This window comes from Enterobacter sp. BNK-18 (genome assembly GCF_047456135.1).
In the GTDB taxonomy this organism is placed as follows: Bacteria; Pseudomonadota; Gammaproteobacteria; order Enterobacterales; family Enterobacteriaceae; genus Enterobacter; species Enterobacter ludwigii.
Genome location: NZ_CP179899.1, coordinates 4,634,702 through 4,675,326, shown reverse-complemented (window position 1 = coordinate 4,675,326; position 40,625 = coordinate 4,634,702). Strand labels below are relative to the sequence as shown.

Here is a 40,625-nt window from a genome sequence, read left to right as displayed (position 1 = left end):
TGCCGCCGAGGAATGACAAGCGGAAATATGCATTTTTATTTCGACCGCTCACCTTTTCACCAAAAAGGCTATTTTTGGTGCTTTTTAATCTCTTTTGGCAGCTCTGCCAGGCTATTAATCACCCAATCCGCGGCACTCTCTGCTTCAGGGGTCACAGGTTTGCCGGTGCGCACAAGTATTTTAGTCCCCACACCTGCGGCGGTTGCTGCCTGCATATCTTCCAGTTTATCGCCCACCATATAAGAAGCAGCCATATCGATATGCAGGAATTCCTGCGCAGAGATAAACATTCCCGGATGCGGCTTGCGGCAATCACACGTCTGGCGAAACTCTTCTACAGTTCCCTGCGGGTGGTGCGGGCAATAGTAAATGCCATCAAGTTCGACACCGCGGTCAGCCAGCGACCAGTCCATCCATTCCGTCAGCGTCTCGAATTGCGCCTCGGTGAATTTTCCACGTGCGATGCCGGACTGGTTGGTCACGACCACCAGCGCATAGCCCATCTCTTTCAGCTGGCGCATGGCATCGATAACGCCCTCGATAAACTCGAACTCATCAATCTCGTGGACATAACCGTGATCCACATTAATAGTGCCATCACGATCGAGAAAAATTGCGGGTACTGATTTTGCCACCGGTTTGCTCCTGAAAAAGGCATGTACAGCTAGTATCTCATGAATCGCAGCGCAATAAAGTGCTCATCGTACAGAGTTGGATTGATTTAGACGTCTGGATGCCTTAACATCCGTTTTGTTTACGGTCATCACCCGTATCTGGCAGAAGAAAATGCCACGGCTAACTTACATACGATAAAAATAATCTAATGATTAAACTTTCCAATATCACCAAAGTGTTCCAGCAGGGGAACCGAACCATTCAGGCGCTGAACAATGTCAGCCTGCATGTTCCTGCTGGTCAAATTTATGGCGTCATTGGCGCATCGGGTGCAGGTAAAAGTACGCTGATCCGTTGTGTTAACCTGCTTGAGCGCCCAACCCAGGGTCGTGTAGAAGTAGGCGGGCAGGAACTGACCGCACTTTCAGAGAAAGAACTGACGAAAGCACGCCGCCAGATTGGCATGATCTTCCAGCACTTTAACCTGCTGGCCTCCCGTACGGTGTTTGGCAACGTTGCCTTGCCGCTGGAACTGGACAACACGCCAAAAGAAGAAGTTAAGCGTCGCGTAACCGAACTGCTGGATCTCGTTGGTCTGGGTGATAAACACGATAGCTACCCGGCAAACCTGTCCGGTGGACAAAAACAGCGTGTGGCCATTGCCCGCGCGCTGGCAAGTAACCCGAAAGTGCTGCTGTGCGATGAAGCCACCAGCGCATTAGATCCCGCCACTACGCGTTCCATTCTGGAGCTGCTGAAGGACATCAACCGCCGCCTCGGCCTGACCATTCTCCTTATTACACATGAAATGGACGTGGTGAAACGCATCTGTGATTGCGTCGCGGTGATCAGCAACGGTGAGTTGATTGAGCAAGACACGGTCAGCGAAGTGTTTTCCCATCCGAAAACCCCACTGGCACAACAGTTTATTCAGTCCACGCTGCACCTGGATATTCCGGAAGATTATCTGGAGCGTTTAAAAACAGAATCGACCGCGGACAGCGTCCCGATGCTGCGTATGGAGTTCACTGGCCAGTCCGTCGATGCGCCACTGCTGTCCGAAACCGCGCGCCGCTTTAATGTGAATAACAACATCATCAGCGCGCAAATGGATTACGCCGGTGGCGTGAAGTTCGGCATCATGCTGACGGAAATGCACGGCACACAAGCAGAAACCCAGGCGGCAATTGCCTGGCTGCAAGAACATCACGTAAAAGTAGAGGTACTGGGTTATGTCTGAGCCGATGATGTGGCTGCTGGTTCGCGGCGTTTGGGAAACGCTGGCAATGACCTTTGTATCAGGCTTCTTTGGTTTTGTGATTGGTCTGCCGGTCGGCGTGCTGCTGTATGTGACGCGCCCGGGACAAATCATTGAGAACGCGAAGCTGTATCGCACCCTGTCTGCACTGGTGAATATCTTCCGTTCTATCCCGTTCATTATTCTGCTGGTGTGGATGATTCCATTTACCCGTGTGATTGTGGGAACGTCTATCGGTTTGCAGGCAGCTATCGTTCCGCTGACCGTGGGAGCTGCGCCGTTTATCGCCCGTATGGTGGAAAACGCCCTGCTGGAAATCCCGACCGGTTTGATCGAGGCTTCCCGCGCGATGGGGGCAACGCCAATGCAGATCGTTCGTAAAGTCCTGCTGCCTGAAGCGCTGCCAGGGCTGGTTAACGCGGCAACCATTACGTTGATTACTCTGGTGGGTTATTCCGCGATGGGCGGTGCCGTTGGCGCCGGCGGTTTAGGCCAGATTGGCTACCAGTACGGCTATATTGGTTATAACGCTACCGTAATGAATACCGTTCTGGTATTGCTGGTTGTGCTGGTTTACTTAATCCAGTTCTCTGGCGATCGCATCGTCCGGACTGTTACTCACAAATAACGTTACACACAACACAAACTCGACGAGTTAAGGATATAACATGGCGTTTAAATTAAAGACCTTTGCAGCGGTAGGCGCGCTGATCGGCTCTCTGGCACTGGTGGGTTGCGGTCAGGACGAAAAAGATCCAAACCACATCAAAGTGGGCGTTATCGTGGGTGCAGAACAGCAGGTTGCTGAAGTCGCGCAGAAAGTCGCGAAAGAGAAGTATGGTCTGGACGTTGAGCTGGTGACCTTTAACGATTACGTTCTGCCGAACGAAGCGCTGAGCAAAGGCGATATCGACGCCAACGCCTTCCAGCACAAACCTTACCTGGATCAGCAGATCAAGGATCGCGGCTATAAACTGGTGGGTGTGGGTAACACCTTTGTTTACCCTATTGCCGGTTACTCCAAGAAAATTAAATCTCTGGACGAACTGCAGCCAGGCTCTCAGGTTGCCGTCCCTAACGACCCAACCAACCTTGGCCGTTCCCTGCTGCTGCTGCAGAAAGTGGGCCTGATTAAGCTGAAAGACGGTGTTGGCCTGCTGCCAACCGTTCTGGATGTCACCGAGAATCCGAAAAATCTGAAAATTGTTGAGCTGGAAGCCCCACAGCTGCCACGTTCTCTCGACGACGCGCAGATTGCCCTGGCCGTTATCAACACCACGTACGCCAGCCAGATTGGCCTGACGCCAGCGAAAGACGGTATCTTCGTTGAAGACAAAGACTCCCCGTATGTAAACCTGATCGTGACTCGCGAAGACAACAAAGATGCGGAAAACGTGAAGAAGTTCGTACAGGCTTATCAGTCTGACGAAGTTTACCAGGAAGCCAACAAAGTGTTTAACGGCGGCGCTGTTAAGGGCTGGTAATCTCACCTCAGTGTAATATCATCAAGACGGGCTTATGCCCGTCTTGTCATTTGTGCAGTCAACTGATTCAATATCTGACGTTTTGATTATCCATTGAGGAATTATTATGCGTGCTTTACCGATCTGTCTTTTAGCACTCATGCTGAGCGGCTGTTCTATGCTAAGCAGATCTCCTGTTGAACCTGTCCAAAGCACGGCAACCCCGCCAAAAGCAGAACCCGTAAAACCGAAAGCGCCTCGCCCTGCGCCGGTTCGCATTATTACCAAAGCTGACGAACTCGTGGGTAAACCTTTCCGTGAACTGGGTGAAGTAAGCGGCGAATCCTGTCAGGCTACCAATCAGGACTCTCCACCGAATATCCCAACAGCGCGTAAACGCATGCAGATCAACGCGGCAAAAATGAAAGCCAACGCGGTTCTGCTGCATAGCTGCGAAGTGACCAGTGGAACACCGGGTTGCTACCGTCAGGCGGTTTGCATCGGCTCGGCGCTGAACATTACGGCGAAATGAGTTCATTTCAGTTCGAACAGATAGGCGTTATTCGCTCTCCCTATAAAGAGAAGTTCGCCGTGCCACGCCAGCCAGGCCTGGTCACCAGCGGTGGCGAGCTTCACTTGATCGCGCCCTACAATCAGGCCGATGCCGTACGCGGGCTCGAAGCATTCAGCCACTTATGGATTGTGTTTGTGTTTCACCAGACGATGGAAGGTGGCTGGCGTCCGACCGTACGCCCTCCTCGCCTGGGAGGCAACGCCAGGATGGGCGTGTTTGCGACGCGCTCAACCTTCCGTCCAAACCCTGTCGGGATGTCGCTGGTCGAACTGAAAGGTATACGCTGTCAGAAGGATCAGGTCATACTGGAGTTAGGCAGCCTTGACCTGGTTGATGGCACGCCGGTTATCGATATCAAGCCGTATCTCCCCTTTGCCGAAGCGTTACCCGACGCCCGCGCAAGCTATGCACAGGAAGCACCGCAGGCAGATATGCCTGTTCACTTCACGGCTGAGATAACCACGCAGCTTCAGCAGCTGGAAACACGCTATCCCCGCCTTCGTGACTTTATCACCGAAGTGCTGGCTCAGGACCCCCGTCCGGCCTATCGTAAAGAAGAGGACGCCGGGAAAACCTACGCCGTCTGGCTGCTGGATTTTAACGTTCGCTGGCGCGTGACCGGGGCAGGTTTTGAAGTGTTTGCCCTTGAACCCAGGTAATTTTGTCCTCCTCTCTTTTGGCATCTTTGCCACACTGGTAAACTAAACCACTTTTTTGTCTCAGGCTGGTGTTTCAGCCTGTTCCAATCGTCGAAATGGAACCGTAACAACATGCGTACTAGCCAATATCTGCTCTCCACTCTGAAGGAGACGCCTGCCGACGCCGAAGTGATCAGCCATCAGCTGATGCTGCGCGCCGGGATGATCCGCAAGCTGGCCTCCGGGTTATATACCTGGCTGCCGACCGGCGTGCGCGTCCTGAAAAAAGTCGAAAACATCGTGCGTGAAGAGATGAACAACGCCGGTGCTATCGAGGTGTCCATGCCTGTGGTTCAGCCCGCTGACCTGTGGCAGGAGAGCGGCCGTTGGGAGCAATATGGCCCTGAGCTGCTGCGTTTCGTTGATCGTGGCGAGCGTCCATTCGTCCTCGGCCCAACGCATGAAGAAGTCATTACCGACCTGATTCGTAATGAGCTGAGCTCTTACAAACAGCTGCCGCTGAACTTCTTCCAGATCCAGACCAAGTTCCGTGATGAAGTTCGCCCACGTTTCGGCGTCATGCGCTCACGCGAATTCCTGATGAAAGATGCTTACTCTTTCCATACGTCTCAGGAATCGCTGCAAGAGACCTACGACAAAATGTACGAGGCTTACAGCAAAATCTTCTCCCGTATGGGTCTGGATTTCCGTGCTGTGCAGGCTGATACCGGTTCTATCGGCGGAAGCGCGTCTCATGAGTTCCAGGTTCTGGCTCAGAGCGGTGAAGACGATGTGATCTTCTCTGACTCTTCTGATTACGCTGCGAACATCGAGTTTGCAGAAGCGCTGGCCCCTAAAGCGCCACGTGCTGCTGCAACCGAAGAGATGACGCTGGTTGATACACCTCACGCAAAAACCATTGCCGAGCTGGTTGAGCAGTTCAACCTGCCCGTCGAAAAAACGGTAAAAACCCTGCTGGTGAAATCCACCGAAGGTAGCGCGTACCCGCTGGTTGCCCTGCTGGTGCGTGGCGATCACGAACTGAACGAAGTGAAAGCTGAGAAGCTGCCTCAGGTTGCCAGCCCGCTGACGTTCGCAACGGAAGCGGAAATCCGTGCCGTCGTGAATGCAGGTCCAGGCTCTCTGGGCCCGGTGGATATGCCGGTTCCGGTGGTTATTGACCGTACGGTAGCCGCAATGAGCGACTTCGCCGCTGGCGCTAACATCGACGGTAAACATTACTTCGGCATCAACTGGGATCGCGATGTCGCGACGCCGGAAGTGGCTGATATCCGTAACGTGGTGGCAGGCGATCCGAGCCCGGACGGCCAGGGCACCCTGATGATCAAACGCGGTATCGAAGTGGGCCACATCTTCCAGCTGGGGGATAAATATTCCCGCGCGCTGAATGCCGCCGTTCAGGGGGAAGATGGCCGCAACCAGATCCTGACCATGGGTTGCTACGGTATCGGTGTGACGCGTGTGGTTGCAGCCGCCATTGAGCAAAACTACGACGAACGTGGCATCGTCTGGCCAGACAATATCGCCCCGTTCCAGGTGGCTATTCTGCCAATGAACATGCACAAGTCTTACCGTGTGCAGGAGCTGGCCGAAAAACTTTACTCCGAGCTGCGCGCTCAGGGTATCGAAGTGCTGATGGATGACCGTAAAGAGCGTCCAGGCGTGATGTTTGCCGATATGGAACTGATCGGTATCCCGCACACCGTAGTCATCGGCGACCGTAACCTCGACAGCGACGACATTGAATACAAATACCGTCGCAGTGGTGAAAAGCAGATGATCAAGACTGGCGACATTCTTGATTACCTGGTGAAAGCCATCAAAGGTTAACGTTCAACAAAAAAACCCCGCTCAGGCGGGGTTTTTTAATGGGCCGATATCGGCTTATTTGCTGTTACAGTCTTTGCCCGCAACAAACTTCGCGTCTTTATCTGTCACCAGCGTTTTCACCAGCTCTCCGCTGTCCGGGTTCGGCTCCAGCGTAAAGTGACCATCTACCGTCAGCAGGACAGGCTTGCTGTCATTGCCACGCGCAACAGCGTAATCACGCTCCAGCTGCGCATTGTTCGCCACGCTGATTTTCTTGCCGGTGGCGCAGTCGGTAAAGATCGCCGCATCCGCCATATAGAAATACATCCCACGCATTGGCATTGGCGTTGCAGGCAGGGCAGCTTTCACCGGGGCCAGCGTATAGTTGAACTGGGACTCAATCGGATTGCCTTCGCGGTCGAGCATCTCCATCCCTTCACCTTTGGCGCGGAAATAGGTTTTCTCACCGGTGGTATCCGTCAGTACCAGCTTCTCAGCCGTACGCGCCCATGTCCCGTAGCTCGCAAAGGAAGATGGTTCTTTCGCCCCCTGATAACGCTGGTTCATAACCCAGGTACCGTCTTTCTGCAGGAACAGTGACGTTTCAATGCCCTCGCAGTCGGCACACGGTAAAACGCCGCGCCAGCTCTGCTGCATTGGTTTTAACTCTTCATTCTGCGCAGGCTGCACGACCTGCGTTTCAGAACGGTTGTTACACCCGAAAAGCGCAAACAGCGTACTCACTGCCAGCGCTGACAATAATGCTTTTTTCACAATGAATTCCTTATGAAATTGTGTTCCTTTTCGTCACTCCGTAGGGCGACGAACTTTACCGCGTAGTGCTTTCACTGTGGATTTTTGGGCCTTCGACGATAGCCGACGCTCTTTCGATGCGCGGGTCGGTCGCGTTGCCCGACGGCTTTTTTGCACTGCCGTTAATTCTTTAATCATCGACACCAGTCTGGCAATCGCCGCTTCGCGGTTCAACTCCTGGCTGCGGTACTCCTGCGCTTTAATCACAATCACGCCATCACTGGTGATCAGGTGATGGCTGGCAGCGAGCAGGCTTTCTTTGTAATACTCTGGCAGGCTGGAGGCCCGAATGTCAAAGCGCAAATGGATAGCCGTTGAAGCCTTGTTAACGTGCTGTCCACCCGCCCCCTGAGCACGGATGGCGGTGATCTCCAGCTCATTGTCAGGGATACTAACGTTTCGGGACAAGACAATCATGGCGCTGGCTGCCACGCCGTCAAATGAATTTCCAGATTATTCTGAGAATCAGAAAGCCAGATAGCACCGTCCTGAATTGTGGCCTGCAGGACCATCGTCCGGCTGGCAAACTCGCTCAGCTTCGCCAGCTGCTCATCGTCCAGATACCAGACGGTAAGGTTGGCAAACTGCCCGCACTTGCTCTTGCTTTGCTGCCACCAGATTTCCGCAGCACGTTGATTATACGCGAATAACGCCACTTTAGCGGACTGCGTGCAGGCCTTTTTAATGCGGCGCTCATCCGGCAGACCGAGTTCAATCCATAAATCGATACCCAGATGATCGTTGTGCAGCCAGGCCTCTGGCTCGTCCTCAGCGCTTAAGCCCCGGCTAAATTGCAGACGCTCGTCAGCATACTTTATCCACGCCAGCAGGCGCAGCATCATGCGCTCCTGGGTTTCAGAGGGGTGGCGTGCCAGAGTGAGTGACGCATCCAGGAACTGGTTGCGGTCAAGATCTGCCACATTGACCACAGCTTTATAAATTGTCGCTTTCAGCGCCATGAGAGAACTCCTTTCGAATCAGGCGCACATTGTAGCGAAAAAGGAATAAAAAGGCTGTTCCCGGGTGAACATTCACCGGCTATCAAGGCGCTGATATTGCTTAAATGAGTATGGTATAGTCACCTTGCTAAACCGAGTTTATCTTCGTAGGCTTAATGATATCTCACAGTAAGTCAGTGCGCTGGCGGGAGGGGATGTGAATAATTATTGTGAGTTAATTCGCAAACGGTATGCGGAAATCGCCAGCGGAGATCTGGGGTATGTCCCGGACGCGTTGGGCTGTGTATTGAAAGTGCTTAATGAAGTGGCCTCTGATGAGGGCCTTTCAGAATCGGTCAGGGAAAAAGCAGCGTATGCTGCGGCGAATTTACTGGTGAGCGATTATGTCAATGAATGAAACTTATCAACCCATCAATTGTGATGACTATGACAACCTCGAACTCGCCTGCCAGCATCATTTAATACTGACGCTGGAGCTAAAAGATGGCGAAGTGTTGAAGGCAAAAGCCAGCGACCTGGTTTCGCGAAAGAATGTGGAATATCTGATAGTGGAAGATGCCGGGGCGACGCGTGAGCTACGTCTGGACAAAATTGCCAGCTTCAGCCACCCGCAAATCGGCACCGTTGTGGTGAGCGAATCCTGATGACACTAACGGGCAGCCCGGCTGCCCGTTACGCTTTCCACTCAAACTGCACGCCCGTTTCTGCCCACCCCTCTTGCGTAATGAATACCCCTGCTGCAGCAATCAGCGTTTCACCGTAGAAAAGTAGCGGCGTGGTATCGCGTCGCCAGGGCGGCACATTGCTCTCCTGCCAGATTTTCTTCAGCTTCCGCCCTCCGTTGCGCCCGACAATATGCAGCAGACCGCCCGCCTTAAAGCGCACGGTTACTGGCTCCCCGGGTTCAGGCAGACGCACATGGCCGGTTGGCACCAGAGACACACGACCGGCATCACAGGGCAACAGCAGCGGTTCCGCAAGCGACGGCCAGTCAAGCACCCTGTCGGCGAGCGAGGGAGATGATTTAACCCACCAGAGCGCCCCTTTATAGCGTCTGACGTCGAAACCGTTCAGGTGTACACACGGCGTAGCATCTTCCCGTGCCAGGGCGACTTCAGCCCAGAGACGAGCCAGCATTGCCCGCGACGGCATAGCGGCACCGTGAGAGGCCAGCCAGCGTCGTAACAATGCGGCCCGACGCGCCGGGCTCATTGCTTCCAGCGGTGCGATGGTAAGCGATCCCTGCGCGGAAATCAGTTCCGCCAGCTCTTCGCCCAGCAGCTCATCCAGCAGACTCTCCTGTTCAGCGCACAGCATGGCGCTGCGTGCTGCCGCTTCTGCAAAGTGCGGCCAGCGCTCGCTCAGAAGCGGTACGACACGCAGACGCAGGAAGTTACGGTCATAGCGGTCATCCTGGTTGCTTTCATCTTCAATCCAGCTCAGCCCGTGTTCCCGTGCCCACGTTTCCAGCGAGGCTCGCGTCTCGCCAAGCAGCGGGCGAAGGAGGTGCGATCCGGCGAAATCAGCCCGTTCTGGCATCGCGGATAACCCCGCCGGGCCGCTTCCTCGTTTGAGGGCCAGTAATAACGTCTCGCACTGGTCATCGAGATGCTGCGCCGTGACCAGCGCTTCGTCAGGCTGTAATTCAGCGGCAAAAGCGGCATAGCGAGCTTTACGCGCCTGCGCCTCAATGCCCAGCCCCTCATCATGGAGATGTACACGTTCAACAGTCAGCGGGATCGCCCATGCCGCACACACCGCCTCGCAGTGTGCCACCCACGCATCCGCGTGCGGGCTTAACCCGTGATGAATGTGCATCGCCCGAAGCTGAATATCAGGCTCGTTGTCACGCCAGAGTTTGAGACGGTGGAGCAGAACGGTGGAATCCAGGCCACCGCTAAACCCCACCAGCAGCTGGCGGTACGGTGAAATGGCTTGAGCAATCGCGGGTAGGGTCATAGAAAATCACACATAAAAATGCCCGAACTGAGCGGGCATTATCACACAGGGTGGAAATTACTGCTGGTAAAGCTCCAGCGGAAGGCCATCCGGATCGTTGAAAAAGGTAAAACGCTTGTCGGTGAACGGATCGATACGAATCGCTTCGCACTTCACGCCGTGGGTCTCCAGATGTTTTACGGCACGATCAATGTCGTCGACGCTAAAGGCAAGGTGGCGCAGGCCGCAGGCTTCCGGGCGGGACGGACGTGCTGGCGGAAAAGGAAAAGAGAACAGCTCAATCACATATTGCCCGTTTAAAGCGAGATCGCCTTTCCAGGAGTCACGCTCCTCACGGTAAGCCTCGCTTAACAACGTAAAGCCCAGAATATCGCAGTAGAAGGCCTTACTTTTTGCGTAATCGGTGGCAATGATCGCAATATGGTGAACCTGTTTTAAACCCAGCATAGCTTCTCCTTTTTATGATGCCTGAACGTTACAACCGACAACCCGGGCCTGGCAAGCTGTCGCCCTTATTTTAGGACTCGCACCCAGTAAACCCCTTGCTCATCGCGCTTCGCCCCGTGAATATCAGTCTCAAAGCCCGGATAGTGGCGCCCCACTGAGCAGAGCATCAGCAGAAAATCGAGCACCGCTCGACTCTCTTCGGTGATCATCTCCCCCGGCATCAACAACGGTACGCCCGGCGGATAAGGCAGGATCATGTTAGCCGACACGCGCCCGACCAGATTTTCCAGCTCAACGGTTTCAACCTCCCCTTTCACCTGACGTTGCCAGGCCTTGTGTGGGGTCAACTTCATCTCCGGCAGCACGTCAAACGCCTGCAGCATCAGGCGCGGCAGATCGTGCTGACGGATCAGCCGATGGATCCCCTGAGCCAGATCCTGAATGCGCATATTGCGGTAGAAGTCAGGATCTTCAGCATAAAGATCCGGCAGCATATTTTTCACCCGCAGGTTGAGATCGTAAGCGCGCTTAAACTCCATCAGTCCGCGCAATAAACCCATCGCACGGGTTTTATCAATCCCAATACTGAACAGGAACAAGAGGTTATACGGGCCGGTTTTCTCCACCACTACGCCACGTTCATCAAGGAATTTTGCCACCAGAGCAGCAGGAATGCCTTCGTCACTCATCGTGCCCTGTTCGTCCATCCCCGGCGTCAGGATCGTTACCTTCACCGGGTCGAGGAACATATGGTCGGCGTCGGCATCGCGAAAACCGTGCCAGCTCTCGCCAGGTGAGACAGGCCAGCACTCGGCCTCATCAATCTCTTCGGGTTGCCAGATATCGAAGAACCAGCCGTCTGCTTCATCTTTAAGCCGCTGGACTTCTTTACGGAAATGCAGCGCCCGCTCCACAGACCGATTGATCAGACGTTTGCCCGGATTCCCGCGCAGCATTGCCGCCGCCGTTTCAATAGAGGCCACCAGCGGATAGCTTGGCGAGGTGGTGGTGTGCATCATAAAGGCTTCGTTAAACGTCTCTTCGTCGTACTCGCCTTTGATGTGAATAAGCGAGGCCTGAGAAAACGCGGCCAGCATTTTGTGCGTCGACTGCGTTTCGAAAAACACTTTGCCCGGCACGCGCTCACCGCTCATGCCGCTTTTTCCCGCGTAAATCGGGTGAAAGTTGGTGTATGGCACCCACGCGGAGTCAAAGTGGATCGACGGGACATCCAGCGTCTGCTTAATCCAGTTGGTGTTATAGAGCAGACCGTCATAGGTGGAGTTCGTGATGACCGCATGGATCGGCCAGCTTGCCCCCGGGATCGCCGCGACCTTATGTTCAATCGCGGCGTGGCTAAATTCACGACGCGGGATCCCGCCGAGGATCCCAAGCGCGTTTCGCGTCGGGGAGAGCCATAACGGCACGACATCGCTCATCATCAGCAGATGAGCCAGCGACTTGTGGCAGTTACGGTCAATCAGCAAGGTGCTGCCGGCGGGTGCGGCGTACATTCCGACGATTTTGTTTGATGTCGAGGTGCCGTTGGTCACCATATAACTCTGCTCGGCACCAAAAGTCCGGGCAATGTATTCTTCAGCTTCCAGGTGCGGTCCGGTGTGATCGAGCAGCGATCCGAGTTCAGTGACGGAAATCGACACGTCCGCTTTGAGCGTGTTGCCCCCGAAGAAATCATAGAACAAACAACCCACCGGGCTTTTTTGATAGGCCGTCCCTGCCATATGGCCTGGCGTGCAGAAGGTGTATTTGCCTTCTTTGACGTAAGTAAACAGCGCGCGGGTAAACGGTGGGGTGATGTTATCGAGATATTCACCGGTGTACTGTTGAATACGGGTCGCAATATCTTCCGCGACACCGAGTGAGTATTCAAAGAACCACAGCGCCATTCGCATATCATGAGCGCTCACGTCCATTGTCGAGTGGGTATTAATAAAAGCGTACAGCGGGAGATATTCGTTCAGCTTATTGATATCGCTGCACAACTCCATGTCGTACTCGTCCCAGTCGAAGATCACGCCACAGATGCGAGGGTTGTGCTCGATAAATTTCAGCAGGTCGGCGCTATTGTGCGGCCAAATCAGCTGGTACCCGCGGGACTGAAGGGCGTGCTCCAGCTCCTTAATGGGCTCGTCTTTATAAAAGACGCCGTGCGGCCCCATAATGGCGATGATGTTCACGGTTTACCTCCTTTAAAAACATTAGCTAAGCATAGTTAAGGTAAACGGCAGGCATAAAAAAAGCCGCAACAATGTGCGGCTTTTAGGATAATTGTGAAGCTTACGCGTAACCGTAGGTCATCAGACGCTGGTAACGACGGTTGAGCAGATCTTCTGTGCTCAGGACATCCAGGTCCGCCAGGTCTGCCAGCAGCTGCGCTTTCAGGGAAGCCGCCATCACTTCCGGCTTACGATGCGCGCCACCCAGAGGTTCAGGGATCACGGAGTCGATCAGCTTCAGCTCTTTCAGACGTGGGGCAATGATGCCCATCGCTTCTGCAGCCAGAGGCGCTTTATCGGCGCTCTTCCACAGAATAGAGGCACAACCTTCCGGGGAGATAACGGAATAGGTGCTGTACTGCAGCATATTCACTTTATCGCCCACGCCAATCGCCAGCGCACCACCGGAGCCCCCTTCACCGATAACGGTACAGATGACCGGCACCTTCAGGCGAGACATCTCGCGAAGGTTACGTGCGATGGCTTCTGACTGGCCACGCTCTTCCGCGCCCACGCCAGGATACGCACCCGGGGTGTCGATGAAGGTGATGATTGGCATCTTGAAACGCTCAGCCATCTCCATCAGACGCAGGGCTTTACGGTAGCCTTCTGGTGCCGGCATACCAAAGTTACGACGAATTTTCTCTTTGGTTTCACGGCCTTTCTGATGACCAATGATCATCACCGGGCGCCCGTCCAGACGTGCGATGCCGCCGACGATAGCTTTGTCGTCAGCGTAAGCGCGATCGCCTGCCAGTTCGTCAAATTCGTCAAACGCCAGGCGGACATAATCCAGGGTGTACGGACGCTGTGGATGACGCGCCAGCTGGGCGATCTGCCATGCGCCGAGATCGGCAAAGATTTTGCGCGTCAGTTCTACGCTTTTCTCACGCAGACGATGCACTTCTTCATCGATGTTAATATCCAGTTTTTCATCCTGACGGCTTACCGCTGTCAGAGAATCGATTTTCGCTTCCAGCTCAGCAATCGGCTGTTCGAAATCAAGGAAATTCAGACTCATAGTATTCCTGTATTAGTCAAACTCCAGTTCCACCTGCTCCGAACCAATGAGGCCACGGAGATCGTTAAGTAAACGATCGCTCGGAGAGACACGCCACGTTGCACCAAAGCGCAACCGCGCACGTGCATCCGCCCTCTGATAGTAGAGATGTACTGGAATTGTCCCCGAGCGGTGGGGTTCCAGAGACTGACGGAGTCGGTTTAAAAGCTGGTCATCAATTTGCCTGTCCGTCAGCGAGATAGCAAGCCCGCGAGCATATTTTTCCCGGGCTTCGTCAATGTCCATCACTTCGCGGGCGGTCATTTTAAGCCCCCCACTGAAGTCATCAAAGCTGACCTGTCCGCTGACGATAAGTATGCGGTCTTTTTCCAGCAAATGCTGGTATTTATCCAGCGCGTCGGTGAACAACATCACCTCCAGACGCCCGGAACGGTCATCCAACGTACAGATGCCGATACGATTGCCGCGCTTGGTGACCATAACCCTTGCAGCAATCACGAGCCCCGCAGCCGTGGTGATTTTACCACGTTCTGTCGGATGCATGTCTTTCAGCCTGTAGCCTCCGACATAGCGCTCAATTTCTTTGATGTACTGGGTGATGGGGTGCCCCGTCAGGTATAAACCTAACGTTTCACGCTCTCCATCCAGCACCACCTGTTCTGGCCACGGCTGGCAGCTGGCATAAGACTGCTCTATCTGCTCTGGCTCTTCCGCCAGTACGCCAAACATATCCGCCTGACCGATCGCTTCCGCTTTGGCGTGCTGATCCGCCGCTTTCAGCGCATCGCCGAGAGAGTTCATCAGCGCGGCGCGATGCGGCCCCAGCCTGTCGAACGCGCCGGACATGATCAGTTTTTCGAGCACGCGGCGGTTCAGTTTTTTGGTGTCCGTACGGGCGCAAAGATCGAACAACTCGCGGAAATAACCGCCGTTGTTACGCGCTTCGAGGATCGCCTCAATCGGGCCTTCACCCACGCCTTTGATCGCGCCAATCCCGTAAACAATTTCCCCGTGCTCGTTGACGTGGAAATGATAGAGACCGGAGTTGATATCCGGCGGCAGGATCTTAAGCCCCATGCGCCAGCACTCATCCACCAGGCCAACCACCTTCTCGGTGTTGTCCATATCGGCAGTCATAACCGCCGCCATAAATTCAGCAGGATAGTGTGCTTTCAGCCACAGCGTCTGGTAAGAGACCAAAGCATAGGCAGCAGAGTGGGATTTGTTAAATCCGTACCCGGCGAATTTCTCTACCAGGTCAAAGATTTTGATCGCCAGCTCGCCATCAATACCGTTTTTTCTTGCGCCTTCTTCGAAAGTGCCGCGCTGCTTGGCCATCTCTTCCGGCTTTTTCTTACCCATCGCACGACGCAGCATGTCCGCGCCGCCAAGGGTGTAGCCAGAGAGCACCTGGGCAATCTGCATAACCTGTTCCTGGTACAGGATAATGCCGTAGGTTGGCTCCAGAACGGGCTTCAGGCACTCGTGCTGCCACTGTACATCCGGATAGGAAATCTCTTCACGCCCGTGCTTACGGTCAATAAAGTTATCTACCATCCCTGACTGTAGCGGGCCCGGTCGGAACAGCGCCACCAGTGCGATCATATCTTCGAAGCAGTCAGGCTGCAGGCGCTTAATCAAATCTTTCATGCCGCGGGATTCAAGCTGGAAGACGGCGGTGGTCTCCGAGCGCTGCAGCATGTCGAAACTTTTCTTATCATCAAGCGGGATGGCCGCGATATCCAGCGGCGGCTCGCCGTTCTTCTCGCGACGGGCGTTGATCATCTCCAGCGCCCAGTTGATGATGGTGAGCGTACGCAGACCGAGGAAGTCAAACTTCACCAGCCCGGCGTATTCGACGTCGTTCTTGTCAAACTGGGTGACCGGATGCTGGCCCGCTTCATCGCAGTATAGCGGCGCAAAATCGGTGATTTTGGTCGGCGCGATAACCACCCCACCCGCATGCTTACCGGCGTTACGCGTGACGCCTTCCAGCTTGCGGGCCATGTCGATCAGCGCTTTAACTTCTTCATCGGCTTCGTAGATTTCTGGCAGCTGTGGTTCAGCTTCAAACGCTTTTGCCAGCGTCATACCTGGGTCAGGTGGCACCAGTTTAGAGATACGATCGACAAAACCGTACGGATGCCCCAGTACACGGCCAACGTCGCGAATAACCGCTTTCGCTGCCATCGTACCGAAGGTAATAATCTGCGATACCGCGTCGCGGCCGTACATGTCCGCCACGTGTTCAATAACCTGGTCGCGTTTCTCCATGCAGAAGTCGACGTCAAAGTCGGGCATCGAGACACGTTCCGGGTTAAGGAAACGTTCGAACAGCAGGTCAAATTCCAGCGGGTCGAGGTCGGTAATTTTGAGTGCATAGGCTACCAGCGAGCCCGCACCGGAGCCACGCCCCGGTCCAACCGGTACGCCGTTATCCTTCGACCACTGGATAAACTCCATAACGATCAGGAAGTAGCCCGGGAAACCCATCTGGTTGATCACCTGGAGTTCAATATCCAGGCGCTCGTCATATTCTGGTCGACGTTTTTTACGCTCTTCTTCATCCGGGAAGAGGAATTCCAGACGCTCTTCGAGGCCTTCTTTTGACTTCATGACCAAGAAGTCTTCCGTGGTCATGTCCCCGGTCGGGAACTGCGGCAGGAAGTATTCGCCAAGGCGCACGGTGACGTTACAGCGTTTGGCTATCTCAACGCTGTTCTCCAGCGCTTCCGGGATATCGGAGAAGAGTTCGCACATCTCTTCTTCATTGCGCATGTACTGCTGCGTCGAGTAGTTACGCGGACGTTTCGGATCGTCAAGCGTGAAGCCATCATGGATCGCGACGCGAATCTCATGCGCGTCAAAATCGCCAGGCTCAAGGAAACGCACGTCATTGGTTGCCACCACGGGCAGGCCGCGTTCTTCAGCCAGCGCAACCGCGGCGTGCAGGTAACTCTCTTCGTCCTGCCGACCGGTGCGGATCAGCTCAAGGTAGTAACGATCCGGGAAATGTTCTTCATAGAACGACACGCACTGATCCACCAGCGCACTGTTGCCACGCAGCAGACATTTGCCGACATCACCCATACGGCCGCCGGAGATCAGCAGCAGCCCGTCATTCAGCTCAGCCAGCCAGTCCCGGTCGATCCACGGCCCCAGTGCGCCATAGCCGCGCTGATAGGCTTTGGAGATAAGCAGAGTAAGATTTTGATACCCTACGTTATTCATCGCTAACACGGAGATTTGCGTCAATTCATCGCCGATAAGATCGCTTTGGACGTGAAAATCCGCGCCAACGATGGGTTTCATCCCCGCGCCATGTGCCGCTCCGTAGAACTTCACCAGACCACACAGATTGGTAAAATCGGTGATCGCCAGCGCAGGCATGCCAAGCGAGGCCGCCTTTTTTACCAGCGGCCCGGTCTTCGCCAGCCCATCGATCATGGAGTAATCGCTATGCACCCGCAGGTGTACGAAACGTGGTTCAGCCATCTTCAGATTCCGCGTTACTTAATTGCTTGCGTATTGATTCAGGACACCAGTCCCAGCGCGCGTTTCACCGGGCCAAAGCTGCGTCGGTGATGTTCAGTTGCGCCATGTTCAGCCAGCCTTTCCAGATGAAAGGCCGTTGGATAACCCTTATGCTGGGCGAAGCCATACTGAGGGTAAGTGAGGTCCAGCGCGGCCATTTCAGCATCACGCGTCACTTTGGCAATGATAGAAGCCGCACTGATTTCTGCGACCCGGCTATCGCCTTTCACCACCGCCATTGACGGCATCGGCAACGCAGGGCAGCGGTTTCCGTCAATCAGGACATACTCCGGGGTAATTTTCAGACCCGCCACCGCACGCTGCATCGCCAGCATAGTGGCATGCAAAATATTGAGTTCGTCGATCTCATGCGGCTCTGCACGCCCCAGGCTCCAGGCCAGTGCCTTTTCCTGAATCTCACTAAACAGCGCCAGACGGCGCTTTTCAGACAATTTTTTAGAGTCGTTTAACCCGATAATCGGGCGAGCAGGATCGAGGATCACCGCAGCGGTCACCACTGCACCCACTAACGGGCCACGACCGACTTCGTCCACACCCGCCACGAGGTGGGTATGAGGATAAATAAATTCCATCATTTTGCTAACTCCAGCACCGCTTCAGCCGCTTGTTCATCGGCATTACAGCGGATCTGCTGATGCAGTTCGCGGAACGTATCATGCATCTGGTGGCTGGTTTTGCCGTCGGCCAGTAGCGGTAACAACGCATCGGCCAGCGCCTGCGGCTCGCACTCATCCTGCAGAAGCTCTTTCACCAGCTCGCGCCCGGCAAGCAGGTTTGGCAGAGAGACATAGTCCGTTTTCACCAGACGTTTCGCCAGCCAGAAGGTGAACGGCTTCATGCGATAGCCTACCACCATCGGGCATTTCGCCAGCATACACTCCAGCGCAGCGGTGCCGGAGGCCAGCAGTGCGGCGTCGCTTGCGACCATCGCCTCACGGCCCTTCCCGTCCAGCAGATGAACATGGAGATCCGGAGCAACCTCCGCCTTGATGCGCTCAAACTGCTCGCGACGTTTTGCATTCACCAGCGGCACAACCACTTCGAGGTCAGGATAGGTCTTGCGAAGGATTTGCGCCGTTTTCAGGAAGTCCGCGCTGAGCATCTCGACTTCTGCACCACGGCTACCGGGCAGCAGTGCCAGACAGTGCGCATCATGAGGAATACCCAGCACATCGCGCGCCGCGTTTTTATCCGGATCCAGCGGCATTGCGTCCGCCATGGTATGACCGATAAAACGGCACGGGACATTAAATTTGTCGTAAAACGCTTTTTCGAAAGGCAGAAAAGCCAGTACCAGGTTGGTTGACCGTCCGATTTTGAAAACGCGTTTCTGTCGCCACGCCCAGACGGACGGACTGACATAATGAATGGTTTTGATGCCCTTCTGCTTCAGATTCCCTTCGAGGGTAATGTTGAAATCCGGTGCATCGATACCGACAAACACATCGGGTTTGAGTTCGGTAAAGCGACGGGTGAGATCGGCACGAATGTGCAGCAGACGACGCAGGCGACCCAGCACCTCAACGATGCCCATCACAGCCAGCTCTTCCATTTCATACCAGGCTTCACAGCCTTCGGCCTGCATCAGCGGGCCAGCAACGCCTACAAAGCGTGCATTGGGTACCCGGGCCTTTAGCGCACGGATAAGACCTGCACCAAGAATATCGCCGGAGGTTTCTCCGGCGACCAGGGCTATCGTAAGCGGACGACTGTCGACCATTAACGAATCAGACCCCTTGTGGAACGGTCAAAGAACGTCATGAACTCGTTCACTTCAGGGTGCTTTTCCGCCAGCTCGGCAATTTCCGGCTTCGCCTCTTCCAGAGTTTTACCGCTACGGTACAACAGTTTGTACGCGTTGCGGATTGCAGTAATCGCTTCGCGGCTAAAGCCACGACGCTTGAGGCCTTCGATGTTCACGCCAAACGGCGTGGCATGGTTACCCTGCGCAATGACGAACGGTGGGACATCCTGCGCCACACCGGAGCATCCGCCGACCATCACGTGTGCACCAATGATGCAGAACTGATGGACTGCGGTCATGCCGCCAATAATTGCGAAATCATCTACCGATACGTGTCCTGCCAGCGTTGCGTTGTTGGCAAGAATACAGCGGTTACCTACCGTACAGTCGTGCGCGATATGCGCATTAACCATAAACAGGTTGTCGCTGCCCACCTTCGTCAATCCACCACCCTGTACTGTTCCACGATGAATGGTGACGCTTTCGCGAATGCGGTTACGATCGCCGATTTCCAGACGGGTCGACTCACCAGCATATTTAAGATCCTGGTTTACTTCGCCGATGGAAGCGAACTGATAGATCTCGTTATTGCAGCCAATAGTCGTATGACCATTCACGACAACGTGAGATTTCAGTACTGTACCCTCACCAATTTCGACATGGGGTCCAACAATACAAAATGGGCCAATATGGACGTTAGCACCAATAATGGCACCGACTTCCACAATGGCGGTAGGATGAATAAAGGCGGATTTATCAATCACGTATCAAGACTCCCGGCTACGAGCACACATCATAGTCGCTTCGCAAACAACTTTGCCGTCAACCAGAGCTACGCCTTTGAAGCGAGTCAGGCCGCGACGCGTTTTTTCAAAAGTGACTTCCATGATCATCTGATCACCAGGCACGACAGGACGCTTGAAGCGCGCTTCATCGATACCCGCGAAGTAGTACAGCTCACCCGGCTCCAGTTTGCCCACGCTTTTAAACGCAAGAATACCGGTAGCCTGTGCCATCGCTTCCAGAATCAACACACCCGGGAAGATAGGTTTACCCGGGAAGTGTCCCTGGAAGAACGGCTCGTTCACGGAAACATTTTTCACTGCGCGCAGAAAACGACCTTCTTCAAAATCCAGCACACGGTCTACCAGCAAAAACGGGTAGCGGTGCGGCAGAAGTTCTAAAATCTCTTCAATATGCAGAGTATGAGTGTCAGTAGTCAAAATACTCTTCCTGTCAAAATGTACTGATAAAAATAATAACACGGCCTGCCGGTTTATAAGAAAGCCGACAGGCCGGGGAATATAGCATTAAACGGATGAACGCTTAGTCTTGTTGATCGATTTTGCGCTCAAGAGACTTGAGTCGCTTGCTCATATCATCAATATTCATCACCAGAGCAGCTGTTTTACGCCATACCTTGTTGGGTTGCAGCGGGATGCCAGAGGAATAGACGCCAGGTTCGGTGATAGGACGCATTACCATGCCCATTCCTGTCACGGTCACCTTGTCGCATATTTCCATATGGCCATTAATCACGCTCGCACCGCCGATCATGCAGTAACGGCCAATTTTCAGGCTGCCCGCCATGATAACGCCACCCGCAACCGCGGTATTGTCGCCAATCACAACGTTATGCGCAATCTGGCACTGATTATCGATGATAACACCATTGCCAATAATCGTATCGTCAAGTGCACCACGGTCAATGGTGGTACAAGCACCGATCTCAACACGATCGCCGATAATCACGCGACCAAGCTGTGGGATCTTAACCCAATTACCACGATCGTTAGCGTAGCCAAAGCCATCAGAACCAATCACTGTGCTGGACTGAATGAGGCAATTTTCGCCAATTTCTACTTCATGGTAAACAGACACGTTGGCCCATAAACGGGTCCCGGCGCCGATTTTCGTATTTTTCCCAACGAAGCAACCTGGGCCAATGACAACATTATCGCCCAGCACCACGCCAGATTCGATAACGGCATTTGCGCCAACTGCCACGTTGTGACCAAGCTGAGCCGTCGGATCAATCGCTGCACTGGCAGCAATGTCCTGCGCCGGCTGCGGCGTGGAATCAAGAATTTGTGCCATGCGTGCATACGTCAGGTAGGGATTTTTCACTACCAACGCGCTTCCAGTGGCAAACGGAAGATCGTCCTGCGTCAGAACAACAGCTGACGCCTGGCATTGAGCCAGTTGCTCACGGTACTTAGGGCTTACCATGAAGGTAATAGTGCCGGCTTTAGCAGATTGCATGGACGCAACAGCGGTGATGACGAGATCGCCATCACCGTGTAATTCTGCATCCAACTGCTGAGCTAAATCAGCCAGTCGAATTGAAGGCATTACTTATTTAACCTGTTTCAGAACATCAGCGGTGATGTCTTTAACATCGCTGCTGTTGAAAGCAACGGCATTCGCATCAACAACCAGATCGATGCTCTGATCGGCAGCAACTGCTTTAACAGCAGTCTGAATGCGAGTCACCAGCTTGCCACGCTCTTCGTTAGAACGACGCTGACGATCCTGCTCGAAAGCCTGCGCTTTCTGGGAGAACGTCTGACGCTGAGCCATTACGTCTTTTTCCAGTTTGCTACGGTCGCTCGCTTTCATGGTAGAACCATCACGCTGCAGACGCTGCATTTTGGACTGAAGATCGTTTTCCATACCCTGCAGTTCGCTTGCACGGCCTTTGAATTCGTTTTCCAGCGTCGCAGAAACACCTGTTTTCTGTGCAACCTGCTGGAACAAATTACCCATGTTGACGATTGCAATTTTGTCTGCTGCCTGAGCAGAGGTTGCCATCGCTAAACCGAGACCTGCAGCTAATAACCACTTTTTCACAATTAACTCCTTACCATCCCATTGGCACCAGAAGGTACCGTTCTTTGCGTGGCAAGGCGATCGTGTTACCGATCGCCAGTTGTCAGCGCTACACTGCCAACGCATTCCATTGCAGCGGATTATTACCAGGTTTTACCAATGTTAAACTGGAATTGCTCCGCTTTGTCTCCATCGTATTTCTTAAACGGCTGGGCGTAAGAGAAGACCAACGGCCCCAGCGGTGACATCCATTGTAATGCGATACCTGCAGACATGCGAATATTGCTCGGATCGCTGTAGTCTGGTACGCCTGCCGCACGCATCTGGGCAGTATTCTCCCAGTTGGTATCCCATACAGTACCGGCATCCCAGAAGATGGATGTACGGACTGAGTTTGCGTATTTATCACTGATGAACGGCGTAGGCGTGATGAACTCCAGGCTGGCAACGGCCATGGCGTTACCGCCCACCGCATCATCAGAGCTACAGACTTCAGAAGACGACGATTTATTACAGTTATCGGTGTCGTTACCGCCGTAATAGACCGCTTTCGGACCAATGTTGTTGGACTGGAAGCCACGAACGGTGCTGGAACCACCGGCGTAGAAGTTCTCATAGAATGGCAGTTCTTTGCCACCTAAACCATCGCCATAGCCCCAACGGGTACGACCCAGGACTACCCACTTGTGGTCGTCATCAATTGGGAAGTAGGAAGCGGTGTCCAGCGTTACCTTGTAGAACTCGTTATCAGACCCCGGAACGGTCACTTTACCGTTCAGGTTGACACGAGAACCTTCCGTCGGGAAGTAACCACGGTCGAGACGGTTATAGGTCCAGCCATAGTTGAAGGTGAAGTCATCAGCAGCAAAGCCGTTGTTGTCCCCATTTTTACTGGTTGACTGGCCAATAGAGTCCAGATAACGCCACATCGCCACCTGCGGTTGCATGTTGGACAGGTCGTTATGCACGTAACCTAAACCAGCGCGCAGCGAGTTGTATTCGTTAACCGGGAAGCCGAGTGTGCCATCTACACCGTAGCTCTTGTTGGTGTAAGAGGACAGATCCGCGTCATCTGCTTTAAAGTCGTTATAGAAGATACGACCGCCCAGGCTCACACCATCTACGGTGAAGTATGGGTTGGTAACAGAGAACTCAGAGTAGGTCTGGTAGTCGTTTTTGGTACCATTGATACCCACGGAGTAACCCGTACCCAGCCAGTTATCCTGCTGCACGCCGACCTGGAAGCTGACGCCGCTTTCAGTACCGTAGCCCACACCGAAGTTGAAGCTACCGGTGTTACGCTCTTTGACTTTATACACGACATCAACCTGATCCGGGCTGCCCGGAACACGCTGGGTATCGGTATCAACCGTTTCGAAATAGCCCAGACGGTTCAGACGCTCTTTACCCTGGTCAACAAGGTCGCTACCTAACCATGCGCCTTCCATCTGACGCATCTCGCGACGCAGGACGGAATCTTTGGAGGTGTCGTTACCTTCGAAGCGGATCTTACGCACGTAGAAACGGTTACCCGCATCAACGTTAACGTGAAGCTTCACAGTTTTATCCGCGTCGTTGATTTCAGGCTGAGTTTGTACACGCGGATAAGCATAACCATAGCGGCCGAGCAGCTTCTTAATGCTGTCTTCCATTTTGGTCACTTTAGACCCGCTATACAGCTCGCCCGGCTGAATTTTGGTCAGCGATTCGATCTCAGCAGAATGGCCTGCCAGGTTACCACTCACGTCAACACCAGAAAGCTTGTACTGATCGCCTTCTGTGATGTTAATCGTAATGTAGATGCCTTTCTTGTCTGGCGTCAGACTGACCTGAGTCGAGTCGATGTTGAAACGGGCATAACCGCGATCCAGATAGTAGCTGCGCAGGGTTTCAAGGTCGCCCGCCAGTTTCTGCTTCTGGTATTTACGATCGCCCACCACGTTCCACCATGGCACTTCGTCGCGCAGCTGGAACGTAGAGATCAGTTCATCGGTGCTGAACGCGTGGTTACCCACGATGTTGATCTGTTGGATCTTCGCAGAAACACCTTCCTGGAAGACCAGTTTCAGGTCAACACGGTTACGTGGCAACGGCGTCACAACCGCTTTCACGCTGGCACTGTATTTACCCACGCTGTAATAGAAGTCTTCCAGACCTTTTTCTATGTCTGAAAGGGTTGTGCGGTCCAGGGATTCCCCCACACGTACGCCAGATGCTTCAAGGTTCTGCTTGAGCATGTCATCTTTCACCGACTTGTTACCGGAGAAGGTGATACTGGCGATCGTCGGACGTTCTTTTACCTGAACCAGAAGCGTATCACCATCGCGCAGGACGCGGACATCCTCGAAGTTGCCAGTGGCAAACAGAGCACGGATGGTGTTACTGATGTCATCATCATTAACCGTATCGCCGGGGCGCACAGGCATACTGAGGAGGGCCGCACCAACGGCGACACGCTGAAGGCCTTCGAAATGAATGTCTTTCACTACGAACCCGTCAGCACCGTATACGGTGGCGCTGCTAAACAGCAGCGACGCTATGAGCAACTTTTTCATCGCCATCGTTATTATGCGTTCTTCCTAACTAACTCTCTTACAACCGAGAGAAATCATTGAAAAGTGCAAGCCCCATTAACAGCACCAGCAAAATCGAGCCAATGCGATAACTAAAGTCTTGAACTCGCTCGGATACCGGCCCGCCTTTTAGCTTTTCAATCGCCAAAAACAGCAGATGACCCCCGTCTAAAACGGGAAGCGGGAACAGGTTGATTATCCCAAGGTTCACGCTAATGAGCGCAAGAAACATGAGATAGTAAATCACCCCGAACTCCGCTGACATCCCAGCCCCCTGAGCTATTGAAATTGGCCCACTGAGGTTGTTCAGTTTCACATCACCGGTTATCAATTTCCCCAACATGTTTACCGTCAGCTTCATCAGTTGCCATGTTTTATCCGTGGCTTCAAGGATGGCGCTGAACGGCCCATACTGGCGTATTGTCTTGTACTCATCTGGCAGCGGGATGACTTTCGGCACAACGCCTGCAAACCCTTCTGCCTTTTTGCCGACCGACTTCGTATCCGGAGTCAGCGTCAGCGAAAGCGGACTGCCCTGCCTTTCAACTTCCAGCGCGAGCGACGTGCCCGGATTATCGCGCACCAGAGTAACAAAGGTCATCCACTCTGTTAATGGTTGACCATCGACTTTAACGATCCTGTCGCCCGCTTGCAAACCTGCTTTGCTGGCAGCCGAGTTTGCCTGTACTTCGGCTAATACCGGCTCAATCTGCGCACCGCGTGGACGAATGCCCAGTGCAGAGACGGGATCTTCTTTGTCTGGCTCGAAACGCCAGTGACGTAAATCGAGCACTTTGTCCTGCCGCTGGTCAGAACCAAACGGCGACACGCTGAATGTTGTCTGCCGATCGCCAATTTTGGCTACCAGCTGCAGACGCACGGCATCCCAATCAGGGGTTTCGATGCCATCAATCGCTTTAAGTTCCATCCCCGGCGTAATTTGCGCACTCGCCGCGATGGAATCAGGCGCAATTTCACCCACAACCGGACGCACGCCAGGCACGCCGATGATAAACACCAGCCAGTAGGCGAAAACAGCAAAGATGAAGTTGGCTACCGGCCCGGCAGCGATGATGGCGGCGCGTTGTCCAACGGTTTTGTTGTTGAATGCGCTGTGTCGTAGCTCAGGGGCGACAGGCTCAACGCGTTCGTCGAGCATCTTAACGTAGCCGCCAAGCGGGATAAGAGCGATGACAAATTCTGTGCCGTGGCGGTCAGTGCGCGTCCAGAGTGATTTACCAAAACCGATGGAAAACCGCTCTACCCGCACACCGCAACGGCGAGCAACCCAGAAATGGCCAAATTCATGCACGGTAATCAGTACACCCAGTGCAACAATGAACGCCGCCAGATTCCAGAGAATGCTCAGCATAAAACCTTCCGTTAAATCGTCCCGAATACCAGTAAAAGCAAGCACGCAAACACTGGAACAGCCGCTGTCAGGCTATCAATGCGATCCAGTATACCGCCATGTCCTGGAATCAGGTGTCCGCTGTCCTTAATCCCTGCTTCACGCTTAAACATACTTTCGGTTAAATCACCGAGTACCGAGGCCAGCGCAGCAAAAATAGAGCACACCAGCAGTATTGACGGTGCCACTTCCAGATTCGCCCAGACGCCATAGCCCCAGGAAATGATTGCTGCCGTAAACAGGCCGCCGATGAATCCTTGCCAGGTTTTGCCCGGAGACACTTTTGGCGCCAGTTTATGTTTGCCAAACAGTTTACCAAACATATAGGCCCCAGAGTCAGCCCCCCAGACGAGAATCATCACATAAAGCAGCCAGATCGCGCCGCTGTAGTGGTTTTCGTCATAGTGCCAGGCGCGCAGTGCGACCATACCCCAGAAAAAAGGAACAATTGTGAGCAGGCCAAAAATAAGACGCAACACTTTTGAATTACGCCAGAATGCCGCGGAACCTGGGTAAAAAAGCACCAACAGCAGCGCGGCAACCCACCAGCCCAGCGATATCCAAAGGGAACCGGCAACCAGCGGTTGATGAATATCATGGTGATATTCAGGCAAGGTAAACAGCATCAGGGCCAGGATAAAGCCACAGAGTACCGCCAGCCATACCCGCTGAGTGCGTGAGGTAAAGCCGCTAAACTGACCCCATTCCCACGCGGCGAGCATGCAGACCACCAGCGTCAAAATAGCGAATCCCACCGGGGGCAGTAAAAACAGCGCCGCAATGACAATGGGTATTAATACAAAAGCGGAAATCAGGCGATACTTCAGCAAAAGCTACCCCCATCAGGCTTTGTCGCCACCTGGCTCGGTGCCGCCGAAACGACGCTCTCGATTGGCAAAGGCATGCAGCGCACCTTCAAAGTCTTGTTCATCAAAATCGGGCCAAAGAACATCAGTAAAGTAAAGTTCGGCGTAGGCAATTTGCCACAGCAAAAAGTTACTGATGCGATGTTCTCCCCCTGTCCTAATTACCAAATCCACAGGTGCCAGTTCATTCATGCAGATTTGCTTACTCAGCGCCTCTTCATCAATTTGGTCGGGTCTCAACAGCCCTTCCTGAACCTGTTCGGCCAGATGCCGAACGCCCTGGATAATATCCCAGCGTCCACCGTAATTCGCCGCGATATTGAGCGTCAGACCGGTATTATTTTCAGTCAGCGCTTCTGCTTTACGAATCCGTTCCTGCAAACGTGAGTTAAAACGACTGGTTTCGCCGATAATACGCAGACGGACGTTGTGGCGGTGCAGGCTTTTTACTTCGCTATCGAGCGCCCACACAAACAATTCCATCAACGCGGTCACTTCCTGCGGCGGTCGATTCCAGTTTTCACTGCTAAAAGCATAGAGCGTTAACGCATCAATGCCGTTATTGGCGGCAAAAGAAACGGCGCGGCGAACAGATTTCGCCCCAGCTTTATGCCCAAAGGCTCGTATCTTCCCTTGTCTTTTCGCCCAGCGGCCGTTGCCATCCATAATGATTGCTACATGACGGCAGCCATGAGCTGGCAAGTTTTCGCTTATTGGTTGATTCGCAGACAACATAACGCGTTTTTGGTCCCTGAAAAGGATTTAACGGTACTCAGGAATACTGAAGCCTATACGTAAAAAAGCCGTGTCAAACCACGGCTTACCTGACCACGTAAAGTCAAATACCTGCGATCAGGTGGCGCAGACTATATCACTGAAGCCCAACGCTAACAAATAGCACAACCACTAGTGCTTGCTTTATCACCAGCTTGCGAGGCGTGTCACCTGCTTACGTGCAATAACGCGAGCCTGTGCATCCACCGCCAGCACCTCTTCCACGCTTTGTGGTTCGCGCAAATCCATCATTTCCAGTACCGATAAATTCAACGTCGCAATATCGGTAAATCGGATCTGCTGATTCAGAAATGCCTCAACGGTAATTTCATTAGCTGCATTAAGTGCCGTCGTCGCCGCCTGCCCCTGGTCAAAGGCTTTCATCGCAAGCTTCAGACACGGATAACGATCGTAGTCCGGTTCGCTAAAGGTCAGTGAACTCAGCTTGCAAAAATCGAGCGGTTTCGCCCCGGACTTCACCCGATTCGGCCACGCCATGGCATGCGCGATAGGCGTGCGCATGTCCGGTTCGCCCAGTTGCGCAAGGACGCTGCCATCCTGATAGCGCACCATCGAGTGAATCACCGATTGCGGGTGGATCAGCACTTCCATCTGTTTCGCCGACGCATTGAACAGCCAGCGCGCTTCAATGTATTCCAGACCTTTGTTCATCATGGTGGCGGAGTCAACGGAGATTTTACGCCCCATTGACCAGTTCGGATGACGGCACGCCTGCTCAGGCGTCATTGCGCTCAGTTCAGACAGTGGCGTTTCACGGAACGGGCCACCTGACCCGGTAAGCAAAATCGATACAACGCCATTCTGCTCCAGGTCAGCGTACCCCAGGTTCTGTTGAAAAGGTTGCGGTAAACTCTGAAAAATCGCGTTGTGCTCGCTGTCGACCGGTAAAAGACGCGCCCCGCGCTGCTTCACCGCCTCCATAAAGAGACGTCCGCAGGTCACCAGCGACTCTTTGTTAGCCAGCAGAACCTCTTTACCGGCATCAATAGCGGCAAGCGTCGGTAGCAGCCCTGCAGCCCCGACGATTGCCGCCATGACCTGATCAACCTCATCCAGCGCAGCCATGTCGCAGGCCGCCTGCTGACCACTCAGGACCTCGGTACGACAGCCTTTCTCACGCAACTGCGCGGTGAGCAGGCGGGCGCTCTCTTCGTCATCCATAACCGCATAGCGAGGCGTAAACTCCAGGCACTGTTCGATCATACGCTGCACATTCTTACCGGCCACCAGCGCGGTCACGGTGTAATGTTCAGGATTATGGCGAACAACGTCGAGAGTGCTGCAACCGATAGAGCCGGTTGAGCCAAGGAGTGTTAAATGCTTCATGAGATGCCCGAAAAAAGTTAGACCAGATAAAAGCAAAACGCCGCCAGCAAGACCCGAAGTCCTTCTGAACGGCGTTTATCAGTGTACGACAGAAATCAGAACTGCATCAGTTCCGCTTCTTTATCTGCCAGCGCCGCATCAATTTTCTTGATCGCAGCATCCGTCATCTTCTGAATGTCGTCCTGAGAACGACGATCGTCATCTTCACTGATCTCTTTTTCTTTCAGCAGCGCTTTGAGTTTATCGTTCGCATCACGACGTACGTTACGCACGGATACGCGACCCTGCTCAGCTTCACCACGAACAACTTTGATCAGGTCTTTACGACGTTCTTCAGTCAGTGGAGGCAGTGGAACGCGAATGTCAGCGCCCGCAGAGCTTGGGTTCAGACCGAGGTCAGACGCCATGATCGCTTTCTCAACCGCTGGGCTCATAGAACGATCGAAGACGTTGATTTTCAGCGTACGGGTATCTTCAACGGTAACACTCGCCAGCTGACGCAGTGGCGTTGGCGTGCCGTAGTATTCTACGATGATGCCATCCAGCAGGCTTGGGGAAGCACGGCCAGTACGGATTTTGCTGATTTGGGTTTTGAACGCTTCTACGCATTTTTCCATGCGTACTTCAGCATCTTTTCTGATTTCGTTAATCACGTTACGAATCCTTGAAAACTTGTCTCAGGCAGACTATCCGCCAGCACAGCGCTACAGGTGTGCTAAGTATAGTCGCGTTTAATTCTGACAACGCCAAAGGCGCGCCCAGGTAAGATACCACTACAAAATAAAGCGGAATCTTACCTGTATTTATCGCCGACGGAAATTATTCCGTGATCAAAGTGCCTTCTTTTTCACCCATGACCACGCGACGCAGTGCGCCAGGTTTGTTCATGTTGAAGACACGGATCGGCAGTTTGTGGTCACGAGCCAGCGTAAAGGCGGCAAGATCCATCACTTTCAGCTCTTTTTCCAGCACTTCGCTGTAGCTCAGCTGATCGTACATGGTGGCAGACGGATCTTTTGCCGGGTCGGCAGTAAACACGCCATCCACTTTGGTCGCTTTCAGAACCACATCGGCTTCGATCTCGATACCGCGCAGGCAGGCAGCGGAATCGGTAGTAAAGAATGGGTTACCCGTACCGGCGGAGAGGATCACCACGCGGTTGTTGCGCAGCAGGCTAATCGCCTCTGCCCAGCTGTAGTTATCGCAGACGCCATTCAATGGGATTGCGGACATCAGGCGGGCGTTCACATAGGCGCGATGAAGCGCATCACGCATTGCCAGGCCATTCATCACGGTTGCCAGCATACCCATGTGGTCGCCCACAACGCGGTTCATCCCCGCTTTCGCCAGACCAGCACCACGGAAAAGGTTGCCACCGCCAATGACCACGCCAACCTGAATACCCAGTTCGACCAGTTCTTTGATTTCCTGTGCCATGCGGTCAAGGATGCTTGCGTCAATACCGAAGCCTTCCGATCCCTGCAGCGCTTCGCCACTCAGCTTAAGCAGAATGCGTTTGTACACGGGTTTTGCATTGGTAGCCATGTTTCTTTCCTGAGACTGTCAACGATTAAGATGGGGGTTAATTCTGGCGACATGATATGTCGCATATCAGCACAGGGATACTGGAGCCTGTCTGATTTCGTGTGACGGGTGACAAAAAGAAGCCGCCCTCAGGCGGCTCCTTTTCAAACATTAAGACTGCTTGGACATTGCAGCAACTTCTGCTGCGAAGTCAGTCTCAACTTTCTCGATGCCTTCGCCCACTTCGAAGCGGATGAAGCCAGTCACGTCAGCGTTGTGCTCTTTCAGCAGCTGAGCAACAGACTTGCTTGGATCCATAACGAATGGCTGGCCAGTCAGAGAAACTTCGCCGGTGAATTTCTTCATGCGGCCTTCAACCATTTTCTCTGCGATTTCTTTTGGCTTACCAGACTGCATCGCGATGTCCAGCTGAACCTGGTACTCTTTCTCTACCACTTCAGCAGACACGTCTTCTGGCTTAACGAATTCTGGTTTGCTTGCAGCGATGTGCATAGCCAGCTGTTTAACCAGCTCTTCATCAGCGCCTTTAGCCGCAACCAGAACACCGATACGTGCACCGTGCTGGTATGAACCCAGAACGTCGCCTTCCAGAGAAGCAACACGACGGATGTTGATGTTCTCACCGATTTTAGCAACCAGAGCAACACGTTCTTCTTCGAACTGTGCTTTCAGAACTTCAACGTCAGTGATTTTGCCCGCAACAGCTGCGTCCAGAACTTTGTTAGCAAATGCCTGGAAACCACCATCTTTAGCAACGAAGTCAGTCTGGCAGTTAACTTCCAGGATGATGCCGTAGTTGCCGTCGATCTTAGTGATGATCACGCCGTCAGCAGCAACGTTGCCTGCTTTTTTAGCTGCTTTGATCGCACCGGATTTACGCATGTTTTCGATTGCCAGCTCGATGTCGCCGTTCGCTTCAGTCAGCGCTTTTTTGCAATCCATCATGCCTGCGCCAGTACGCTCGCGCAGCTCTTTTACCAGGGATGCGGTAATTTCAGCCATTCTTAAATCCTCGGGAGATGTGAACTGCCCGGCCTGAGGCCAAACAGTGTAAATTGAAAAAAGGGGCCGATAATTGGCCCCTATTCATACACGGTACTAATAAGGGGTGAAACCTTATTATTCAGCTTCTACGAAGCTTTCTTCCGCCTGAGAAGCCAGATCCTGGGAACGGCCTTCACGAACGGTAGCAGCTACAGCGCTCAGGTACAGGCTAACAGCACGGATTGCGTCGTCGTTACCCGGGATAACGAAGTCAACACCGTCCGGATCGGAGTTGGTATCAACGATAGCGAATACCGGGATACCCAGGTTGTTAGCTTCTTTGATTGCGATGTGCTCGTGGTCTGCATCGATTACGAACAGCGCGTCTGGCAGGCCGCCCATATCTTTGATACCGCCCAGGCTGTTTTCCAGCTTGTCCAGTTCACGAGTGCGCATCAGCGCTTCTTTCTTAGTCAGCTTGTCGAAAGTACCGTCCTGAGACTGGGTTTCCAGATCTTTCAGGCGCTTGATGGACTGACGAACGGTTTTCCAGTTAGTCAGCATGCCGCCCAACCAGCGATGGTTCACGAAGAACTGATCGCAGCTGTTAGCAGCATCTTTCACAGCTTCGCTTGCAGCGCGCTTAGTACCAACGAACAGAATCTTACCTTTACGGGAAGAGATCTTGTTCAGCTCAGCCAGGGCTTCGTTGAACATTGGTACAGTTTTCTCAAGGTTGATGATGTGAACTTTGTTACGTGCGCCGAAGATGAAAGGCTTCATTTTCGGGTTCCAGTAACGGGTCTGGTGACCGAAGTGAACACCAGCCTTGAGCATGTCGCGCATGGAAACAGTTGCCATGTTTAAAACCTCTATATTAAAAGTTGGGGTTATGCCTCCACGTATCCCATATTACCGACCCCGAAGGGCACCCCGGAATATGTGCCGATACGTGTGTGTTGTTACACAAAGTGAGATTTGTCGCTTCCGTCCAGCCTGTGTATCTGAAATGGATCGGAAGTCCGGCGCGCTTTATACCACAAAACACGACCAGAAACCAACAGTTGTTGGCCGAGTGTGCTGTTAATGATTCTCAATTTGGCACGGGGTGCGCCTGACTGATACCATTAACGACACTTAGACTAGTATTGTCGAAAAAATCGACACTGATGGACAGATTACATGGCTATCTCTATTAAGACACCTGAAGAAATTGAAAAGATGCGCGTCGCCGGTCGTCTGGCCGCAGACGTGCTGGAAATGATCGAGCCGTACGTGAAGCCGGGCGTGAGCACGGGTGAACTGGACCGCATTTGTAACGACTATATCGTCAATGAGCAGCACGCGGTCTCCGCCTGCCTTGGTTACCATGGTTTCCCGAAATCCGTCTGCATTTCGATTAACGAAGTGGTTTGTCACGGTATTCCGGACAACGAAAAACTGCTCAAAGATGGCGACATCGTCAACATCGACGTGACGGTCATTAAAGATGACTACCACGGTGACACCTCTAAGATGTTCATCGTGGGCAAGCCGACGATTCTGGGCGAGCGTTTGTGCAAAGTGACGCAAGAAAGCCTCTACCTGGCGCTGAAAATGGTTAAACCCGGCATTCGCCTGCGCACCATTGGGGCCGCTATCCAGAAATTCGTTGAAGCGGAAGGTTTCTCCGTTGTGCGTGAATACTGCGGCCACGGCATTGGCCGTGTCTTCCACGAAGAGCCACAGGTTCTGCACTATGATGCGGATGACGGCGGCGTGGTACTGCAAAAAGGCATGACCTTCACCATCGAGCCGATGGTCAATGCCGGTGATTACCGCATCCGCACCATGAAAGATGGCTGGACGGTGAAAACCAAAGACAGAAGCTTGTCTGCGCAGTACGAGCATACTATTGTGGTAACAGACAACGGCTGCGAAATTATGACGTTGCGCAAGGATGACACCATCCCGGCGATACTCACGCACGATGAATGATAAAAAAGCCGGCAGATGCCGGCTTTTTTAATGGCTATAGCTTTTTCTTATGGGTGGCGCACGATGAGTAATCTTTTACCCGAACAGTATGCTAACACAGCACTTCCCACCCTACCCGACCAGCCCGATAACCCGGGCGTCTGGCCCCAGCAGGATCTGACCTGCGCCGGTATCAAGGCGCATATGGATGTCTTCCAGCGCTGGCTCGGAAGCGCATTTGATGCCGGCATCTCCGCGGAGCAGCTCATTGAAGCTCGCACCGAGTTTATCGACCAGCTCCTGCAGCGTCTGTGGATTGATTACGGGTTTGGGCAGATCAGTGACGTGGCACTGGTCGCCGTCGGGGGCTATGGCCGCGGTGAGCTTCATCCGCTTTCCGATATCGACTTACTGATTTTAAGTCGCAAAAAGCTGCCGGATGAACAGGCGCAGAAAATTGGCGAACTGCTGACGCTGCTGTGGGATGTAAAGCTTGAAGTGGGCCACAGCGTGCGCACGCTGGAAGAGTGCCTGCTCGAAGGATTATCTGACCTGACCGTCGCCACCAACCTGATTGAAACCCGCCTGTTGATTGGCGACGTCGCGCTGTTCCTGGAGCTGCAAAAACACATTTTCAGCGACGGCTTCTGGCCTTCAGAAAAATTCTTCGCCGCGAAGGTCGAGGAGCAGAATCAGCGTCACCAGCGCTACCACGGCACCAGCTATAACCTGGAGCCGGATATAAAAAGCAGTCCGGGCGGACTGCGCGACATTCACACGCTGCAGTGGGTGGCCCGCCGCCACTTTGGCGCTACCTCAATGGACGAGATGGTTGGCTTCGGCTTTTTAACCGAGGCTGAGCGAAACGAGCTGAATGAGTGTCTACACCTGCTCTGGCGGATCCGTTTTGCCCTGCATCTCGAGCTTAGCCGCTACGATAACCGTCTGCTGTTTGACCGTCAGCTCAGCGTGGCGCAGCGCCTCAACTACCGCGGTGAAGGTAACGAGCCGGTTGAGCACATGATGAAGGATTTCTTCCGCGTTACCCGTCGCGTCACTGAACTGAACCAGATGCTGCTGCAGCTGTTCGACGAAGCGATCCTGGCCCTGACGGCGGACGAAAAACCGCGGCCGATCGATGATGAATTCCAGCTGCGCGGCACGCTTATCGATCTGCGCGACGAAACGCTGTTTATCCGTGAGCCGGAAGCGATCCTGCGGATGTTCTACACCATGGTTCGCAATAGCACGATCACCGGGATCTACTCCACAACGCTGCGTCATCTGCGCCATGCGCGCCGTCATCTGACGCAGCCACTGTGCTATATCCCGGAAGCCCGATCCCTTTTTCTCAGTATGTTGCGCCATCCGGGTGCCGTCAGCCGTGGGCTTCTGCCGATGCATCGCCACAGCGTGCTGTGGGCCTATATGCCACAGTGGTCACATATCGTCGGGCAGATGCAGTTCGATCTGTTCCACGCCTATACGGTGGATGAACACACGATCCGCGTCATGCTCAAGCTGGAAAGCTTTGCCAGAGAAGAGACACGCTCACGTCACCCACTGTGCGTCGAACTGTGGCCACGTCTTACCCACCCGGAACTGATCCTGATTGCCGCCCTGTTCCACGACATCGCCAAAGGTCGCGGCGGTGACCACTCGGTGCTCGGCGCGCAGGACGTGCTGAAATTTGCCGAACTGCATGGACTGAACTCTCGTGAGACGCAGCTGGTTGCCTGGCTGGTACGCCACCACCTGCTGATGTCCGTCACCGCGCAGCGTCGTGACATTCAGGATCCGGAGGTCATCAAGCAGTTTGCAGAAGAGGTTCAGACGGAAAACCGCCTGCGCTATCTGGTCTGCCTGACGGTAGCCGATATTTGTGCCACCAACGAAACGCTGTGGAACAGCTGGAAGCAAAGCCTGTTGCGCGAGTTGTACTTTGCCACCGAAAAACAGCTGCGCCGCGGGATGCAAAACACCCCGGACATGCGCGAGCGTGTACGCCATCATCAGCTGCAGGCGCTGGCGCTGTTGCGGATGGATAACATTGATGAAGAAGCGCTGCATCAGATTTGGGCGCGCTGTCGTGCCAACTATTTTGTCCGCCACAGCCCAAACCAGCTTGCCTGGCATGCGCGACATCTGCTTCAGCATGATTTATCGCAGCCGATGATCCTCCTCAGTCCGCAGGCCACGCGCGGCGGTACCGAGATCTTTATCTGGAGTCCGGATCGGCCTTATCTGTTTGCTGCGGTTTGTGCCGAACTGGACAGGCGTAACCTGAGCGTTCACGACGCGCAGATTTTCACCACCCGGGACGGCATGGCGATGGACACCTTTATTGTACTGGAGCCAGACGGAAGCCCGCTGTCGTCGGACCGCCATGAAGGGATACGTTTTGGCCTGGAACAGGCGATCACCCAGCGCAGCTGGCAGCCACCGCAGCCGCGTCGTCAGCCGTCGAAATTACGCCACTTTACCGTCGATACCGAGGTCAATTTCCTGCCGACCCACACCGATCGTAAATCGTTCCTGGAGCTGATCGCGCTCGACCAGCCAGGGCTGCTCGCCCGCGTCGGCCAGGTTTTTGCCGATCTGGGAATTTCGCTTCACGGGGCCAGAATTACAACCATTGGCGAACGAGTAGAAGATTTATTTATAATCGCCACCGCCGACCGGCGTGCCCTTAATAATGACCTGCAACTTGAAGTGCAACAACGGTTGACAGCAGCCCTCAATCCAAACGATAAAGGGTGACGTGTTTTTTAGTGAAATGGAAAGAGTAAACAATGCAGCAGTTACAGAACGTTATTGAGTCCGCTTTTGAGCGTCGCGCCGAGATTACTCCGGCAAATGTGGATACCGTTACCCGTGAAGCGGTTAATCAGGTTATTTCTCTGCTGGATTCCGGCGCGCTACGTGTAGCAGAAAAAATCGACGGTCAGTGGGTGACTCATCAATGGCTGAAGAAAGCCGTGCTGCTCTCTTTCCGTATCAATGATAACCAGGTTATCGACGGAGCAGAAAGCCGCTACTTCGATAAAGTCCCTATGAAATTCGCTGACTACGACGAAGCTCGCTTCCAGAAAGAAGGCTTCCGCGTAGTACCGCCAGCGGCCGTACGTCAGGGTGCGTTCATCGCGCGTAACACCGTGCTGATGCCCTCCTACGTTAACATCGGTGCTTACGTAGACGAAGGCTCCATGGTGGATACCTGGGCAACCGTCGGCTCCTGCGCGCAGATCGGTAAAAACGTTCACCTGTCCGGCGGCGTGGGTATCGGTGGTGTACTGGAGCCACTGCAGGCTAACCCAACCATCATCGAAGATAACTGCTTCATCGGCGCGCGCTCTGAAGTGGTGGAAGGCGTGATCGTTGAGGAAGGCTCCGTTATCTCGATGGGCGTTTACATCGGTCAGAGTACCCGTATTTACGATCGTGAGACCGGTGAAATTCACTACGGTCGCGTGCCGGCCGGTTCCGTTGTGGTCTCCGGCAACCTGCCGTCAAAAGATGGCAAGTACAGCCTGTACTGTGCGGTTATCGTGAAAAAAGTTGATGCGAAAACCCGCGGTAAGGTGGGCATCAATGAGTTGCTGCGCACCATCGATTAATCGGATATAACAAAAAGCGGGGGCCACCCCGCTTTTTTCATATCTGAGGGTGGCGAAAATAGATTTTTTCGTTAATTATTCAAAGGTTATGTTGAGATCAAGGGTACCGCTATGTACGATAATCTGAAAAGTCTGGGCATTACCAATCCTGATGAAATTGATCGTTACAGCCTTCGCCAGGAAGCTAATAACGACATTCTGAAAATCTATTTTCACAAGGACAAAGGAGAGTTTTTCGCCAAGAGCGTGAAGTTTAAATATCCACGCCAGCGTAAGACCGTCGTCGCTGACGGTGTAGGACAGGGATACAAAGAAGTTCAGGAAATCAGCCCTAATCTGCGCTATGTGATCGATGAACTCGATCAGATCTGTCAGCGCGACCGCACTGAAGTCGATCTCAAACGTAAGATCCTCGACGATCTGCGTCACCTTGAAAGCGTAGTCACCAACAAGATTAGCGAAATCGAAGCGGATCTTGAAAAGCTTACCCGGAAATAAACTTAAAACGGCAATCTTTGATTGCCGTTTTAGTGTTTGCGCCCTCTCCCGTGGAAAGGGATGGAGTAAGGACATCAGGCCGTATTTCACTCATCTCTGCTCATCGAGCTGTAACGCCACATAAAGCAGCAGCCTGTCGTCAAAGCTCCCCAGATCCAGCCCTGTCAGCTCCGAAATCCGATTCAGTCGATATTCCAGCGTATTACGATGTATAAACAGCGCTTTCGACGTTGCCAGCGGCTGTACGTTATGACGGAACCACGCCTGCAGCGTCCGACGCAGCAGACCGTTGTTGTCCATCGCCTTGAGGCGCGCTAACGGACGTGCCAGCTCATTGGCCTGCCAGCCACCGCGCAGGCTGTCGAGCAGCACCGGCAGCATCAGATCCTGGTAGAAATAACTGCGGCTTTCCGGCATCCGCTGCTTACCCACCATCATGGTGGTGCGGGCAGTACGCCAGGAGCGGGCAATACTGCCCGGACCGGTGAAGTAATTGCCCAGCGCGACGCGAAAACGAAGCTGACCATTCTCCTTCATGCGGGCTATCAACTGCTCCACGCGACGACGATGATCTTCTGCATCCCAGCGCCCGAACGCGTTCAGCGCGGGCTTGAGCACCACCATTTCCGTCAGAGAGACAATCGCCACCAGGTTATCGCGTTCCGGCGTCGCCAGCGCATTTTGCAGCTGCTGCAGCTCAGCCATCGCACTGTCGACGCCAAGCTGGCCGCTGTCCACCTCAATTACCGCCACGACGCGCGGTTGATTCAGATCGATTCCCAGGCGCTGCGCCCATTCATTAAGTGCAGGGGTATGCTCATCCGCCTGAATCAGATTCATCACCAGCTCTTCACGCAGACGGCTGTCCTGGGCGAGCAGATGCATCAGGCGCGACTGCTCAAGCATCATCTCCGCCGTCATACAGACCAGTTCGCCATATTTTCGCAGCGACTCCGGCTCGCCGGTCAGGCCGATAACGCCGACAATTTCCCCCTCAAGACGCAGCGGTAAATTGATGCCCTGACGGACACCGTGCAGGTGTTTCGCCACCGCATCGTCGATGTCCACCACCCGCCCCTGGGAGAGCACCAGCAGCGCCCCTTCGTGCAATTCCCCAATACGCTCACGATCGCCACTGCCAATAATGCGCCCACGGGCATCCATTACGTTGATATTGGTATCAATGATGCGCATGGTGCGTGCCACAATATCCTGCGCCATTTTGGTATCGAGATGCCAGCCAGCCATGTAACCCTCCTGTGAGCAGAGCTCAAGCATAGGGAAGTTCAGCTACCGTTGCATTGTGCGAATGCACAAAGTGAAAGGGAGAAGTATGGAGTTGTGGAAAAGGTCACAGAAAGGTGAAAAGCCCCTGCTCATCTGAAACAGGGGCCTGAGAGGATTACTGCATCAGCAGGTAAATTGAGGTATCACCACGCTGAATATTCAACGCCAGCACGGAAGGTTTGCTGTCCAGAATTTTGCGCAGTTCAGCAATGTTTTTCACTGGCTGCTGGTTCGCACCCATGATCACATCGCCTTTTTTCAGGCCAATGCGCGCAGCCGGGCTGTTCGCTTTAACGTTGTTCACCACAACGCCTTTGTCCTGACCTTTATTGCTCATCTCGGCGCCTTCAATGCCGCTGAAGATGGTGCTGGAATCAACCTGATTCTGGCTGCTCTGCTGCAGTTCCAGGCTCACGTTAACCGGTTTACCGTCACGCAGCAGGCCGAGGGTCACTTTGCTGCCAATCGGCATGGAGCCCACTTCAGCACGCAGCGCGGCAAAGCTGCTGATCGGTTTCCCGTTCAGGGAGGTAATGACATCACCCGCTTTAATGCCCGCTTTCGCCGCGGAGGAGTTCGGCATCACCTGGCTGACAAATGCGCCGCGCTGGGCGTCAACTTTCATCGCCTTAGCCAGTTCGGAATTCAGTTCGGTACCCAGAATCCCCAGTTCACCGCGTTTCACCTGGCCATACTGCACCATCTGCGCGGTCAGGTTTTTCACCATGTTACTTGGGATAGCAAAGCCGATCCCGATATTGCCGCCGTCTGGTGCAAGGATCGCGGTGTTGATACCAATCAGCTCACCGTTCAGGTTCACCAGCGCACCGCCGGAGTTACCCCGGTTGATGGCGGCATCCGTCTGGATGAAGTTTTCATAGTTTTCGGCGTTGAGGCCGCTACGACCCAGCGCGGAAACAATCCCCGAGGTTACGGTTTCACCCAGACCGAACGGGTTACCGATAGCGACGGTATAATCACCGACACGCAGCGCATCGGAGTCGGCAATTTTAATCGCCGTCAGGTTTTTCGGATCCTGAATCTGGATCAGCGCGATATCGGAGCGCGGGTCTTTCCCGACCACTTTGGCATCAAATTTACGCCCGTCGCTCAGCTGAACCTTAATGCTGTTGGCGTTATCAACAACGTGGTTGTTGGTCACGACGTAGCCTTTCGCCGCATCGATAATCACACCCGAGCCAAGCGCCATGAATTTCTGCTGCTGGCCACCCCCCTGGGTGTCATCCCCTGCACCACCGCCCTGACAGAACGGGGAGCTCTGGAATGGCGAACCGTCCTGGCAGAAAGGTGAGTTATCACCAAAGAACTGCTGGAAGTTACGCGGCATACGCGGCGTATTGACGGTTGTGCTGCCCTCAACGTTAATACTCACCACCGATGGCATCACTTTTTCGAGCATCGGTGCCAGGCTTGGCATCTGCTGCGCGGTCGCTGCCGACGATGCGGTCTCAGCTGCAGTAGCAGTCAGAGGAGACAGCGCTAAACCTAAACTCAGAGCCAGTGCACTCATTGCTAATGTGGTTTTTTTCATGTGTCTTAATCTCGATTTACAGATAACGCAAAATTGCTGTGTAACTCAGATTCATTTTATACCGCTTAGTTCCGGCCATAAGTTTATGGAAAAGGTAAAAATTTATTGGCCGTCTTTACAAAACTCTGTGCTTATTCCACCGCCATGAGCTTGCGGTATTCATCCCAGGCATACAAATCTGTCATCCCGCTGATATAGTCCTGGATAAGACGGCAGCGATAATAATATTCCAGCACCGGCCACTGGGGCGACTGCCGATCCAGCTTGCCGATG

General features: G+C 53.7%; 39 protein-coding genes (1 of these 39 cut by a window edge). 12 read left to right on the top strand and 27 right to left on the bottom strand.

Translation table 11 applies throughout. The features are described from left to right. Window positions 1-68 precede the first annotated feature (68 nt). A complete protein-coding gene (gene gmhB / locus ACMGG3_RS22395) occupies window positions 69-635 on the bottom strand; it encodes a D-glycero-beta-D-manno-heptose 1,7-bisphosphate 7-phosphatase (RefSeq protein ID WP_014168732.1) in 567 nt (188 codons plus the stop codon). A 188-nt stretch (window positions 636-823) separates the two neighbouring features. On the opposite strand from gmhB, the gene metN reads away from it, so the two are divergent. From metN to proS, 6 genes are all read left to right on the top strand, one after another. Continuing rightward, the gene (gene metN / locus ACMGG3_RS22390) at window positions 824-1,855 is read left to right on the top strand and encodes a methionine ABC transporter ATP-binding protein MetN (protein ID WP_014168731.1); all 1,032 of its coding nucleotides are present in this window, start codon (window positions 824-826) and stop codon (window positions 1,853-1,855) included. Then, on the top strand, window positions 1,848-2,501 hold the full coding sequence (locus ACMGG3_RS22385) for a methionine ABC transporter permease MetI (protein WP_014168730.1): 654 nt from the start codon (window positions 1,848-1,850) through the stop codon (window positions 2,499-2,501). The genes metN and ACMGG3_RS22385 overlap by 8 nt, the downstream gene beginning before the upstream one ends. A gap of 40 nt (window positions 2,502-2,541) precedes the next feature. Beyond that, entirely contained in the window at window positions 2,542-3,357 is an 816-nt protein-coding gene (metQ, locus tag ACMGG3_RS22380; protein ID WP_014168729.1) for a methionine ABC transporter substrate-binding lipoprotein MetQ, read from the top strand. Window positions 3,358-3,463: 106 nt separating this feature from the next. After that, window positions 3,464-3,868: an Rcs stress response system protein RcsF gene (gene rcsF / locus ACMGG3_RS22375; RefSeq protein WP_014168727.1), complete on the top strand. Its 405-nt coding sequence runs from the start codon at window positions 3,464-3,466 to the stop codon at window positions 3,866-3,868. Next, window positions 3,865-4,569 (top strand): tRNA (N6-threonylcarbamoyladenosine(37)-N6)-methyltransferase TrmO, encoded by a 705-nt coding sequence (gene tsaA / locus ACMGG3_RS22370; RefSeq protein WP_025205135.1) that lies wholly within the window; start codon window positions 3,865-3,867, stop codon window positions 4,567-4,569. Before rcsF ends, tsaA begins: the two co-directional genes overlap by 4 nt. A gap of 111 nt (window positions 4,570-4,680) precedes the next feature. Continuing rightward, window positions 4,681-6,399 carry a proline--tRNA ligase gene (proS, locus tag ACMGG3_RS22365; RefSeq protein ID WP_078774266.1) on the top strand — a complete coding sequence of 573 codons (1,719 nt, stop codon included), beginning with the start codon at window positions 4,681-4,683 and terminating at the stop codon, window positions 6,397-6,399. A gap of 54 nt (window positions 6,400-6,453) precedes the next feature. Here proS and nlpE read toward each other — a convergent pair whose 3' ends face one another. Genes nlpE through ACMGG3_RS22350 form a run of 3 tightly spaced genes read right to left on the bottom strand, consistent with a single transcriptional unit; the run spans window position 6,454 to window position 8,150 of the window. Continuing rightward, complete coding sequence (nlpE, locus tag ACMGG3_RS22360) at window positions 6,454-7,152, bottom strand: envelope stress response activation lipoprotein NlpE (protein ID WP_032681625.1); 699 nt, start codon at window positions 7,150-7,152, stop codon at window positions 6,454-6,456. A gap of 33 nt (window positions 7,153-7,185) precedes the next feature. Continuing rightward, window positions 7,186-7,608 carry an alternative ribosome rescue aminoacyl-tRNA hydrolase ArfB gene (gene arfB, locus ACMGG3_RS22355; protein WP_020882624.1) on the bottom strand — a complete coding sequence of 141 codons (423 nt, stop codon included), beginning with the start codon at window positions 7,606-7,608 and terminating at the stop codon, window positions 7,186-7,188. Further along, window positions 7,605-8,150 carry a YaeQ family protein gene (locus tag ACMGG3_RS22350; protein ID WP_153853284.1) on the bottom strand — a complete coding sequence of 182 codons (546 nt, stop codon included), beginning with the start codon at window positions 8,148-8,150 and terminating at the stop codon, window positions 7,605-7,607. Before ACMGG3_RS22350 ends, arfB begins: the two co-directional genes overlap by 4 nt. Window positions 8,151-8,346: 196 nt before the next feature. Between ACMGG3_RS22350 and ACMGG3_RS22345 the strand changes: the two genes are divergently transcribed. Further along, window positions 8,347-8,547 (top strand): YaeP family protein, encoded by a 201-nt coding sequence (locus ACMGG3_RS22345; RefSeq protein ID WP_014168721.1) that lies wholly within the window; start codon window positions 8,347-8,349, stop codon window positions 8,545-8,547. Further along, window positions 8,534-8,794, top strand: a complete 261-nt coding sequence (rof, locus tag ACMGG3_RS22340; protein WP_014168720.1) for a Rho-binding antiterminator — start codon at window positions 8,534-8,536, stop codon at window positions 8,792-8,794. Before ACMGG3_RS22345 ends, rof begins: the two co-directional genes overlap by 14 nt. A gap of 28 nt (window positions 8,795-8,822) precedes the next feature. On the opposite strand, the gene tilS is transcribed toward rof, so the two are convergent. The 20 genes from tilS to rpsB form a co-directional block, all read right to left on the bottom strand. Then, a complete protein-coding gene (gene tilS / locus ACMGG3_RS22335; RefSeq protein WP_414149463.1) occupies window positions 8,823-10,109 on the bottom strand; it encodes a tRNA lysidine(34) synthetase TilS in 1,287 nt (428 codons plus the stop codon). Between the two features lie 57 nt (window positions 10,110-10,166). Further along, complete coding sequence (locus ACMGG3_RS22330; protein ID WP_014168718.1) at window positions 10,167-10,556, bottom strand: VOC family protein; 390 nt, start codon at window positions 10,554-10,556, stop codon at window positions 10,167-10,169. 65 nt (window positions 10,557-10,621) lie between these two features. Continuing rightward, the gene (locus ACMGG3_RS22325; protein ID WP_014168717.1) at window positions 10,622-12,754 is read right to left on the bottom strand and encodes a lysine decarboxylase LdcC; all 2,133 of its coding nucleotides are present in this window, start codon (window positions 12,752-12,754) and stop codon (window positions 10,622-10,624) included. 100 nt (window positions 12,755-12,854) lie between these two features. After that, entirely contained in the window at window positions 12,855-13,814 is a 960-nt protein-coding gene (gene accA / locus ACMGG3_RS22320; protein WP_014168716.1) for an acetyl-CoA carboxylase carboxyl transferase subunit alpha, read from the bottom strand. 12 nt (window positions 13,815-13,826) lie between these two features. After that, entirely contained in the window at window positions 13,827-17,309 is a 3,483-nt protein-coding gene (gene dnaE / locus ACMGG3_RS22315; RefSeq protein WP_014168715.1) for a DNA polymerase III subunit alpha, read from the bottom strand. A 38-nt stretch (window positions 17,310-17,347) separates the two neighbouring features. Further along, window positions 17,348-17,944 (bottom strand): ribonuclease HII, encoded by a 597-nt coding sequence (gene rnhB, locus ACMGG3_RS22310; RefSeq protein ID WP_014168714.1) that lies wholly within the window; start codon window positions 17,942-17,944, stop codon window positions 17,348-17,350. Next, the gene (gene lpxB / locus ACMGG3_RS22305) at window positions 17,941-19,089 is read right to left on the bottom strand and encodes a lipid-A-disaccharide synthase (RefSeq protein WP_020882621.1); all 1,149 of its coding nucleotides are present in this window, start codon (window positions 19,087-19,089) and stop codon (window positions 17,941-17,943) included. The genes rnhB and lpxB overlap by 4 nt, the downstream gene beginning before the upstream one ends. Next, window positions 19,089-19,877 carry an acyl-ACP--UDP-N-acetylglucosamine O-acyltransferase gene (lpxA, locus tag ACMGG3_RS22300; protein WP_020882620.1) on the bottom strand — a complete coding sequence of 263 codons (789 nt, stop codon included), beginning with the start codon at window positions 19,875-19,877 and terminating at the stop codon, window positions 19,089-19,091. The genes lpxB and lpxA overlap by 1 nt, the downstream gene beginning before the upstream one ends. A gap of 3 nt (window positions 19,878-19,880) precedes the next feature. Next, window positions 19,881-20,336 carry a 3-hydroxyacyl-ACP dehydratase FabZ gene (gene fabZ, locus ACMGG3_RS22295; RefSeq protein WP_010426706.1) on the bottom strand — a complete coding sequence of 152 codons (456 nt, stop codon included), beginning with the start codon at window positions 20,334-20,336 and terminating at the stop codon, window positions 19,881-19,883. Between the two features lie 103 nt (window positions 20,337-20,439). Beyond that, the gene (lpxD, locus tag ACMGG3_RS22290) at window positions 20,440-21,465 is read right to left on the bottom strand and encodes a UDP-3-O-(3-hydroxymyristoyl)glucosamine N-acyltransferase (protein WP_014168709.1); all 1,026 of its coding nucleotides are present in this window, start codon (window positions 21,463-21,465) and stop codon (window positions 20,440-20,442) included. A gap of 3 nt (window positions 21,466-21,468) precedes the next feature. Continuing rightward, on the bottom strand, window positions 21,469-21,963 hold the full coding sequence (gene skp, locus ACMGG3_RS22285; protein WP_020882619.1) for a molecular chaperone Skp: 495 nt from the start codon (window positions 21,961-21,963) through the stop codon (window positions 21,469-21,471). Window positions 21,964-22,085: 122 nt separating this feature from the next. Next, window positions 22,086-24,503: an outer membrane protein assembly factor BamA gene (gene bamA, locus ACMGG3_RS22280; protein WP_014168707.1), complete on the bottom strand. Its 2,418-nt coding sequence runs from the start codon at window positions 24,501-24,503 to the stop codon at window positions 22,086-22,088. A gap of 31 nt (window positions 24,504-24,534) precedes the next feature. Beyond that, entirely contained in the window at window positions 24,535-25,887 is a 1,353-nt protein-coding gene (gene rseP, locus ACMGG3_RS22275; protein ID WP_020882618.1) for a sigma E protease regulator RseP, read from the bottom strand. 11 nt (window positions 25,888-25,898) lie between these two features. Beyond that, a complete protein-coding gene (gene cdsA / locus ACMGG3_RS22270) occupies window positions 25,899-26,756 on the bottom strand; it encodes a phosphatidate cytidylyltransferase (RefSeq protein ID WP_014168705.1) in 858 nt (285 codons plus the stop codon). 12 nt (window positions 26,757-26,768) lie between these two features. After that, window positions 26,769-27,527: a (2E,6E)-farnesyl-diphosphate-specific ditrans,polycis-undecaprenyl-diphosphate synthase gene (ispU, locus tag ACMGG3_RS22265; protein ID WP_014168704.1), complete on the bottom strand. Its 759-nt coding sequence runs from the start codon at window positions 27,525-27,527 to the stop codon at window positions 26,769-26,771. 186 nt (window positions 27,528-27,713) lie between these two features. After that, window positions 27,714-28,913: a 1-deoxy-D-xylulose-5-phosphate reductoisomerase gene (ispC, locus tag ACMGG3_RS22260; protein ID WP_020882617.1), complete on the bottom strand. Its 1,200-nt coding sequence runs from the start codon at window positions 28,911-28,913 to the stop codon at window positions 27,714-27,716. 95 nt (window positions 28,914-29,008) lie between these two features. Further along, window positions 29,009-29,566: a ribosome recycling factor gene (gene frr, locus ACMGG3_RS22255; protein WP_014168702.1), complete on the bottom strand. Its 558-nt coding sequence runs from the start codon at window positions 29,564-29,566 to the stop codon at window positions 29,009-29,011. Window positions 29,567-29,732: 166 nt separating this feature from the next. Continuing rightward, window positions 29,733-30,458 (bottom strand): UMP kinase, encoded by a 726-nt coding sequence (pyrH, locus tag ACMGG3_RS22250; RefSeq protein ID WP_003856194.1) that lies wholly within the window; start codon window positions 30,456-30,458, stop codon window positions 29,733-29,735. Window positions 30,459-30,608: 150 nt separating this feature from the next. Then, complete coding sequence (gene tsf / locus ACMGG3_RS22245) at window positions 30,609-31,460, bottom strand: translation elongation factor Ts (RefSeq protein ID WP_008501911.1); 852 nt, start codon at window positions 31,458-31,460, stop codon at window positions 30,609-30,611. Window positions 31,461-31,577: 117 nt separating this feature from the next. After that, a complete protein-coding gene (rpsB, locus tag ACMGG3_RS22240) occupies window positions 31,578-32,303 on the bottom strand; it encodes a 30S ribosomal protein S2 (RefSeq protein ID WP_003856207.1) in 726 nt (241 codons plus the stop codon). Between the two features lie 321 nt (window positions 32,304-32,624). Here rpsB and map point away from each other — a divergent pair, with 321 nt between their 5' ends. From map to ACMGG3_RS22220, 4 genes are all read left to right on the top strand, one after another. Beyond that, entirely contained in the window at window positions 32,625-33,419 is a 795-nt protein-coding gene (gene map / locus ACMGG3_RS22235; RefSeq protein WP_014168699.1) for a type I methionyl aminopeptidase, read from the top strand. 63 nt (window positions 33,420-33,482) lie between these two features. Next, window positions 33,483-36,158, top strand: coding sequence for a bifunctional uridylyltransferase/uridylyl-removing protein GlnD (gene glnD / locus ACMGG3_RS22230; RefSeq protein ID WP_020882615.1), 2,676 nt, complete (start codon window positions 33,483-33,485; stop codon window positions 36,156-36,158). 32 nt (window positions 36,159-36,190) lie between these two features. Next, window positions 36,191-37,015, top strand: coding sequence for a 2,3,4,5-tetrahydropyridine-2,6-dicarboxylate N-succinyltransferase (dapD, locus tag ACMGG3_RS22225; protein ID WP_020882614.1), 825 nt, complete (start codon window positions 36,191-36,193; stop codon window positions 37,013-37,015). Window positions 37,016-37,126: 111 nt separating this feature from the next. Then, window positions 37,127-37,513 (top strand): DUF3461 family protein, encoded by a 387-nt coding sequence (locus ACMGG3_RS22220; protein ID WP_014168696.1) that lies wholly within the window; start codon window positions 37,127-37,129, stop codon window positions 37,511-37,513. Between the two features lie 90 nt (window positions 37,514-37,603). Here ACMGG3_RS22220 and cdaR read toward each other — a convergent pair whose 3' ends face one another. From cdaR to dgt, 3 genes are all read right to left on the bottom strand, one after another. Beyond that, the gene (cdaR, locus tag ACMGG3_RS22215) at window positions 37,604-38,761 is read right to left on the bottom strand and encodes a DNA-binding transcriptional regulator CdaR (RefSeq protein ID WP_020882613.1); all 1,158 of its coding nucleotides are present in this window, start codon (window positions 38,759-38,761) and stop codon (window positions 37,604-37,606) included. A 154-nt stretch (window positions 38,762-38,915) separates the two neighbouring features. Then, on the bottom strand, window positions 38,916-40,352 hold the full coding sequence (degP, locus tag ACMGG3_RS22210; RefSeq protein WP_032679638.1) for a serine endoprotease DegP: 1,437 nt from the start codon (window positions 40,350-40,352) through the stop codon (window positions 38,916-38,918). Window positions 40,353-40,483: 131 nt separating this feature from the next. Then, on the bottom strand, window positions 40,484-40,625 hold the final stretch of the coding sequence (dgt, locus tag ACMGG3_RS22205) for a dGTPase (protein ID WP_032679637.1). It continues 1,373 nt past the right edge of the window; 142 of the gene's 1,515 nt are visible here — the last part of the coding sequence; the start codon falls outside the window, past its right edge; it ends in the stop codon at window positions 40,484-40,486.

Bases quoted from the DNA above. Each gene is read 5' to 3' on its own strand.
- metN (WP_014168731.1), top strand. From the start codon at position 824: ATGATTAAACTTTCCAATATCACCAAAGTGTTCCAGCAGGGGAACCGA.
- ACMGG3_RS22385 (WP_014168730.1), top strand. From the start codon at position 1,848: ATGTCTGAGCCGATGATGTGGCTGCTGGTTCGCGGCGTTTGGGAAACG.
- metQ (WP_014168729.1), top strand. From the start codon at position 2,542: ATGGCGTTTAAATTAAAGACCTTTGCAGCGGTAGGCGCGCTGATCGGC.
- rcsF (WP_014168727.1), top strand. From the start codon at position 3,464: ATGCGTGCTTTACCGATCTGTCTTTTAGCACTCATGCTGAGCGGCTGT.
- tsaA (WP_025205135.1), top strand. From the start codon at position 3,865: ATGAGTTCATTTCAGTTCGAACAGATAGGCGTTATTCGCTCTCCCTAT.
- proS (WP_078774266.1), top strand. From the start codon at position 4,681: ATGCGTACTAGCCAATATCTGCTCTCCACTCTGAAGGAGACGCCTGCC.
- arfB (WP_020882624.1), bottom strand. From the start codon at position 7,608: ATGATTGTCTTGTCCCGAAACGTTAGTATCCCTGACAATGAGCTGGAG.
- ACMGG3_RS22350 (WP_153853284.1), bottom strand. From the start codon at position 8,150: ATGGCGCTGAAAGCGACAATTTATAAAGCTGTGGTCAATGTGGCAGAT.
- rof (WP_014168720.1), top strand. From the start codon at position 8,534: ATGTCAATGAATGAAACTTATCAACCCATCAATTGTGATGACTATGAC.
- tilS (WP_414149463.1), bottom strand. From the start codon at position 10,109: ATGACCCTACCCGCGATTGCTCAAGCCATTTCACCGTACCGCCAGCTG.
- ACMGG3_RS22330 (WP_014168718.1), bottom strand. From the start codon at position 10,556: ATGCTGGGTTTAAAACAGGTTCACCATATTGCGATCATTGCCACCGAT.
- accA (WP_014168716.1), bottom strand. From the start codon at position 13,814: ATGAGTCTGAATTTCCTTGATTTCGAACAGCCGATTGCTGAGCTGGAA.
- dnaE (WP_014168715.1), bottom strand. From the start codon at position 17,309: ATGGCTGAACCACGTTTCGTACACCTGCGGGTGCATAGCGATTACTCC.
- rnhB (WP_014168714.1), bottom strand. From the start codon at position 17,944: ATGATGGAATTTATTTATCCTCATACCCACCTCGTGGCGGGTGTGGAC.
- lpxB (WP_020882621.1), bottom strand. From the start codon at position 19,089: ATGGTCGACAGTCGTCCGCTTACGATAGCCCTGGTCGCCGGAGAAACC.
- lpxD (WP_014168709.1), bottom strand. From the start codon at position 21,465: ATGCCTTCAATTCGACTGGCTGATTTAGCTCAGCAGTTGGATGCAGAA.
- bamA (WP_014168707.1), bottom strand. From the start codon at position 24,503: ATGGCGATGAAAAAGTTGCTCATAGCGTCGCTGCTGTTTAGCAGCGCC.
- rseP (WP_020882618.1), bottom strand. From the start codon at position 25,887: ATGCTGAGCATTCTCTGGAATCTGGCGGCGTTCATTGTTGCACTGGGT.
- ispU (WP_014168704.1), bottom strand. From the start codon at position 27,527: ATGTTGTCTGCGAATCAACCAATAAGCGAAAACTTGCCAGCTCATGGC.
- ispC (WP_020882617.1), bottom strand. From the start codon at position 28,913: ATGAAGCATTTAACACTCCTTGGCTCAACCGGCTCTATCGGTTGCAGC.
- pyrH (WP_003856194.1), bottom strand. From the start codon at position 30,458: ATGGCTACCAATGCAAAACCCGTGTACAAACGCATTCTGCTTAAGCTG.
- tsf (WP_008501911.1), bottom strand. From the start codon at position 31,460: ATGGCTGAAATTACCGCATCCCTGGTAAAAGAGCTGCGCGAGCGTACT.
- rpsB (WP_003856207.1), bottom strand. From the start codon at position 32,303: ATGGCAACTGTTTCCATGCGCGACATGCTCAAGGCTGGTGTTCACTTC.
- map (WP_014168699.1), top strand. From the start codon at position 32,625: ATGGCTATCTCTATTAAGACACCTGAAGAAATTGAAAAGATGCGCGTC.
- glnD (WP_020882615.1), top strand. From the start codon at position 33,483: ATGAGTAATCTTTTACCCGAACAGTATGCTAACACAGCACTTCCCACC.
- dapD (WP_020882614.1), top strand. From the start codon at position 36,191: ATGCAGCAGTTACAGAACGTTATTGAGTCCGCTTTTGAGCGTCGCGCC.
- ACMGG3_RS22220 (WP_014168696.1), top strand. From the start codon at position 37,127: ATGTACGATAATCTGAAAAGTCTGGGCATTACCAATCCTGATGAAATT.
- cdaR (WP_020882613.1), bottom strand. From the start codon at position 38,761: ATGGCTGGCTGGCATCTCGATACCAAAATGGCGCAGGATATTGTGGCA.
- degP (WP_032679638.1), bottom strand. From the start codon at position 40,352: ATGAAAAAAACCACATTAGCAATGAGTGCACTGGCTCTGAGTTTAGGT.